We start from the raw sequence: 57,671 nt of genomic DNA, 5'->3' as shown, positions 1-57,671 counted from the left end.
GCAGATCAAAATGATGATCAGCCCGAGCAGCGCCAGCTTGCGCTGCAACAAACGCCGCATAATGGATGAGCCGCGTTTTGGTGCCGTAAACGGTTCAGGCGAGATCGATGCGTCTGCCATCTTTGGCGCCCCTCTCTGCAGAATGATTGGCGACAATGCGTTCGGCCGCAGTCTCGATTGTAACCTGCCAGGCCATGGCAACCTGCCGCAACAGATCATAAGCTTCGGCTTCGGTTTTCCCCTTCATCATGGAGATCATCACAGCCTGCACAATGGTCTGGCGGGCGGACAGCCGGTTTTCCAGATCTGTAATCAGGGCTTGCGATGCTTTCGCCTGATCGAAATTACTGCGTGCCACCAACAGAGCCGCATAGACGCCTTTGTCACTGACAGGCTTAAGCAATTGCGCATGAGCGCCCATATCCATCGCCCATTTTAACCGCCCCGGAACTTCCGAACCGATCAGGGCAATCATCGGCATCGGCGAGCCGCCTGTGCGCCATGGAAACTGCTCATTATGGCCGCTATCGGCATCGTAGAATATGAAATCGGCATTGAGGGCTTCAGCCGGCAATTCCGGCCATGCCTCCCGCACATTCAGCCCGATAACACTTAATTGCCGGATCAGACCCTGTACGGACGGATGCGGACGATGGAGAATCCACGCTACGGCCCCGCCGAGATTTTCCGTTCTGATCCGCATTATGACACCACCTTCAGAAATCCTGCGCCTTGCGGGCGCTGGACATAATGCGTGAGATAGGGATCTGCCCGCATTTGCGGCAGGCGTTTAATTTCTTTGAACTGGTCGCCTTCGAGACGGGCAATCACCACCGGCTGCGCGGCATGAAGATTGGTCGGGTCAAGCCTTGGCTGATAGCCATGCTGCAATGCAGCCAGCAGCAATTCCGATAAAGACAGTTTTTCCGCTTGCGGACGATTATGCAACAAATTTGCCAGCTCATGTACGGCTTGGCGCGACATTTCCAGCAACGAGCCGCCCTGACCATTTTCAGGCTCAAACCACGGCCCCGCCGAGATAAGGCCTGCGGCCGCACCATTGGCAGGAGCGATTTCGCATTCTGTAAAATTGCAGGACAAAACTGCCGGACTGTTCTCAGAACCAAATTCAGCTTTCAGACCGGCCAATCGCTGCAAAAACGCATAGGAACTGTCGCCGACCAGAGAATTCAGAATAAAATCCGGCTTCAGCGCGCGGATATCATGGATAATATGATCGAGTTCCGTATCGCCGATTGCCAGATAGCGGTCACCGAGAACTGTACCGCCCGCATAGGTAATTTGCTCACGGGCAATCCGTGCCATTTCCCAGCCCCAGATATAATTCGAACCGACAAAATAAGCCCGCTTGCCTAAGACAGGCAGCGCCCAGTCCAGCAATGGCAGTAAATGCTGATTGGGACATGAATGCATATAGGCCACACGTTCCGAGGCTTCAAAACCTTCATAAGGCAGCGGATACCACAACACGCCGTCGAAACGCTCAAGCTCGGGAATAACCTCTTTTCGGGAAGCGGAAGTTACACAACCAAAAATATGACGTACCTGAGAGTTTTGCAAAATCTCGCGGCAGAGCGGCGCATAACGATCCACCCTTCCTTCAGGGTCACGCTCAATCACATGAAAGGCGACATCCAGCGCATTGTCCGCATTCACTTCATCAACGCCCTGCAAAACACCGGCACGGCTGGCGCGCGAAATAGCGGAATAGTTTCCGCTCTGTGACTGCAAAAGGCCGATTTCAACAATGCGTTTCATCTTACCCCGAAAAGAAAAAACCCCGCATCGAACCTCACCACTCTGGAGAGGCCGAAACGGGGCTTGGATGCCATTTATTGAATGGCATTTAATATAAGATTTTCGCGCTTTGCAAGATGTATAATGAATATGAGCGCAAAGAGAAATTTAATTGCGCTAAAAGCGACAAAAATGTCGCTTTAATTATTTACAGTCCCATATGATGTTCAGCTGTATCATCCTCATATTCGCGCACAGTTTCGTCCTTGGCGAATAGAACGCACGGGCCGTAAGACCCGCGCGGATCATAAGCATAACCTTTTTCCGCCAGCGCCTGTGTTATATCGCGAATACCAGCCAGACCGTAGAGATGATCATGAAGCTCAAGAAAAATACGTTCAATGCCGCTCAGATCCGCTTTTTGCAGCAGATCGCGCTCGCCACCTTCAATATCCATCACCAGCACATTGATATCATGCGCGGTTATAAAGTTGTCTATATTGGCTGAGGCCAGCGAAATTTCATGCTCATAAGGCCCCTGTTCCTTGTCCATTGAGGACATCCAGAGATCTTTGCGGACATAAAAACGGTGATCGGCCGGTTCACCCGCAGCGAGAATACCCTGCGTCAGCAACACATTGCCCGCAGTATTTGTATCCAGCACACGCTGTGCAAGTGCTGCAGTTGACGGGTTGGCTTCAAAAGCCCAAATCCGCACATCAGGGATCGTAGCCATCAGAGAGGTGATCACACCGATACCGGAGCCGAGTTCCAGAACACGGTCGCCGCGTTTCACCGCTTTAAAAACCCATTTGGCTTCTTTAGCCTCATAACGTCCGCTGATTATTGCCTGCCAGATAACAGGCGAAACTTCATCAGGGGCGAAAGGGATCTTAATACCGTGCAATGTGACAGTGTCCACGCCTGTGCTCCTTTGGCGCTTGAAATTTGCGACATTTCAGGAGCACAAACAGGCTGCCCATGCGCTCTTCTGAAAGAATAGGCAGGACATAACATATATATGAAATTTAGTATATTTTTTAACGCATTATATTGCTTATATTATGTGCGAAGATGCGTCAGCTCAGAAGCTGAAACCGGACGGCCGAACAAATAACCCTGAACCTGATCGCAGCCGACCCGTTTCAGACATTCCAGCTCTTCTTCGGTTTCAATCCCTTCCGCAATCGTAATCATACCAAGGCTCTGACCGATCCCTGTCACCAGTTCCACGATAGCCAGAGCATCAGGATTGGTTGTCACATCACGGATGAAAGACCGGTCAATTTTGATCTTATCAAACGGGAAGCTGCTCAGGCTGCCCAGCGATGAATAGCCGGTACCAAAATCATCCATGGCAATCTGAATACCAACGGCTTTCAACTGCCGCAGCGTATGCAAAGTCTGCTCATTCTTGTCGAGCAAAACGGATTCTGTAATTTCCAGTTCCAGCCGCTCAGGATTGAGTCCGCTCTCCCGCAAAATTGACGTGACGCGCTGGATCAGATTTTTTGTGATGAACTGTACCGGCGACAGGTTGACGGCAACTTTAAACGGCCTGCGCCAGCGGACAGCCTCCTGACAGGCCTGTTGCAGAACCCAGTCTCCCAGCTCATGGATCAGGCCGGTTTTCTCGGCAACCGGAATAAATTCTGATGGCGGAACAGCACCGCGCACCGGATGTGTCCAGCGCAGCAATGCCTCATAACCGCAAATCTCACGCGTATAGGTGTCGGCCTGCGGCTGATAGAAAACTTCCATCTCGCCGTTTTTCAGCGCATCACGAAGATCGGCCTCGAAGGCTTTTTTCTCGACAAGCCGCGTTTGCATATGCGGCTGGAAAATGCAGGCATGGCCGGTACCCAGCGCTTTGGCCTCATAGAGCGCAAGATCGGCATGTTTGAACAGCTCTTCCACATCCGGCTCGGTCGAGGAAATAGCAACACCGATACAGGTGCCGATCTTAATTTCCCTGTCATTGATATTATAGGGAGAGCTGATGACGCGCATCAGATGGCGGGCAAATTCAAGGGCTTTTTCAGGAAAAAGGCCCGCTGATAAAACCGCAAATTCATCACCGCCAAGACGGCAAATCAGATCATCTTTATGGCTGAACTCAACCAAACGGTTGGCAACCGCCTGCAAAAGCACATCCCCGACATCATGCCCCAGCGTGTCATTCACATCCTTGAAACCGTCAAGGTCAAACAACAAGACCACGGCAGGCGGCCCGCCTTCTCTCGCATCCTTCATACGGGCATTGAGATCCTGACGGAACAGAACACGGTTCGGCAAGCCCGTCAGCGCATCATGATGAGCTGAATGCTCAAGCCGGTCATTCTGCGACTGCAATTCACCCGATGTTTCACGCAGGTCTTCTGTCAGACGCTGCATATGCCCGTGTGCACGGTTCAGCATACTGTTCTGGCGCAGCAGCAGGATAATCATGGTGATCCCGCAGAGGATAAGTCCTGCTGCAAGAGCGGTATAAATATAATGAAGATTGCGCACTTCAAGCTGTGCGGCATCAATCACACTCACATCATATTCAACAGAAGAAGATGCAAGCCCAGTCAACGGCCCGACCAGCTGGCTCATTTCCGGCAAAAGCTCTTTCGCCCGTTCCGGTGTGAGTTCCGCCAGCTGATGATCCAGCTTATTAAGCGCGGCGCGGAGATTTTGGATAACCAGATAGCGGGATGGGTCTTTATTGACGAATTCCTGCAAGGTACCTTGCTGCACAAATTCCATGCGGCTGATCATGATATCGAGCCGGAGCGAAATCTCGTCAATATCCGCATTTTTCAGGCCGAGAGCATAAGCGGCAAGTTGCTGTTCAAGGCGCAAATATTCTGACACCATCTGGCTGACAGCCCAGGAGTCATTATAACGGGCAACCTTCTGCAGTGCAGTTTGTCGCTCAGCAATGACATAGGCTATGTAGCCTGTTGCCAATACAAAACAGCAAATAACAATACCGAGTATGCGTCTCACACAAGCCTCTATTCGACTATGAGCTTCGCCACCTGCCACGCAGAGCGTGTGTAGTAAGTCTGGCTTTGCAATTGCAGATCACTGTCATACGGGTAGATAATGAAAAGCGGCCCTTTCTCGCGGACCGTGATAAAACTTCCGTCACGCTTCATGGCCAGTATGACCTTAAATTTCTTAAAGTCTTCTAACGGAATTTTCGTCACATAATCATTCAGTGCCACAGCTGTAACAGTCGTGCCCTTGGCACCGACCGTTTCCATCAGCTTGTCGAGAGACACGCCTTCAAAACGGGTTCGGCCGTTATACCACGGGTTTGCGGTCTCTGTGACCTGCATCCCCATTGCCACCAGCATGTCGCGGTCAAATTCTGCGGTATCGCCGTTGTTCTTATTTTCAATCGCACCGGATATCACCAATATCGGCTTACCTTCCGGCTTTGCGAGTGAACCGGCAGCGGCACCGGAAACCATCATACAGGTCAGAATCAGATAGATCACCAAGCGCTTTAAGATCATTATATTTCTCCCTGATAATTTAGAATAATATATTGAAATCCATCAATCAGTACATGGGAAAATATGCACATCCCAATCTATTTGTTTTAAGGTAAATTAGCCGTTCATTTTTACAGCGTCCTTGCGAATCACATAAGTCTATGCTTATCTATTAGACATGACAGAAAACGATATTTTCAAGGCTCTGGCCGATCCGACACGACGCGCTGTTTTTGAAAAACTGGCAACCGGCAGTATGAATGCCAGCTCCCTGCGCGAAGGTATGGACATCAGCCAGCCGGCAATGTCCCAGCATCTTGCAGTTCTTCGCAGCGCTAAACTGATCAGGGAAGAACGGCAGGGACGCTTCGTGAATTACGAAGTCGATCCTGAGGGGCTTGCCCTCATCGCCCAATGGCTTGCAAAATACCGCGCTTACTGGCCTGCACGTATTGATGCCCTCAAAACCCTGCTGAAGGATATGGATCAATGACACAGGAAGAGCATACAGAAAATGCAGTCCGCCTTGTCTTTGAATATGATCTGGATGCCAGCCCGCAAAAAGTCTGGCGTGCGATCAGCATTCCTGAACTACGGGCAAACTGGCTGCCGGACGCCGGCCTGAGTGAGACAGAACCGTCTGCCATTATTCCGCAGCAACAAGCCTCTTACAGAATGCGGGAAACGGAACCACCATATCTTGAAAGTGTCGTCACTTTTCAGATTGCCGCCAATGACAATGGCGGCACCAATCTCACGATTATCCATGAGCTTGATGATGCGCGCCTGCGTCTCAAACCACAGGCAGCCAATACCAATATGCAGTCTGTCATGCGTGCTGCGTAAAATATAACAGCCTTATAATCTCTCAAGAACGGAGCTTGCCGATGCGCGAGATGATGCAACTCGTCCCTATGGTTGTTGAACAGTCAGCAAAAGGGGAGCGCTCTTTCGACATTTACTCCCGTCTGCTGCGCGAGCGGATCATTTTCCTCAATGGCGAGGTCAATGATACTGTGGCCGCTCTGGTCTGCGCACAATTGCTGTTTCTGGAAGCGGAAAACCCGAAAAAGCCGGTCAGCCTTTATATCAATTCCCCCGGCGGGGCGATCACCAGTGGCTTGGCCATTTACGATACCATGCATTATATTCACGCGCCGGTGCACACATTATGCATGGGAACCGCCCGTTCCATGGGCTCATTTCTGCTGATGGCCGGAGAACCGGGCTTTCGTGCAGCATTACCCAATGCCAGTCTGCATGTGCATCAGCCGCTTGGCGGTTTTCAGGGGCAGGCATCCGATATTTTCATTCAGGCCGAAGAGATGCGCAAAACCAAACACCGCGTTATCGAATTTTACGCCAGACATTGCGGCCGCAGCTATGAAGAGGTTGAAAAAACTCTGGATCGCGACCGTTTCATGGATGCACAGGAAGCACTGGAATGGGGTTTGATTGATAAAATTCTCGACAGCCGGTCACTCTGACCGGCTGCCTTCATGAGAAACCAGAGCATTTCATAGTCAAGCTGGATCAAATTGACGCCCGTGATAATGCGACAGACTAAGGAATTTAGAGCGAACACTGCGATCCAACATGAACGTAAATCGCTCTAGTGCTTGAGCGGTAAAGACAGATGCCCGCGCAGCGTATCTGTCTGATAATCTGTGCGGAACAAGCCGCGTTTTTGCAGAACCGGCACGACTTGTTCAACAAAGTCCTCAATCGAGGAAGGCAATGACGGCGGCATCAGGTTGAAACCATCCGCCCCTTCATTACGCCACCACAATTCCATCTGGTCAGCAATTCCCTCAGGAGTGCCGACAATTGTGCAATGTCCGCCACCTGCTGCCAAACGCCCGAGCAATTGCCGTAATGTCGGCTGTTCCGTTTCAATAATCCGCAGGATTGTTGCATAGCGTCCTTTCGGCCCCGTAAAGTCCTCCAGCGGCGGCAAAGCTGGCACCGGAGCATCCAGTTCCCAACCGGAGCAATCCTGCCCGATAAACATCCCAAGCTGGCGAAGGGAATCTCCTGTCGGCAGCAGCTCGTCGAGTTCCCGCTGTTTGGCTTTCGCCTCTGCCTGCGTGGAAGCCACATAAGTCACCAGACCCGGCATCACCGGAATGCCCTTCTCCCGCCCAACAAGTTTTGCACGGCGCTGAATATCACGGTAATAATCCTGCGCAGCTGGCAGATCATAAGCCACGGCATAAATCGCCTCGGCTTTTTCCGCTGCCAATGCTCTGCCCTGATCCGATGCACCGGCCTGAAACAGAACCGGATGCCCCTGCGGCGGACGCGGAATGGTCAGCGGCCCCTGCGTGGTAAAATGCTCGCCTTTATGGTGGATAGCGCGCAAACCGTCTTTACGCGCATAATCACCGGCACGGTCACAAGTGATCGTATCCGCATCCCATGAATCCCATAATTTCTGCACCGCTTCGATAAACTCTGCCGCACGGCCATAGCGCCATTCATGGGGCGGCATGCTCTCATAGCCATGATTACGCGCCTCACTGTCAAACATGGATGTCACCACATTCCAGCCGATACGCCCCTTCGATAAATGATCTAGCGAAGCCAGCATACGCGCCGCATGAAACGGTGTTGTGAAGGTGCTGGAAACCGTGCTGATAAGCCCGATTTTATCGGTTGCGCCCGCCAGTGCTGCCAGTAATGTCAGCGGGTCAAAATAGCTGCGTGGTCCGTCCGCAATATTATCAATCGCATGCCAGTCGGCGAAGAAAATCGCATCAAATTTGCCACGCTCGGCAATCTGCGCCAGATTTGTGTAATAGCTGATATCACTGAGTTGCTCGACTGCGGATTGCGGATGCCGCCATGCAGCACGGTGATGTCCGCAGCCGAAGATAAACAGATTGAGGTGCATTTTCCGCATCAGTTTTTCACCAAGCCGCCGTCCACAACCAGATTTTGTCCGGTCACGGAACGCGCCCATGGTGAGGCAAAAAACAATGCTGTATCGGCAAATTCCGCAGGCGTGGTCACGCGGCGCAACGGCGTGGCAGAGGCGATATAATCAAACACTGCTTCCGGCGTTGCAGCAGACGCATCGGTTGTACGTAACAAACCGCCGGACAGCATATTGACGGTGATATTCTTCTCACCCAGATCCTGCGCAAGTGTGCGGGTCAGTGACAGCAGAGCGGCTTTAGCCGCCGTGTAATCATGGTACGGCACAACCGGATTTTGAAACAGGTTGGTGCCAATATTGATGATACGGCCAAAACCAGCCTGCTTCATGCCAGCCAAAGCAGCTTGCGTGGTATTGAGCGCCCCGCGCACAATGCCTTCCATCTGCTGGCTCATCTGCTCCCAGCTGATGGCATCCGCATGAGCGCGGGCATCACCGTTGAAGCTGAAAGCCGGCAAAGCATTATTGACGACAGTCGTCACCGGCGCGCCAAAATGCTGTTGAGCTTTGGCAAACAGTGCCTGCATGGCAGCAACATCGGTCACGTCGGCCTGTACCGCCAGTGTCTTTTCCGGTGCCAGAGCAGTCAGTTCCGCTGCCGCATCCGCACTGGTGTGATAATTAATCACAACGCGTGCGCCCTCGCGCAAAAAGGCTTTAACGAGATCGCGCCCCAGACCGCGCGCGCCGCCGGTAACAAGTACGAGTTGCTGGTGAAGTGGCAGATTAACTGGATCAGACATATAATTTCCCTCGCCTAAAAGAATACGGACGGCCAAGGGAATAAGGGCTTACACCGCATAGAATACGGCTGGGCACACAGACATCCCTTCGCCAGTATGAGCTGGATCAGGTTCAACGGGTTTAAAATCTCAGCCCTGTAAAACAGGACACCCCGTGTCATTCACGCAATGCTCTAGCAAGTTTAATCACTGCGGACAAGCCTCCGTGGTTGTTCTGTCGGATCAAGCCGGATAAGAAACCCTATGTCTGAAAATAACACTGCCCCTTCATCCGACCGGTTCTGGCTCAGCATCATTGCAACAACGCTCTATGCGGTGCTGCTATACATCCTCATATGGCTGGTCCGCGAAGGCAGCGGCATGGCCTTTATCACCGGCCTGATCCTGATGCCGATGGCGATTACCAGCCTGCTGATCATTCAGATTGACCCGCAAGGCACAGGCAGCATCCGCAAACATATGAAAACCGCCATGCTCTGCATGTTGGGCTTTATCCTCATCTCGATGATTATCTTCGGTGAGGCTGGTATTTGTGTCGCCATGGCCGCGCCGTTTCTCTTCGCAGGCACAGCGCTTGGTGTTTATGTTACCATGCGGCTCTTACGTAATTATCAGGCTAAGCGCAGTGTTACATTTGTGATCGCCCTGCCTTTTCTCGCTCTGCCGCTGGAAAATCAGATTGAATATCAGGATCATTTTAGCTCGGTCACAACTGTAATCGAGATCAATGCCCCTGCCCATGTAATCTGGAACAATACGCTGGAAATCCCAGATATCCGCCCCGATGAACTGGGCATGACTTTCAGCCACAGCATTGTCGGCGTGCCGAAACCCGAAGATGCCCGTATTACCGGCTCCGGTGTAGGTGCCGTGCGCCATCTGAAATGGGGCAAAGGTGTTAATTTTGAAGAAATTATCACCGGCTGGCAGGAAAACCGCTATCTGCGCTGGGATTTCCGTTTCAGCGACACCTCAATCCCGAAAGCTGTTGAAGCGCATATCAGCGTCAATAGTGACTATCTGGGCTTGGATTATGGTGAATATCTGCTGGAAGTGATTGATGAAAACCGCACGCGTCTGACACTGAAAACTCAATACCGGATTGCAACGCCGATCAATATTTACTGCGACTGGTGGGGACAGATTTTCCTCAATGATTTCCATTCCATTGTGCTGAATGTCATTAAGGAACGCTCAGAAAAAGCAGCTCAAGTGTAAGGTTGTGGCAGGGCTAAGCCCTGCCGCAACTATTTTAAATCAGGGCTTCGATCAGGAACGGGCCTTTACGTTTGCTTGCCGCAGCAAACAAATCAGCAAATTGTTCAGCTGTGGTAGCGCGTGCGCCTTCAACACCAACACCTTTGGCAAGGCTCACCCAATCAATCGTCGGCTCAACCAGATCGAACATGCGCTGCGCATTGCGTCCCGGGGCACCGGCACCAACATTCTGCAATTCACCATGCAGGATCGCATAACGCTGATTGGCGAAAATGATGGTGATGATGTTCAGGTTTTCGCGAGCATGAGTCCACAGTGCCTGCATCGTATACATACCGCTGCCATCAGCCTGTAAAGCTACGACCTGACGATCCGGACAGGCTACTGCCGCACCGGTTGCCAGTGGCAGGCCGATACCAATTGCACCACCGGTCAGCTGCAGAAAATCATGCGGCGCTGAATTATGCGTCAGCCCGAACATTTCACGACCGGATGTAATGGATTCATCGACGATGATCGCATTTTCCGGCAGGAGTGATGCAACAATCGCGCTGATTTTATCATCATCGAGTGTGCCGGTCGGCATCACTTTCTCACCACGCTGATTGAGCAGTGGCGTGACAGATGCCGGAATGTTCATTTCATCGGCCAGCGCTTGCAATGCATAGAGCTGATCGTCGGCTTCACCGGCATAATCAACCACAGTGCAACCTTTCGGCAGGAAAGTGCTCGGCTTACCCGGATAGGCGAAGAAGGCGACCGGAATTTTCGCGCCGAGCAGCACAACCTGTTCAATGTCGGCCAGATCGGCCAGTGCATCATCCACGCGATAAAGCACGCGATTAACAGCAACGCGCCCTGCACCGCGCTCAATACGGCCATTAGATTGCTGTGCCTGAATACGAGCACCGGATGCTTGCGCAATACGGCTGGCGATTTCCAGCGCATTCGCACGCAGAGCAAGATTACCGAGCAGGATGAGTGTGCGCTTACCATTGCGTAGCGCCTGAGCTGCTTCACGCACGGCCTCCGCATCAACTTTACGACGTTCGGGACGGCTCAAAGGCTGCACAATCTGCTGCGGTGCTTCAGTCCATGCGGTATTGGCAGGCAGGATCAGCGTTGCCACCTGTCCCGGTGCATTGCAGGCTGCGGCATAGGCTTCCGCCGTATCTGCCGAAATATCATCTGCGGATTTAGACGTTTTCACCCAGCCGGAAACCGGACGCGCCAGCGATTCAATATCACTGGTCAGAGGTGCATCATATTTCAGATGATAGGTTGCATGATCGCCGACAATATTCACAATCGGCGTTTTTGCACGTTTCGCATTATGCAGATTGGCAACGCCATTACCAAGACCGGAACCCAGATGCAGCAAAGTTGCTGCCGGTTTATCCGCCATACGGCCATAGCCGTCGGCGGCACCTGTTACCACACCTTCAAACAGACCCAGCACGCAGCGCATCTGCGGCTTGCGATCCAGCGCAGCCACAAAATGCATTTCTGATGTGCCCGGATTGGCAAAACAGACATCGATCCCATGCGCCAGCAGGGTGTCGCAAAGGCTATCAGCACCGTTCATTTCTCACTCCCATTATGCTTGCTCTCACAGTCTAGAGATCACGCGTTTCCTCCATGCGCTATCACTGTGAGCCGCAACAGCTATATCCGGCTTTGCGCTCATGTCGCAAGCTTTGCGCAAAACTATTCCATTTGCCTATCAGTGTTTCGGAATAATTTTATGCACAAGCATCATGTTTCAATAAATTTAATAAAATCAGTTATTTAAAATTTAATATGACATGTTTTTAAATGCAGGCAGGCCGGTCACAAATTTTTGGTTGCACAATATGGCGACTTCATAAAAAATCACCTGCGAAACAGAGCCTCTATTTTACATTTTATCTGTCTGTCTAATACTTTAGGATGATTAGGGCTCTTTTTGTACATTAAATGTCTTGGTGATGTTAATCGGGGATTGTTCTGAACTACCGGCTTACAGCAAGATATTATACGGGCGGTCACAGTCACAACCGGGAGAGTTGATGACTGAGGAAAAGCCGCCCATGAGTGAAATATGGAGGATTTCATGGGTTATTTGGGTAAAAAATCACTTTTATCAGCCTTTGCAGCGGTCACACTGACATTTGCTGCAGCTGAAGCAAATGCACAAAATTTCATCAATATTCTGACCGGCGGCACAAGCGGTGTTTATTACCCGATGGGTGTTGCCCTTGAAAAAATCTATTCCGGCATTCCTGATGCCCGCCCGTCTGTGCAGGCAACCAAAGCCTCGATTGAGAATATCAATCTGATCAATAGCGGCCGTGGCGAAATCGCTTTCACACTCGGCGATTCCCTGCGCGATGCGTGGGAAGGCAATGAAGAAGCCGGCTTTAAAAAGAAGCTGGAAAATATCAGCACAATGGCCGCGATTTATCCGAACTATGTGCAGATCGTTGCTTCCAAAGAATCCGGTATTAAAACGCTGGCGGATCTGAAGGGCAAACGCCTGTCCGTCGGCGCGCCGAAATCCGGCACCGAGCTGAATGCGAAAACCATTCTCGGCGCTGCCGGTCTTTCCTACAGCGATCTCGGTAAAGTTGAATATCTGCCATTTGCGGAATCCGTGGAACTGATGAAAAACCGTCAGCTGGACGCCACTTTGCAGTCCTCCGGTCTTGGCGTTGCATCGCTGCGCGATCTGGCCAATGCGGTTGAGATCAATGTAGTGGAAGTGCCTGCCGATATTATTGAAAAAATCGGGGCGCCATATCAGGTCAACACTATTCCGGCAAATACCTATACCGGTCAGGACAAAGATGTGACCACGGCATCGGTCATCAATTATCTGATCGTACGTCCGGATATGGATGAAGAACTGGTCTATCAAATGACCAAAGGTCTGTTTGAAAATCTGGATCAGCTGACTGCAGCTCATTCCGCAGCCAAAATGATCAAACTCGACAAGAGCACGATCGTATCGCCAACCCCGATTCATCCGGGTGCGATGCGCTATTACAAAGAAAAAGGCATTGAATAATCACGCCTGAAGCGGATTTTAAGGCTGCATATTCTGTATCTCGCAGAATATGCAGCCTTTTCTGACCGCCTGTTCCTGTCATTTTTTGCGGTTTTAAATTTATGTCATCTTCAGAAAACAATGCGGTTGAATCGGCCGAACATATTCCGGGTTGGGGTGTCAGCACCGGCGCCAAAATATTGTTTGGCATTGCCGTTGCTTTCTCCGTTTTTCAGCTCTGGACTGCGGCCTATTCACCTTTACCAAGTCAGGTTGTCCGCTCCGTTCACGTCGGCTTTTTGCTGCTGCTGCTGTTTGGCCTTTATGCCAATGCAGCCCCGCGCGGTTCATTTAAAAAATTGCTGATGTGGTCAACCGCCATTCTGGCTTTTGCCGTCAGCTTCTATCACTGGGTTTTCTATAATGATCTGATCCTGCGTGCCGGTGAGCCGGAAATGCAGGATATTGTGATCGGTGTGCTTGCCGTTGCTCTGGTGTTCTGGGCAGGGCAGCGCATGATGGGCTGGACATTGCCGCTGATCTGTCTGATCTTTCTGGCCTATGGTCTGTTCGGCCAGTATCTGCCCTCACCGCTCAACCACCGCGGCTATGATTTTGAACAGGTCGTTGAAGTGCTGTTTCTGGGAACAGAAGGTATTTACGGCACGCCGATTTACGTCTCATCCAGCTATATTTTCCTGTTTATTCTGTTCGGCGCGTTTCTTGAACGCGCGGGCATGATCCAGCTGTTCAATGATGTGGCGATGGGCTCTGTCGGCTCGTCGCGCGGTGGCCCTGCCAAAGTTTCGGTGATCTCTTCCGCATTGATGGGCACCATCAACGGTTCCGGCGTGGCCAATGTGGTAACCACCGGCGCTTTCACCATTCCGCTGATGAAACGCTCCGGCTTCAAGCCTGCTTTTGCCGGTGGCGTGGAAGCTGTTGCCTCGATGGGTGGCCAGATTATGCCGCCGGTGATGGGCGCTGTCGCCTTCATCATGGCGGAAACGCTGGGCCTGCCTTATCTCGAAATCGTCAAGGCGGCGATTGTGCCGGCAGTGCTCTATTTCATCACCGTTTTCATTATGGTGCATCTGGAAGCCGGTCGCCTTGGTCTTAAAGGCCTGTCAAAGGCTGAATTGCCAAGTGCACTCGGTGCTTTGCGCAAGCACTGGTATCTGATCCTGCCGCTTGTGGCACTGGTCTGGCTGCTGTTCTCCGGCTATACGCCGCTCTTCGCCGGAACCGTGGGTATGGGACTGACCGCACTGATTATTCTCGGCGTGCCGGTCTCTGCCAATATGCCAATGGCAGTGCGTGTGCTGTTCTGGGTTGCACTGGGTCTGATGTCCGCAGCTGCCTTCGGCACCAGCTTTAATATTCTGGGACAGGAAATTCGTGGCATCACGCTGATCCTGTTGCTGATTGCCGCATTGGTTCTTGTCAATTTCACCATTCGCGGTGGCCGTGCGACTTTGCGCCTTTGCCTTGAAAGCCTTGCAGAGGGTGCAAAAAACGCCTTGCCTGTTGGTATTGCCTGTGCGCTTGTCGGTGTGATTATCGGCGTGCTTGCACTCACCGGTGCCGGATCAAGCTTTGCGCGTGTGATTGTGAGTGTGGGTGAAAACTCCCTGTTCCTGTCGCTCGTGCTGACCATGATTACCTGTCTGATCCTCGGCATGGGTATCCCGACAATTCCGAACTATATCATCACCTCATCCATTGCAGGCCCTGCTTTGCTGATGCTGGATGTGCCGCTGCTGGTGTCGCATATGTTCGTGTTTTACTTCGGGATCATGGCCGATCTGACGCCACCGGTTGCACTGGCTGCATTTGCCGCTGCGCCGATTGCGAAAGAGTCCGGCATGAAAATCGGGATGCAGGCCGTGCGTATTGCGGTTGCCGGTTTTGCCGTACCGTTTATGGCGGTTTATGCACCGGTTATCATGTTGCAGGATGGCGGCCCGCTGGCGGAAAGTATGGGCTTCTGGCCTGCTGTTGCCTATATGATCGGCAAAGCTCTGCTCAGCATTGTGATGTGGGGAGCCGCGGCAATCGGCTACTTGCGCGGTCACCTGAAAATCTGGGAACGCGTCTGGGCATTTGCAGCGGCCGCGATGATGCTGGCAACCTATCCGCTCAGTGATGAGATCGGCTTTGCTGCCTGTATGGCCTTCCTGCTGTGGCACTGGTGGAATACCAGAGAGCCACAGATGAAAGCCGCCTGATGGCACTCTGTGCACTATCCGCAGCCGGTGTGCTGCGGATAGCGACCACATCTTTCATGCTGCAATGGACACATAGTGTCGAGAAAATACCATGGCAGGAAGACTGGCAGATTACACCGGCAGGTTTTGTGCTCACAGAAGCCCGTGTGCAAGGCTCCGGTGCAGGTATGGAACCACCGGAAGGCGCTGTGTTACGGGATGGATGGTATCATTATGTGCCGAAAATCCCGCCGCGTCAGGAATTGGTTCTGGCAGCCTCCGGTGAGACGGTCAGCGGCTGGAAACTCTGTGCAAATGGCCAATGCCACGAGCTTGGCACGACTGCAGAACAGCCGATTAAAATCACGCAATGCCAATAAAAAACGCCCGATACCAGAAATGGTATCGGGCGTTTTTTAAACAATACTCAGATCAGTTCAGACCGAGCTTGCCGCGCAATGTCGACAGGTCTTCCGCCAGCGTATTCACTGCAATGGAGAGCACTTTGCGATCTGCTTCAGTCAGCTTGTCATAGCTCTGATAGCCTTCGCCTTCCTTGTATTTATCAAGTGTCTGGGAAACAGTGTTGAAGTTTTCATCCACTTTCTTGGTGAATTCCGCTTCTTTCGCTTCAATCAGCGGACGAACCAGATCAAAAATCTTGCGGGAACCGTCAAAATTGCCTTTGAAATCCCAGAGATCAGTGTGGCTGTAACGGTCTTCTTCACCGGAGATTTTGGTTGCCGCCACTTCTTCCATCAGCACTGCCGCACCGCCGACAACTTTTTCCGGCGGGAAAGTCAGATCAGCAATACGCTTGTTCAGCTCGCTCACATCAGCCATCAGCTTATCAGCAACCGGTGTCAGCTCTTCAGTCGAGTTCTTTTCCCACAGACCATATTCAATACGGTGGAAGCCTGTGAAACCCGGATCCTGCTCCGCCTTTTCCCAGTCGTCAGCGCGGCTGTCAATCGCCACGTCCAGATCGCTGAACAGTTCCGCAATCGGTTCAATGGCTTCGTAGCTCAGACGGGTTGGCGCAAAGAGGGACTTTGCCTTTTCCACGTCACCGGCTTTCACAGCATCGGTAAAGACCTTGGTGTCTTCTTCCAACTTCTGCACTTTTTCACTGACATAGATTTTATATTCAGCCAGCGGCTCAACGAGGTCATAGGTGGTGTCTTGCGCAAAAGCCTGAAAAGACAGGCAGGAGGCAAGTACCGAGGCGGCAAGTAAAGATCCAAACTTCATTACAGACGTCCTTCTGATACGCTTCATGTTTTTAGAGTTGCAGCCGTTCATACAAACGGTTGTGGGTTAAACCTTGTTATCCGGATGGTTGCGGATAGCCTCAACCAGAGTGCTGCCGAGATAATCCTTCTCGTTCACTGCACCCGGTAAAATATAAAAATAACCGCCGCCGACCGGCTTGATATATTCTTCCAGCGGCTCGCCATCGAGTTTGCGCTGGACGGTGATAAAGCCCTGCTCCAAATCGGCCTGATAGCAAATGAAAAGCAGCCCCTGATCGAGCTGACCAGACTTGGTAACACCATTGGAATAATTGAACGGACGGCGCAGAATGAGATTTTTCTGCGTGGCATGGCTGCGGTCATTGGCAAGACGGATATGCGCATCCATCGGCGTGACTTTACCTTCAGGGTCTTTGGAATAGTCCGGTACCTGACTTTCCTTGGTGCCATCCATCGGCGCACCGGACATTTTCTTGCGCCCGAAAATCAGTTCCTGCTCCTGCAAAGGTGTGCGATCCCAACGCTCCACAAAATTGCGGATAATACGCACAGCCTGATAGGAGCCATTGGCTGCCCAATCCGGCTCCTGATGGATTCCTCCCACCCAGACCAGCTGGTTCATCAATGCACTGTCACCGGCATCAGGATTGGCTGAACCGTCACGGAAGCCCAGAAAATTGCGTGCGCTTTCAACCTCACCGGAAGGCGAAGGCGGGATCACCGGCACATTGCCTTCCTGTTTCCAGCGCAGGAAAACCAGATCAGACATGGTTTTCAGAATATCGCGCAAAGCGTGAATATTGGTATCCGGCGTATTCGCGCAAAATTGCAGCGACAGATCACCGTGACAGAGATCAGCCACCAGTGCATCATTCGGGAACTTGGTCATGCGCTGCAAAAGCTTCGGCTTATGGGCTTTTAGCCACGGATGATGCTCAAACAGGCTATCGCCAAGACCTACCGTAATCGTCAGGTTATCCGGCCGGATTTCAGGGCCGATAATACCGGAATCCGCAGGCGGCAGTTTCGGATCAAGCTCCGGCGGTGTGCCGCCCTGCGTGAGAAAAACTATGCGCTGCGTTAAAGTGCGAAACAGCCGTTCCAGATCATCCGGTGTTTTCACCAGTACATCGAAAGACGCAACCAGACCATGTGCAGGACGGGCATTGGTGATACCGGACTGATGAATGCCATAAAAAGGCTGGCGCTGATGAAAACCATTGCTGCCGACCGGCGCATCGGTCACATGATGCTCAACCGGAGCCGATGAAGCTTGCGCATAACCTGCAGTCCCCGCAGTCATTGTGCTGCCTAAGGCCAGCCCCAATCCTTTGAGGACATTACGGCGGTTTGCAGTGAGCTTATTCTCTTCCTTTTTCATCACTTACTCCAATCCGATTGCAGACATCAGTGCGGTGATTTTCTGGCTGAGTGTTTTCACTTTTTCCGCCAAAGCGCGGCGGGCTGCGTCATCAATTTCCGCATAGGAACGCTCAGGATTCCCTGCCGATAAGGTCGTTAGTTCCTGTCGCACATCCTGTAAGGCAGAAAGTGCATTTTGTGTTTCGCCCGCTGCCGGTTTTTCACTGAGCGGTTTCAGCAAAGTGAGAATTTTTTCCGCGCCGTCGAGTTTTGCCGTCAGGTCAGCCAGATCAAGATGCGAATAGGCATTATCACCGGCAATAACGGCACCTTCAGCCTGCTGGTTCAGATAGGTAGCGAGACTGCGCAGCAGCATATCCGGCGTCAGTTTCGTGGTTTTCAGGCGCTCTTTCAGCTCGGTCAGATCAGTTGCCAACTGACTGGCAAAAATATCCAGTCCTGCGGTACTGTTCTGCGCCCACAGACCATATTCAATACGGTGGAAACCGGTAAATGCGGGGTCTTCCTCGCGTTTTTCCAGATAATTAGCGAGAGGATCAATCTTAGACGCCAGATCGGAGAAACGGCCGGAAAGCACATCTGTGCGTTCATAGGCTTCACGCGCCTGCGAGAATGCCGTGCGCGCTGCCTGCACATCGCCTGCGGCAATTGCTGCTTGCAATGCCTGCGTATTTTTAAGCGCCGCATTGCTCTGCATAACCAGAAACACTTTATATTCCGAGAGCATACCAATGAAAGCGCGGATATCCGGCTTGGCCGCTACAGCTGCTTTCGAATGTTCGGACGGCGTTACCGTCAATTTGCCACGTGGATTGGAAAGCAGACCGCAGGTAATCTCATACTCACCGGGCAGCAACTGCGCACGCAGCACGGATTTCATGCCCGGGATAATATTTTCGCGCTCTTCTACGACCATCACACCGTCGAGAATTTCCCACTCAACAGGGCGGTCGGAACGGTTGTGAATTTCAAAACTGTGAAAACCGGACGGCAAGGTCAGATTCATCGGCTCACAGGCTTTGGCACCAACCTCAATCGGGATCAGCTTTTCATTGCCTGTCGTGTTTTTCGTGATGGTTGCATAATAAAACAACCCGCCTGCAGCCACTGCCAAAACAGCAGAACCGGCAACAGCCAGTTTCATAAGGCCTGATGAAGGTGCGGATGGATTCTTACTCATCATAGCCTCTTACGCAGCAGCGGTTTTTTGTGCAGGTACCGGCCGCAGATAAATGGCCAGTGCCGCAAACAGGAAGACAAAATAGGCAATCACTTCGCCAATCGCCGGTGTATCGTGATAGCCGAGCAGGCCGGACAGCAATGTGCCGAGCGGTGTAGACAGCGGCAGCACATGGCTCAGATCCCATGCCGGTGCCTGCAAATAATTCCAGATGCCAGCCTCATGCAGGCTGCGAAGTGAGCCGGACAATAAACCGGCAGCAACGAAAATAATCAGAATACCTGTCCAGCGGAAAAACAGCCGCAAATTCAGGCGCAACCCGCCCTGATAAATCAACATGCCGAGTACGACAGAAACGGCTACGCCCAAAAAAGCACCAAGCGGCGCCGCATAGCCTTCGCTCTGCTGAAAAATCGCCAGCAGGAAGAACACGGATTCCAGCCCCTCACGCGCCACAGCAAAAAATACCATACCAATCAGGGCCCAAGTCGCTGATTTCGCGGCAAGTGCATGTTCAACGGAATGCTGCAATTCATCTTTGAGGGAGCGTGCGGCTTTCTTCATCCACAGCACCATGGACATCAGCACGATCACCGCAACAAAGCCGACAATGGCTTCGAACAATTCCTGCATTTTTTGCGGAAATTCAGCGCTGATGATCTGCAAGGCGGCACCCGCCAGAAAAGACAGCGCAATAGCCAGAAATATGCCGATCCAGACGGCAGGCATATAGGATGAGCGTCCGGTCTTGTTCAGATAAGACGCAATAATACTGGTGAGAAGAGCAGCTTCCAGCCCCTCACGCAACATAATCAGAAACGGTGCCAACATCGGCTTGCTCTCAGTGTCGTTTAAACAAATGCAAGCCGGAAAAGCCTGCGCAACAATGAAAATGCCCGGCCGGAACGATCACTAATTCAGTAAAAGCAGAGGTCTAAGCAAAGACAATTAAACATGTAAATTAAAGTCACCTTTTACATGAAACTGCTATTTCCGACAACGCAAAAACATGGGAGCGGGCAGATTTTTCTAAAAACCCGAAGACCGGCAGAAAATCTCTATCCCTTTTTAAAAACTCATAAAAATACAATCATCATAATGAAGCCGCCTGTTTACCTGCAAACGAGTAGCCGTTTTTACCGGCATCAGGATCTTAAAAACTAAAAAGCCTGCACCGGTGATTCCGGTGCAGGCTCCTGCTTGTCACAGAGCGTGTCGCGTTTAATTCTATCCACTGCGCTCGCTCTGTCTCCTTGTCTTTCCACATGCCGTTTTCGGAAAACCGGTATCCACTTTTCCGCGACATGCTTTAGCTTGCCAGATCAGAAGTCGAACAACTCGCCCAGCAGCGATTTCTTTTTACGATATGGCTTGCCATGGCCGTAATCATCATGATCACGACGGTCACGGTCATAATCGCGATCACGGTCATGACCGCGGCTGTCGGAGCGATGATCATCCTTGCTCGCTGTGCGCACAGGTTCTGCAGGAACTGAGCGCTCAATAATCTTGTCCAACTCACCACGATCCAGCCATACACCACGGCATTTCGGGCAATAGTCGATTTCAATTCCCTGCCGGTCAGACATAACAAGCTCGGTATTATCGATAGGGCAAAGCATTATTAAGGGCCTCCTGATTGGTCAGGATTTGCACTTGGGTTGCGAATTGTGGTTTTTCAAGTGCGAGACCACAGTTTTATCTCTGCCCGCCCATATTTCATCTCATCAGACAAATTCCGCTTAATCCATTGACGGAACAATACTTTTGATGATGGTTCGGTCAAGTTCCTCATACTGGTTCAGCCCGATTGCATCATAAAGTTCGGCACGGGTCTGCATTTCATCAACCATGGCTTTGGTGGCGCCATCACGCTTGATCGTGGCATAGAGTTTTTCCTGCGCTTTATTGGCAACGCGCAAAGAGGACACCGGCCAGATCACCATTTTATAACCCATCTCCTCAAATTCCTGCGCGGTGAAGAAAGGGGTGCGGCCAAACTCAGTCATATTGGCGAGCAGCGGCACACCGGGCATACGTCTGGCAAATTCACGGAACATTTCAGCCGTGTTCAGCGCTTCCGGGAAAATCGCATCGGCACCAGCTTCCATATAAAGCTTGGCACGTGCCACAGCGCCGTCCATGCCTTCACTGGCAGCGGCATCGGTACGGGCAATCAGATAGAGATGACGGCGTGCCTTGGCAGCAGCAGCCACTTTCGCCGCCATATCCTCGGCACCGGCCAGTTTTTTATCATTCAGATGGCCGCATTTTTTGGGCAGTAACTGATCTTCAATATGTACGGCAGCAGCGCCTGCATCTTCAAATGTGCGCACCATATGCATCACATTGAGCGCCTCACCATAGCCGGTGTCGCCATCGACCACGAGCGGCAGACCACTGGAGCGGGCAATCTGACGAATGAAAAACGCCACCTCGTCCACGGTGATAATACCGAGATCCGGCAAGCCCATTGAGGCCGTCATAGCCGCGCCGGAGAGATAAAGCCCTTCAAAACCGGCATTGCGTGCCTGAATGGCGGCCATACCATTATGCGCACCCGGCAATTGCACAATGCCGGGTCTGTTCATCAATTCACGGAACCGCTCACCGGCGGGTTTGGTTGGCAGATCGGAAGCAGATAAATAAGGCATGATACTCACTCAGGCTGTCTCAGTTAAATAGTCTTGGGAGTGGATGCTGATCGTTCATCAATCGGCACAAAAGTCAGATTGTCAGGGCCGATATAATTCGCGGACGGACGGATAATCTTATTGTCGATTCGCTGTTCGATAATATGCGCTGCCCAGCCGGAGGTGCGGGCAATCACAAAAAGCGGCGTAAACATTGCGGTCGGCACACCGAGGATGTGGTAGGAAACAGCGCTGAACCAATCGAGGTTCGGGAACATTTTCTTGTTGTCCATCATCACCGTTTCAATACGCTCGGCAATGTCGAACATTTTGGTTGTGCCGGCTTCTTCCGACAGTTCCAGTGCAACTTTTTTGATAATTTCATTGCGCGGATCAGCAATCGTATAGACCGGATGGCCAAAACCGATCACCACCTGTTTCTGCTCCAGCTGGCGCAGAATATCGGCCTCCGCTTCATCAGGATCGGCATAACGCTGCTGAATTTCCAGCGCCACTTCATTGGCGCCGCCATGCTTCGGCCCGCGCAGCGCACCAATAGCACCGGCAATGCAGGAATAAACGTCTGAGCCTGTGCCTGCGATGGTACGCGCCGTGAAAGTGGAAGCGTTAAACTCGTGCTCCGCATAGAGGATCAGCGAGATATTCATCGCCCGCACGGCTGCCGGTGTCGGTTCTTTGCCGTGGAGAACACGCAGGAAATGCCCGCCGATTGTGTCATCATCAGTTTCCAGTTCCACCCTGCGGCCATGATGGGCAAAGTGATACCAGTAGAGCAGCATGGAACCGAGGGAAGCCATTAGCCGGTCGGCAATATCTTTGGCACCCGCTTGCGGATGGCCGCTGACTTCCGGCAGCACGCAGCCGAGAACAGAGACGCCTGTACGCATCACATCCATCGGGTGGCTTGCCGCAGGCAGCAACTCCAGCGCCGCTTTCACATTGGTCGGCAGACCACGCATCGCTTTGAGCTTTTGCTGATAGGCAATCAATTCGCGTTTGGTCGGCAGCGTGCCATGCACCAGCAAATGCGCGACTTCTTCAAAATCGCATTGCAAGGCTAGATCATGAATATCGAAGCCGCGATAATGCAGATCATTACCGCTGCGCCCCACGGTACAAAGGGCAGTATTACCGGCAACCACGCCGGACAAAGCCACGGATTTCTTTTTTGGCGGTGTCACCGGTGCATTTGTTTCACTTTCTGCAATGCTCATCATTCTCTCCCTTGGTTACAAAGCACCATCTCCGATCCCTCCCGGATCATCGCGGAGCTAATGCCTGCAACTCAGATTGTGCGTTGCGGATAACGGGTGCCATCAAATGCGGCACCCGCAGAGACCCACTCAACTCTGCCAGTCAAAAATGCCATGCGCTTTGCCCGGTTCGCATTTGCCCGGCAGCGCTGTGATATTGAGACCGGCCAGTTCATCTGCTGACAATTCGGTCAGGCGTTCAACGGTTTTGATAAAACGATCCTGCTCTTGCTCGCTGATAATACCCTCAGCCAGTGTGCGGAATTTTCGGACATAATCCGGCCGTTTGAACGGGCGGGCGCCCAACGGATGCGCATCGGCCAGCGCCAGTTCATCTTCGATCACCGAACCATCCTGCATGGTAATCACCACACGGGCACCAAAGGCTTTTTCATTCGGATCATGACTGTGATAGCGCTTTGTCCATGCCGGATCTTCCACCGTGCTAACCTTGTGCCACAGCGCAACTGTCTCCGGACGTTTGGCACGCTCCGGTGCATAGGAATGTTCATGGTGCCATGTGCCGTCTTCCAGTGCGACTGCAAAAATATACATGATCGAATGGTCAAGCGTTTCACGGCTGGCATTCGGATCCATTTTCTGCGGATCATTGGCACCGGTACCAATCACATAATGAGTATGATGGCTGGTATGCAGCACAATGCTGGCAATTTTGGCGAAATCCTTGACACTTGAACGCATACGCCGTGCCAGATCAATCAGCGCCTGACTTTGATATTCAGCCGAATGTTCCTTGGTATAAGTATCCATGATTGCGCGTTTGCGCTCACCGATTTCCGGCACCGGCACAAAATATTCAGCCTTCGGGCCACCAAGCAGCCATGCAATGAAACCGTCTTCACCTTCCCATGCAGGAGACGGCGCACCCTCTCCGCGCATGATACGGTCAACGGCTTCCACTGCCATTTTACCGGCAAAGGCAGGCGCATAGGCTTTCCAGCTGGAAATTTCACCCTTACGGGACTGACGTGTGGTGGTTGTGATGTGCAGACCCTGCTGAATAGCCTGATAAATCTGCTCAGTGCTCAGGCCAAGCATGGTACCGATACCGGCCGCTGCCGATGGCCCAAGATGGGCAATATGGTCGATCTTAAATTCGTGCAGGCAGATGCCCTTCACGAGATTGACCTGAATTTCATAACCGGTAGCAATACCGCGCGCCAGTGCAGAACCATTCAATCCGCAATGCTGCGCAACCGCCAGCATTGACGGAATATTATCCGCCGGATGGGAATAATCGGCTGCGAGAAATGTATCATGAAAGTCCAGCTCGCGTACCGCAACACCATTCGCCCATGCTGCCCATTCCGGTGACACGCGCTGATCCGCAGGCAGGCCGAACACTGTGGCACCGCGCTTATAAGGATGAGCAAGTGCCTGCATTCTTGCGCTGACAACCGGACGGCGCATCAGTGATGCCGCCGCCACAGACGCATTGTCGATGATACGGTTGCCGATCATTTCAACAACATCATCGTCCAGCGGCACATCATCGGCGGCCATGGCGGCAAATTTCCATGCCAGCTGATCTTCACGCGCCAGATGTTCTGCAGATTTATAGGTACGCACTTTATGGAGTTTCACAGAAAAATCCCTCTCTGTCTTAGCCAAAGACTATGACAACCCGTTTCTGCCGTCCTCCGACAGCAGTGAATTGTGTAACTTGCGAAGCCGAATGCACTCTGTAAACCAACTATACAGCGGCAAATCTTTGCGCCTATGGTTGAAAAAGCGAAGTGACGGCAGTGATTTTTTGTGAAATTGTGAAACTTGCGAAGTCGTCACAGTTTCGCAAACCGCATGCAAATAAAAGGAATGACGAGAACAGCGTTGATCTGAAAGGTCGGGAGGGCCTGAAGAATGCGTAAGACTTTTGTTGGCATAAAATTGAGAAAACTACGGGAAGAGCGTCAGCTCACCCAGATGTCTCTGGCAAAAAGCCTAGGAATTTCTTTGAGTTATCTCAATCAGATCGAGAATAATCAGCGCCCGCTGACCGTGCAGGTTTTGTTACGGCTCAATGAGGCTTTCGGCATAGATGTTCAGCTTTTTTCTGAAGCCGATGAGGCACGGCTATTCAGCGATCTGCGTGAAGTTTTTGCCGATCCGCGCCTGAATGAGCAACTCGGCAAAACTGAAATCCGCGAACTTGCCGCCAATATGCCCGCTGTCGGACGGCTGATTGTGGAAATGCATAAACAGCTTGGCGAGGCGCAGGAGCAATCTGCATATCTTGCAAACCAGCTTGGCAATGACCGCTCCGCCGATCTGCCGGTGATGCTCTCCACACCCTATGAGGAAGTGCGCGAATATTTCTATGCACACCGCAATTATATTCCGGAACTCGACCATGAAGGTGAGGCGCTGAGCCACAAACTCGGTCTGCCTATCGGCAAGATGAAACATGCGCTGGCAGAACGGCTAATGCAGATGCACGGCGTGCGGCTGGTTGAACAATCAGGGCCTGACAGTTCAGACAAGGTTCGTCATTACGACAGCAGCACCCGCCTTCTCTCTCTCTCCCCGCGTCTTGATGAAGGACAGCAGGCCTTCCAGCTGGCAACGCAAATCGCCTTTATGGAGCAGAAACATCTGCTGGATCAGTTACTGGAAAAGACGGCATTTTCCAGCCCTGAAGCACGGGTGCTGGCGCGGATCGGGCTTGCCAATTATTTTGCCGGTGCCGTGCTGATGCCCTATATGCATTTTCTGCAAAGTGCAGAACAATTACGTTATGATATTGAATTACTTGGACAAAAATATGCAGTGAGTTTCGAAACCATCTGCCACCGGCTCAGCACTTTGCAGCGGCCTGAGGCACGTGGCGTGCCGTTTTTCTTCATCCGCGTGGATCGTGCAGGCAATATTTCCAAGCGTCAGTCAGCAACCGATTTTCACTTTTCACGCTTTGGCGGCACATGCCCGCTGTGGAATATTTATGCGGCTTTTTCTTCACCGGATCGTATCCTGACCCAGCAGGCCGAAATGCCGGACGGCCGCACTTATTTCTGGATTGCCAAAATGATCCGCCACCGGCAAGGCGGTTATAAAGCGCCTTCAAAAAGCTTTGCCATTGCACTGGGTTGTGATCTGCATCATGCCGACCGGCTGGTCTATTCCAAAGGTATGATCCTTGATGATCCGGCGGCACGCACACCGATCGGCGCAGGATGTAAAATCTGCGAACGGCAAAAATGCCCGCAACGTGCGTTCCCGCCGCTCTATTCCACAATACAGGTTGATGAGGCGCAGACGAATTTTGCTCCTTATATGACCGCCTGAGAAGTAATTGCCTCCCGTCAGGGCACTGAATTCAAAGGAGTTTTTTCTTATTATACTAAAGTATAATGTGGTTTCTATCTATATCAGAAAGGTTGACAAGTCGCGCCGGTCTTTTCATGTTCACTGCAGAGGATATTCCAGAGGGAGAGAGAATATGAAATTTGGCAAAAATTTTCGCCGCTTTATGGCCGCAGCTGTTTTGGGAACGGCAGCACTCGGCGTAACCATTGCAACTGCACAATCACCTTCGTTTTTCCGTATCGGCACCGGCGGTACCGCAGGCACTTATTATCCGATCGGCGGATTGATCGCCAATGCGATCTCCGGCAATGGCGATCAGGGCGTTCCGGGTCTGGTGGCAACCGCAGTCTCTTCCAACGGTTCTGTCGCCAATATTAATGCAGTACAAAGCGGTGGTCTTGAAGCCGGTTTTACCCAGTCTGACGTCGCCTATTGGGCCTATACCGGCACCGGCCTTTATGAAGGCAAAGGCAAGGTAGAAGATCTGCGTCTGATCGCAACACTCTATCCGGAAACCGTGCATCTGGTTGCCCGTAAAGATGCAGGCATCAAATCTGTTGCTGATCTCAAAGGCAAACGCGTCTCACTTGATGAGCCAGGTTCCGGTACCATTGTCGATGCCCGTATTGTGCTTGGTGCCTATGGCATGACAGAAAAAGACGTGAAGGCCGAGTATCTGAAACCGGGTCCTGCCGGTGACCGCCTGAAAGACGGCGCGCTGGATGCTTATTTCTTCGTTGGCGGCTATCCGACCGGTGCGATTTCCGAACTCGCCAGCACCAATGGTATTTCTCTGGTTCCGATTGAAGGACCGGAAATGGAGAAAATCCTCAAAGAATACAGCTTCTTCGCCAAGGATACTGTACCGGCCGATACTTATAAAGATGTCGGTGCAACCGATACAATTTCCGTTGCCGCCCAGATGGTGACAAGCGCGAAACAGTCCGATGAGCTGGTCTATAATATCACCAAGACCATGTGGAATGATGCAACCCGCAAGGCGCTTGATGCCGGTCATGCGAAGGGTAAAATGATTACCCTGCAGAATGCAGTGACCAGCCTTGGTATTCCGCTGCATCCGGGTGCCGAACGCTTCTACAAAGAAGCCGGCCTGCTGAAATAAAAGCACCATTCATCCTGCACCGGACTCTCATACAGTTCGGTGCAGGATTTTCTCACAGGTTTACAATACGCATTTTGACGGGCGAGTGCGTCCGGCTGCTACAGTCAGCCGTGAACGCCAGCGCCTTTAGCCATATTTTCAGGAAATTTCCCCATGACCACAGAGCAACAATCGTTGAAACCTATGGAGCTGGATGAAGAAAAAGCGCGTGAACTCGAAGAGAAATTCGATTCAGAAATCCGCTTTCGCCCGTTGTTGCCTGTCACTGCCCGGATAGTCGGCACATTGCTGATTATTCTCTCGCTGTTTCACTATTATACGACCGGTTTTGGTATTCTGTCTGAAACCATGCATCGCGGCATCCATCTGGCTTTCGTGCTGGGTCTGGTGTTTTTGGTGTTTCCGTTTTCGCCAAAAGGTTACACGGAACCGGCAAAATCCACTTTGCTGCGGCCGCTCGGCATTTCCATTATCGACTGGGCGCTGGCTATCGGTGCTGTCATTGCTGTGATGCATGTGCCGCTCATCCCGCTGGATGATCTGGCTTTCCGCGTCGGCAATCCGACAACAACCGATGTGATGCTTGGCGGTTTGCTGATTATCGTGCTTTTGGAAGCCACACGCCGCTCGGTCGGCTGGCCGCTGCCGATTATCGCCGTGCTGTTTATGCTTTATGCCTATTTCGGCCCGTCCATGCCCGGTATTCTGGTGCATCCGGGTTCGTCCGTTTCTCAGATCGTTGACCATCTTTATCTGACAACACAGGGTGTTTACGGTATCGCGCTTGGTGTGGTTGCTACCTATGTGTTCCACTTCGTATTGTTTGGTGTTTTTGCCACCCGTATCGGTCTGGGACAGTTGTTTCTTGATTGTGCCGCATGGGTTGCAGGGCGCTATGCAGGCGGCCCTGCCAAGGTCTCGATCTTCGGCTCCGCGCTGTTTGGCATGATTTCCGGCTCCTCTGTTGCCAATACAGTAACCGTCGGCTCGCTCACCATTCCGGCGATGATCCGCCTTGGCTATAAACGCAATTTCGCAGCAGCAGTTGAAGCTGCTTCCTCGACCGGTGGTCAGATCACCCCGCCGATCATGGGTGCTGCAGCCTTTTTGATGATTGAGTTCCTCAATCTGCCTTACACCACCATTATTATTGCCGCGATTGTTCCGGCCTTCATGCATTTCTTCGGCGTTTTGATGCAGGTGCATTTTGAAGCCAAGCGCACAGGCCTGCGCGGCATGACACCGGATGAAATGCCTGATCTGAAAGAAGCTTTCAAACGGGACTGGCCGACGGTTATTCCGCTTGTTGTGCTGGTTGGCGTACTTCTGTCCGGTTACACACCTTATCTCGCGGCGTTTTGGGGGATCACGCTGTGTATTGCCGTAGGTCTGCTCAATCCGCGCAAGCGTATGTCCGTCAAAGAGATTTTTGAAAGCCTGCGCGACGGTGCAAAATATGCCCTCGCCGTCGGTGCAGCAGCGGCAACAGTCGGCATTGTTGTCGGCGTGGTCACACTCACCGGTGTCGGCTTCAAAATCTCTTATATAGTGACCACAACAGCGGCGGATATTGCCGCATGGTTTGGCACATTCCTGCCTGCCGCGCTGATCGGTGCCTCAACGCTGACCTTGCTGTTTACCCTCATCATGACCGGCATTGTCTGTATTCTGATGGGTTGCGGTATTCCGACAACGGCAAATTATATCATCATGGCAACCATTGCCGCACCGACACTGGCACTGCTGGGTGTTGAACCGATTGTTGCGCATTTCTTCGTGTTTTATTACGGGGTTCTGGCCGATATCACGCCGCCGGTGGCGCTTGCAGCCTATGCGGCGGCGGGGATGGCCGGTGCCGATCCGTTTAAAACCGGTAATACCGCCTTCCGCTTAGGTTTGGGTAAAGTGCTGGTACCGTTTGTGTTTGTATTCTCGCCGTCACTCTTGCTGGTCAATGCCAATTTCTCATGGGGCGAATTCTTCACCGCCTTTATCGGCTGCGTGATCGGGATTACCGCCTTGGGTGCTGCACTGTCCGGCTTTATGCTGGTGCGTACCAAACGCTGGGAACAGGTGCTGCTGATTATTGCGGCAATCCTGCTGGTCGTACCGGAAATTTATACATCCCTGCTGGGTCTGGCACTACTCGTTCCTGTGCTGATGCGACAAGTGACAGGTGTGCGGCAGGCACAGCCGGTATAATAAAAAGGGCGCTTAAAGCGCCCTTTTTAATGGTCATCTTTTGTCTGTTTCAAATCCGGCAACCGGTTCCAGAATTTCTCAATCACAGAACGCTGATTGTTTCTGGAGCGGTAAAGACGGATTTCCAGCGGAATATTCCATGACATATCCGCACCATGCACCAGCTGGCCGGTGGCCAGCTCTTCGGCAATAAGGCTGTGCGGCACCCATGCCACGCCCCATCCGGCCATTGACATGCCTTTGAGCCCAATCGACATGCTGCCTTCATGAACCAGACGATGTTCCGGCATTTTCAGCGCAAATAATTCGCTCAGCAAATGACCGAAGAAGGATGATTTTTCATAGCCGATATAATCAAACGGTTGCTCGCCGCGGCCAACCATATGTAGCGGGTTGCCATCAGCATCCGGTGCGCTGATCGGAATGATCTGCTCAAAGCCGACAACTTTGTAATCAAAGTCTGCAGCATCGAGCAGCAGTGGCACAGACGGATGCACATAGGTCAGCAGAAAATCGCAATCACCGTCAACAAGCGCATTCACATTACCTTCAACACTGCCCGTATCCGGCCGCAACCGCGTGAAAACCGGCGCTGTATTATCACTGGTTTCCTTCACCCATTGCGGGAAGAATGTGAAGGACAATGTATGCAATGCGATGAAAGAAATTGTTTGTGCTTCCAGTGTCTGGTTTGCCTGAAAGCCCTGACGCACCTGATAGAGTGACTTCAGTGTTTCCTGCGCTACCGGAATAAATTTCTCACCGGCCTCGGTGAGCCGCGAAGGATAAGTCGCACGGTCAATCAGGGTCGTGCCGAGCCATGTTTCCAGCTGCTTGATACGGCGGCTGAAAGCAGACTGGGTAACGTGGCGTTCATCTGCAGCTTTGGAGAAATTTAAAGTATGAGCAAGCGCCAGAAAGTCTTCAACCCACTTAATTTCCACAATACGGATCCTTCGTCATGATTGCCTGTTTTGCATACAGGCATGCAGGTTCAGAATAGGCCTTATACGATATGTCAGCATATTTGAACAGAAACATAAAAAACGGCCGCTCTCTTAAATATCCGCAGATATCAGAGAACGGCAGTCACTTCAGTTACTGAAGATTAGCGGGTATATTCCAGCATACGGCTGCGGCTCAGCACCAGTTCAACGCGATTATCGCTCAATCGGTTGATGCAAACCCGTTTCACCCACGGGCCGTCATGGAGCGTAAACAGATAGCGGCCATTGCCAAGATCGGTGACAGGCATTGTCTGTTGAACAGGGCCGACACCCATAATTACCGTGCCGTTGGCGATCTCAAAAGCAGCACCGTAAACCGACTTCCAGCTACCGTCGAGCTCATTACCCGCAGGCTTCGGTGTTACCGGATAGAGACGGCGCGGCGCATGACCCAATTCACCTTCAAGCACTTCATCTGTCCAGCGCAGCAGGATTGGTGACGTAGCCGAGCGCGATGAAAACCAGCCATTGCCTTCATCATAGAGCGCATCTTCATTGTCGATATAAGTGACGTTACCGCCCTTCATCTCAACCCAGTGATGACCGGTTTCCGTGATATAAAAACCGTCCGGAATTGTGCTGCCGGCCTGTGGTAACAAGCGACCTGCAAGAACGGCCATTGCAGCCTGCGCCATCTTGCTGCCATTGGCGTCATCACGATTGGCTACAACCACAAAACCGCACTGATACTCAGGGCAGATCAGCACATAGCTCTTATAGCCCGGATGCGAACCGCCATGGCCAACCAGCTTCAGACCATCAAGTTCAGAAGCAACAAAACCGAGACCATAGGCAGACAAACGGCCATCAGCCATTTTACGTGGCGCGCTGATCTTCTCAATCGCACCGGAAAGCTGGCCTTTGCCACACATCAGAGCCTGCGCCCAGGTCGCCAGCGCTGTACCGCTACCAGTCAGACTACCGGCCGCAGAAATATAAAGGCCTGCTGAACTCAGCTGCCACTTCTTCCCGTCATGCCAATAGCCCGGCACCAGACCATCCACCGGATCATTCCAGACATCCGGTGCTTTCAGCTGTACGCCGAGCAATGGTACGATTTCATTTTGCAGATAATCATCAAAGCGCAGACCCAGACGCTCCAGCGCAATTTCCACCAGACGGTAACCGGTATTGGAATAGGATACCTGCGTACCGGCATCAAAATTGAGGCGTTCCATCGTCGCGTGGAAGTCCATCAGCCGGTCATTATGGGTTTCCGTATAAATCGACAGGCCGAGCAATGTCAGGCATTCGCGCGTGTCGGGCAGACCGCCGCTCATATCCAGCGCCTGACCGACAGTCACTTCGCTCAAAGGCTTTTTCAGCTCCGGCAGATGTTTGCCGAGCGGATCATCAAGGCTGATTTTATCTGCATGTTTCAGCACCATAGAAACAAAGACATGCTTGGTCACAGAAGCATAACGCACAACACTGTCAGCGGAAAACGGCTTATGAGTTGCCAGACTTTCCACACCGCTGGCAGTGCTGAAACGGATACCATCGGCATCAAAGCCGATAATCACGCCTCCCGGCGCATTGGCAGGCCATTGTGCAGTCAGTTTTTGTGCGGTTGATAAGGCGGCGTCCCAGTTCATAGCCATGATCGCTTCTTCCCATGCCCCTGTTCATGCAGGTTTTTAATTCAATATTACATAAAGAACAGGCCGGAAAATCCGGCCTGTTACACTCTCATTATTTTGGTTCTTCAACCGTTACGCTCAATTCGCGTAGCTCAGTCGTATGCGGATGGGTGGTGCGGCCTAAACGCAGATCTTCTGCTGTCAGCTGTTCCACCATCACACCATTCTGCATCACGCCCACTTCCGGACAGAGATGGGCGATAACTGCGAGATTATGGCTCACCAGCACATAGGTCAGGTTGCGTTCTTCACGCAGATCCGACAGCAGATTGAGAATTTCCGCCTGAACGGAAACATCCAGTGCCGAAGTCGGCTCATCGAGCAGCAATACCTGCGGATCTGCAATCAGAGCACGGGCAATCGCCACGCGCTGACGCTGACCGCCGGACAACTGGTGCGGATAGCGGAAACGTGCCGTCTGCGGCAGAGCCACATCAGACAGAGCCTGCTTGATGCGTCCTTCAACATTGTCGATCTTATGAACCAGCAACAGCTCGCTCAGAATACGGTCAATGGTCTGGCGCGGATGCAGGGAGCCAAACGGATCCTGAAACACCATCTGCACAGAACGGAAAAATTCCGGTGTCCGCTTCAGCGGCGCGTCTTTGCCGTCAAAGGCAATACGTCCGCTCCAGCTTTCATTCAGACCGGCCATCGCACGCAGGATTGTCGATTTACCCGAACCGCTCTCGCCCACGATACCGAAGCTGCCGCCTTTTTCGACGTTAAACGAAACGCCCTTAACGACCTGCTTGTCACCGAACTGAATTTTCAGATTATCAACTTCAATCATTATTTCAGCCACTCCGGATCACGGGTCATTACCGGCAGACGATCACGCGGATGCGTCAGCGACGGAATACAGTTCAGGAGACCCTTGGTATAAGGATGCTGAGCATTATTGAGTTCTGATGCTTTCAGCTCTTCCATCACCTGCCCCATATACATGACCATAACGCGGTCACAGAAATGGGAAACAAGCGGAAGATCGTGGCTGATGAGGATCAGCCCCATGCCGCGGCTGTCGACGAGATCATCGATCAGACGCAGAATTTCAGCCTGCACGGTTGCGTCAAGCGCCGAAGTCGGCTCGTCAGCAATCAGCAGTTCCGGATCCGGTGCCAGCATCATAGCGATCATGACACGCTGCCCCATACCGCCCGATACTTCGTGCGGATAGGTATGTGCCACTTCACGCGGATTGCGGATTTTCACCTGATCGAGCAGATCAATTGCCGCTTCCAGAGCTTGTTTTTTGCTGCCGCCTTTGTGTGTGCGCCAGGCTTCCGCCACCTGCACACCAATGGTCTTTACCGGATTCAGCGAGTATTTCGGATCCTGCAGAATGAAACCAACGCGCTTACCACGGATCTGACGCATCTGTTTTTCAGATGCGGTCAGCAGATCCTGTCCGTCAAAACTTAAGCGATCAGCTTTGACTTCCGCAATATTCGGCAGGAGTTTCATCAGAGCGCGGGCAGTCAGAGACTTGCCCGAGCCGCTTTCACCCACAATACCCAGCTTTTCACGGCCAAGCTGCAGAGAGAGACCGCGCACCGCCTCAAAACGGGTGGTGCGGGTTTCAAATGCGATTCTCAGATTTTGAATATCTACCAGCATTTTATCCCTCAATTCTGCTTCGGATCGAGGACGTCACGCAGACCGTCGCCGAGGAAGTTGAACGCGAGTGAAACGAGGAAGATCGCAATACCCGGAATTGTAGCAACCCACCACTGCTCAAAAATGAAGCGTTTGGCTGTTGCAATCATCGCACCCCATTCCGGTGACGGCGGCTGCGCACCCATACCGAGGAAGCCAAGGCTTGCAGCGGTCAGAATGATCGAGCTCATATCCAGCGTAATACGTACAATCAGGCTCGGCACGCACAGAGGTGCGATATGACGGGCGATAATACGTGCAGGGCTGGCGCCGGTCAGGCGATAGGCTGCGATATAGTCGGTATTACGGATGGTCATGGTTTCCGCACGGGCCAGACGCGCATAAGGCGGCCAGGCTGTGAGTGCAATCGCCAGAATCGCGCTTTCAACGCCCGGTTTCAGCGCGGCCACGAAAGCCAGAGCCAGAATAAGACGCGGAAAAGCGAGGAACACATCGGTTACGCGCATCAGGACTGTATCGACGATACCGCCGAAATAACCTGCAACGCAGCCGATAATCAGACCCAGCGGTGCAACCAGAATAACAACGGCAATAACCATGCCGAGTGTTACGCGGCCACCATAAAGGATACGCGAGAAAATATCGCGTCCCAGCTCGTCCGTACCGAACCAATGCTGAGCGGAAGGTGCCGCAAGACGATTACCGAGATTTTGAATGCTCGGATCATGCGGTGCCAGCCATGGCGCAAAAATGGCGATGAAAACAAAGACCGCAATGATGAACAGGCCGATCATCGCCAGCGGATTTGACTTCAGATTGAGCCAGATACGATAGCGCCGGCCCCAGAGAGCCTGCGACGGCGAGGACGGAGTTTCGTCCAGCGCCCAGTTATGAAAATTGGAAAAAATCATCTGACGCGTGGATCCAGTACCTTGTAGAGAATGTCAGCGAGCAGGTTGAGCCCGACATAGATAACACCAATCAGAAGAGTGGCGCCGACGACAGGGTTCATGTCTGCATTCATCAGCGAAACAGTCAGATACTGACCAAGACCAGGCCAGCTGAACACGGTTTCGGTTACAACGGCACCTTCAAGCAGACCGGCATAGGTCAGTGCAAGAACGGTCACCAGCTGTACGGCCACAGTCGGGAAAGCGTGTTTCCAGATAACTGCGGTGCCGGACAGGCCCTTGGCGCGGGCTGTAACAACAAACTCACCTTTGAGTGCATCCAGCATGAATGCACGGGTCATACGGGTGATATAGGCCATGCTGAAATAAGCGAGAATGATAACCGGCTGGGCCATATGCGCGAGCGCATCCCAGAAAGCATCCATATCGCCGTCAATCAACGTATCAATGGTCAGAATACCAGTGACATGCGGGATCATGTCCTGAAAAATAATATCCTGACGGCCGGGTCCCGGTGCGATACCGAGCGCGGCATAGAAAACCAGAAGCGAAATCAGCGCCAGCACAAAGGTCGGCACGGAGTGACCGGCCAGACAGATAACACGGATCGTCTGATCCGTCAGAGTGCCCTGACGCACCGCTGCCCAGACACCCAGAGGAATACCGATCAAAGCAGCGAGGAGGAGCGCTGCGGTGGCCAGTTCAAGGGTTGCCGGAAAATAGCGGGCAATATCCGTGGTAACAGGGTTGCGGGTCAGAATGGAATTGCCGAGATCACCCTGCAAAACCTGACCGATATAATGGAAGAACTGCACGACGAGCGGCTGATCCAGCCCCATCTCCGCGCGCACACGCTGAATAACAGCCTCCGGCGCATTATCGCCGACGGCTGCAATCACAGGATCAACCGGCATAACGCGGCCGATCATGAAAGTGACAATAGCAAGTCCGAACAGCGTGATTAACACGCTGCTCAGAGTACCAGTCAGAGTTTTCAGTCTCTTATTCAAGCTTTCGCAATCCCTGCGTAAGAGTGGGTATCGGACAGAACGCCGAGACGCATGCCGGTAACATCTTTACGGCAGGCAGCAGTCATTACAGTCTGCAGCATGACAACAAACGGGCTGTTGTTCATGAATTCGCGCTGCAGGTCTTCGTAAAGCTTAACGCGGGTTGCCGGATCTTTTTCATCGCGGGCAGCCAGCGATTTCTTCGCGAAATCTGCGTTCTGGTAGTTTGAGCGCCATGCGAAAGGCTTGCTCTTTGCATCGTCCGACAGGTCGGTCACGTTGCAAAATACGTCCGCATTGGTATTCGGATCGAAATAGTCCGAACCCCATGAAGTCAGGGCGATTTCATGTTCACGGGCACGCATTTTGGTGAGAACCTGACGGTTTTCAGCAGCACGCAGTTCCAGCTTGATGCCGATTTCTGCGAGGTTTGCCTGAATCGCCTGAGCGATATCCGGCCAAGGCTGTGCGGAATAATGATCCATGCTGATGGAGAAACCATCGGTGAGACCTGCTTCAGCCATCAGAGCTTTTGCCTTCGCAGTGTCTTTCTGGAATGGTGTGTCGTTAACTGCACCCGGGAAACCTTCAGGAATAATGGTCTGATGGATCTGGTGGGTCAAAGGCACGATATTTTCCTGAATGCCCTTATAGTCGATCGCCCATTTGATTGCTTCCCAGACCTTAGGATTGGTCAGCTTTTCAACTTTCTGGTTGAGCGACATCAGGCCGATACCGGCAATACCTTTACGCACGAGCGTAAAGTTTTCGTCGTTCTGGATCACGCGCAGCTGCTCGGAAGTCAGGTTACGGGCGATATCCACGTCACCTTTCTGGAGCATCAGCAGCTGGGACGAAGGGTCAGCAACGTGACGCAGAACGATACGCTTCACATTGCCTTTATAGGCGCCGTGCGGGTTCAGGTTCAGCATAACGCTTTCGCTTGGCTTCCATGCAGCCAGAGTCCATTCAGCGGAACCGGCGCTGTTTTTACGCAGCCATTCGTTACCGAGATCGTCACCGGCTGCATTTTCCATCACCAGTTTCTTCTCAACAACGCTACCGACGCTGGAAGACAGGCAATAAAGCAGGAAGGACAGGGAAGTCGGGGTGTCGAGAGAAATGGTCAGCGTACCGGCATCGGTCGCGACAACAGCTTTCTCAACATTCTCAGGGGTCAGACCGAACTGGCCGATGATGAAAGCAGGGCCTTTGTTCATCTTGATCGCGCGGTGCAGCGAGAACGCAGCATCTTCAGCGGTGATCGGATTGCCGGTCGCAAATTTTGCTTCAGGGTTGATTTTGAAAGTATAAACCTTACCTTCAGCATCAGCTTCCCATGAAGTAGCTACGCCGCCTTCAATCTTTTCAGGATTTTCAAAGCTCGGATGCACAAGACGCTGATACATGTTGTTGCAGATTTCGCTGCCGACAGCTTCAAAGCTCTCATGCGGATCGAGCGATGTCATGTTGTCCAGCTGCATGGCCACAACCAGAATGTCCTGACGACCGGCAGCGATCGCAGGCAGCATGCCGGCATATGACAGGAACGGAACAGCAGCAGCGCCCGCCAAAAAATTACGTCTTGAAATCACGGTGATTTCCTCTTCCCTATCCGTAAACGCAAGAAACCGGCCGGGTTGCCCCTGCCAGTGGTTAAGTTTTCTAACAGCTTTGAAAATGAGTTATCTTCGCGGGAGATCGTCCACCGGACCGATTTTTGCCCGTTCCGATCCACCCGAAACTGCATCAAAACAATGTGTATAAGAAAACCGTCTAATGTCCGGTTCAGTTATCATGAAGCCCAATAACGCGGCCAATGCAGATTTTGCCAGTGGCTATGCATGGTTTGCATGCAAAATCTTGTTCAAAACTTTGTTATTTTCTAATTTAAATTAATATGCAGAAGAGGACTATCCCCTGCAAGAAAAGGCATTTGCAATTTGGTTGCAAAATGGTCAGTCTCGCAAATCACGCGACGACTTGTATTTCCGCAGTGAAAAACCGCAGAATCGCAGGTGCCTCCCTGAAATCTCAGAGGAATACCGTTGCTAACGAGATGCAATAACAGGATTTAATCCGCTAAATGTTTCTGTTTGCGACATATTTTATGTCGCCAGCCAGAAAAGTAAGGTTCCCTTTCCCATGTCCAGTTCCTCAACGGCAGACAATTTCACCCCTATCTTTGATGGCCATAATGACGTTTTGCTGCGTCTGTGGTCGTCAAGCGAAGCCAATCCGGTCGATCGCTTTATTGATGGCGAAAAGGTGGGTCATATTGATCTTCCGCGCGCTAAAAAGGGCGGCCTCGCAGGCGGCCTCTGCGCAATTTATGTGCCGTCCCCTTCGATGGAAAAAGACGCAAACGGCGATTATCCGACGCCGGAACACGACAGCGCCTTAAGAATCACCCTCGGCATGGCCGCGCTTCTGGCGAAGATTGAAGCGAAGTCCGCAGGCGGCTTGAAAATCTGCCATTCTGCCGATGATATCCGCACAGCGATGGCCAATGGCGCATTTGCGTCAGTGCTGCATATTGAAGGTGCGGAAGCGATCAGCGCCGATCTGGATGAACTTTATGTGCTGCATCAGGCAGGCCTGCGCACTTTGGGTCCTGTCTGGAGCCGCCCTAATATTTTCGCTTACGGCGTGCCGTTCCGCTTCCCGAGCACACCCGATATCGGCCCCGGCCTCAGCGATGCGGGCAAAGCCCTGATCCGTGCCTGTAATGAACTGAAAATCATGGTTGACCTGTCGCATATGAATGACAAGGGTTTCTGGGATATTGCAGCGATCTCCGATGCACCGCTCGTTGCCAGCCATTCCAACGTACACACATTGTGCACCCACAGCCGCAATGTCACCGAAAAACAGATGGATGCCATCAAGGAAACCGGCGGCTTGATGGGCATCAATTTCGGCGTGTCCTTCCTGCGTGCAGACGGTCAGAAAATCACGGCCACGCCGCTCAGCGAAATGGTGCGCCATATTGATTACATCATCAATCGTATCGGTGTTGATCATGTGGCTCTCGGCTCCGACTTTGACGGCACGACCATTCCGGATGCTCTGGGCAGCGCCGCTGATCTGCAGCTGCTGATCGCCGAATTGCGCAAAGCCGGTTACGATCAGGAAACCATCGACAAGATCGCCTATAAAAACTGGATCCGCGTCCTCGAAAAAACCTGGGCGTAAGATTGCTGCATTTATAACCGCAAAATTGAAAAAGGCCTCCGCTATACAGCGGAGGCCTTTTTCCTGATGTTAAGACGGCTGAGGCACCGGATATTGCAGCTTTGCTTTTTTACGTCCCAAACGCATAAACGGTTTCTCAATAATCAGATAAGAAATCTTCGCGCCGACAAGACTTGCAATATAATTGCAATCACCGCCAGCGGAAAAGCCCAGCCACCCAAACCAAGCAGGTTGAAGACCGCCCAGCCCGCACCAACGACAAACATATGTGTCAGATAGAGCGAATAGGAACTGTCGCCAATTTGTATAAACAGATTACGCGGCGATAAAGTTTTGACCCAGCGATCCGTACAAAGCGCCGTAACAACAAGCAGCACGGATGCGGTCAGATAAGCAAGATTTTCAATAAACAGCGGCAGCACCGTCAGATCAACACTGAACAGCAAACCAATGCTGAGCGTCACGAAAAACAACAATACCGGCAGGGAGTTGACGGAAAAATCGCTCCAGAAACCGCGGCGCTGCATTTCAGCAAGCCACATACCGGCAAGAAACGGCATCAGATTAAAGTTAAGATAAAAAGCTGTGACACTGTTGTTTCGCTCAACAAAAAACGCACCTGCAATCAGCACGCCGAGTGCCAGACTCATAAAGACTGTGCGCCGCAAACTGCTCTCACACCACCAGAACAGAATAAAGATGAGATAGAAAAACATCTCATAATTGAGTGACCAGCCCGGCTTCAGCAAAGGGCGCCAGTCATCAACAGTCCCCGGCACCAGTTCCGGAATAAAAGCGAGCGAGCTAAACAAATAATATGGCGTAAAACTTGTCGACTTAAACAAGTTCGGCAAATAAACCGCGCAGAGCGCAAGAAATATTGTGCAGAGCCAGTAAAGCGGCATGATGCGTATAATGCGCCGCCACAAAAAACCTGCAGGTGCGAAGTCACGCGGATGAATATAGCTGATAATAAATCAGCTGATTACAAAGAAAATTGAAACACCAAAAGCACCCAAAACACCCAGTATCGGAGGCGGCTCAGCCATCGGATGCTGTAATGTGTGCCCGATAACGACCAGCAATGCCGCCAGGCCGCGCAAGATTTGCACAGAGTTGAATTTCTCACTCTGAATAACAGTGTTTGTCTGCATTTGCCTCACCCGATCACATGTATCAAATGCACGCACAGTCCGTTGCGGCGCATTTATTGTTTTTGTTCCGGCAAGGCTCCAAGCAAAAACACATTCAATATGCATTATTAAAATATAAATTTATAATTAAGTGAATTAATTAAGTATAATTATTAAATTGCCAAAACTATATTTCTATAATTATTCAATTAATCAATAGTCAATAGCGCAATATATACTTTAAATATCAATAATACGCATCATTACTTAATAATAATACAGAAAAACAAGGCGCAAATATCGGAAATAACTACATTGCAACGATCTTTAAGAGCGGAAAATTTCATCACCCCATGCCGTTTATGCAGTTGTAATCACGGGGTTTAGGTCTAAACTGCGCGCAAAATTTCTAAAAAACCGCATAAACAGCATGACAGGATGGGAACTATGGATCACGCGCTCAAATTTTATATCAACGGTGAATGGGTTGATCCGGCAATAAGCCCAATTACAACACTGGATGTCATCAATCCTGCAACCGAGCAGCCTTTTACCAAAATCGCAATGGGCACCGCTGCCGATGTCGACAAGGCAGTAGCCGCCGCCAAAGCCGCTTTTGAGAGCTTCTCCGTCACCAGTAAAGAAGAGCGTCTCGCTCTGCTCAAGCGCATTCTCGAAATTTTCATCCGCCGCTCGGATGAAATCGGCGCCGCAATCTCGCAGGAAATGGGCGCACCGCTGGCCATGGCTAAGGCTGCACAGGCCGGTTCCGGCACCGCCCATCTGATGGAAGCAATTAAAGCCGCTGAAGTTTTTGAATATGCCTATATGCAGGGCACAACCCGCGTTGTGCATGAACCGATCGGCGTGGTGGCAATGATCACCCCTTGGAACTGGCCGATCAACCAGATTGCCGCAAAAGTTGCACCAGCCATTGCTACCGGCTGCACAATGGTGCTGAAGCCTTCAGAAATTGCGCCGGTCAGTGCCATTTTGTTCGCAGAAATTATGGATGAGGCCGGCGTGCCGAAAGGCGTGTTCAACCTCGTCCATGGTGACGGCCCGACTGTCGGCGTCGCGCTTTCCGGCCATAAAGATGTGGATATGGTGTCCTTTACCGGCTCTACCCGCGCCGGTGTCAGCGTTGCACAGACCGCAGCACCGACCGTAAAACGTGTTCATCAGGAACTCGGCGGCAAGTCCCCGAATATTATCCTGCGCAGTGCCGATCTGGATAAGGCCGTGCGTACCGGTGTCACCCGTTGCTTTGGCAATAGCGGCCAGTCCTGCAATGCGCCGACCCGTATGCTGGTGCCGCAGGAAGCTATGGATGATGCGATTGCAATCGCCCGCGATGCAGCAGAAAAATTCCGTACCGGCGATCCGAATTCCGCCAATACCGATCTCGGTCCGGTCGTCAGCCAGTTGCAGTTCGACAAGATTCAGGATCTGATTCAGGCCGGTATTGATGAAGGTGCGGAACTGGTAACCGGCGGCACCGGTCGCCCTGCGGAACTCAATGCCGGTTATTATGTGCGCCCGACCATCTTTGCTCGCGTTGGCCATGATATGCGCATTTCCCGCGAGGAAATCTTCGGCCCTGTTCTGTCGATGATTGGCTATGATGATCTGGAGGAAGCGGTCGAAATGGCCAATGATACGGTCTACGGCCTTGCTTCCTATATTCAGGGCGATCTGAAAGAAGCGCAGGCTTTGTCGAAACGTCTGCGCACGGGCAATGTCTATATTAATGATGCGCCATGGGACGGCGCGGCACCTTTCGGCGGTTACAAACAGTCGGGCAATGGCCGTGAATACGGCGTTTTCGGTCTGCGTGAATTTGTCGAAATCAAAGGTATCGTCGGCTTTGAAGAATAAGCACCGGCCATAAGAGATAAGAAATAGCGCGTCCGTCAAAAGACGCGCTGTTTTATATAATTGTTTTGATATATATCACATAAAGACTGACTATCTGCCGAAGCGCGCAACTGAGAGATACTCTCTCTGATGACAAAGCATGTCGCAGGCAGCGGATCACTCAAAATACGGCCAGCATATCCTGCCAGCAGATGCCTGCACTTATGCTGCATTCTCACATATAAGGCTGCTTCATAAGAAGCGGCAGGTTAAACATGAACAAGTCACCCTCCGAAGCCGCGCCAATCAACGCAACCGGCCTGCTGCAAAGCACGCCTGAGACACAGAGAAAAGCGATTATCGCGCTTTTGCTCGGCGGGCTGCTCATCAGCTGTTCGCCTATTCTGGTGCGCTTTGCCGAAACCGGCCCGATTGTCACGGCATTCTGGCGGCTGGCACTGGCGATTATCCCGATGCTGATCCTGAATAACCGGATGAAGCATGGCGTGGATCAGGTCAAACCGGCTTCTCTTGGTGATCTGGCAATACTTGCCGTTCCGGGCATTCTGATCGGGCTGGAACTGGTGGTCTGGCATATTTCGCTGACCATGACATCCGTTGCCAATTCGACGCTGATTGTTAACCTGTCACCGATTTTTGTAGCGCTTGGTGGTTGGCTGTTTCTGAAACAGAAAATCAGCCGGATTTTCATCAGCGGTCTTGTTATTGCAATTTTTGGTGTGCTGATCCTCAAAGGCGGCCCTGACCTTTCCGGCCACAGCAGCCTCAAAGGCGATGCCGTGGCTCTGGGCGCTGCCATTCTTTATGCCGCCTATATTCTGATGCTCGGCTTCACGCGCCGCCGTTTTTCCACCTCGACGATCATGCTCTGCACCACAATCAGTGCAACCCTGACTATTCTGCCGCTCGCACTGATTTTTGAAACGCAATATTTCCCGCTGACCTTGTTTGGCTGGGTTGTCGTTTGCGCTCTGGCATGGATGACACAAGCCGCCGGACAAAGCCTGATTACATTTGCCATTGCATGGCTGCCGGTTGCGTTTTCTTCGCTCACACTTTTGATCCAGCCTGTTGTAGCGGCAATTCTGGCATGGGTCCTGCTGTCAGAACCGCTGAGTATCTGGCAGATTTGTGGCGGCCTCATCGTCATCGCCGGCATTATGCAGGCAAGGCGCGGCTGACCACTTGTCGGCACGTTTATATGCATAGACATATCAAAGCGCCCTGCAAAAACTGTGGCTGAAATACACAGGCGCAATTATTTTACGTTTTGGTCAAAAAAACTGTGAACATGACCTTGAACTTATTTAACGCTTGCTCCATATGAAGGTCACTTGCTGGCGCGCTTCCTCCCATTTCGCGCTGCAAGTGTTCCCCTCGAAGGCATCTAAATGTCTTCTTAAATTCAGCCGGGCTTTTTAGTCCGGCTTTTTTTCTGCCTGAATTATGGATTTTCCGCCCGTGAGCGGCAAAGAATCACCCTGCCCGCAGCATTTTCCTGAAATCACGAACTTTATGGCACGCAATTTTATTATCGCTTGTTTTGTGACAAACTCTTCGCCAAAATGTGTCTGCGCATAGAATTATGCGTGAATAGCTTTCGTAATTGTGCTTTTCTCTTTCGTATTAAATGTTATATGCGCTAAAACGAAAGAGCTTAATGGCAACCGCGGAACTCTCGTCTGAACGGCGTACACATAACACCGGCTCAGCGATATTCCGTTTCATTGATCTTCAGGGACCTTCAGGGAGAAGTCATGTACAAACGTCTGATGACTGTTTCAGTAGCGGCATTAACAATGTCCGTTGCATTCGCATCCAACGCATTTGCGGTTACAGAACTGCAATGGTGGCACGGTATGGCCGGCTCCAACAACGAAGTTGTTGAACAGCTCTCCAAAGAATTCAATGAAAGCCAGAGCGAATTCAAAATCGTTCCTGTTTATAAGGGCACCTATCCTGAAACTCTGAATGCGGGTATCGCTGCATTCCGCGCCAAGCAGGCACCGGCAATTTTGCAGGTTTTTGATGCTGGCAGCGGCGTGATGATGGGTGCTGAAGGCGCAGTTATGCCGGTTGCCGAAGTGCTGGAAAAAGGCGGCTTCACATTTGATAAGTCAAAATACCTCGCCGGTATTACCGCTTATTATTCAAAAGCAGACGGCACCATGCTGTCCTTCCCGTATAATTCGTCTTCGCCGATCCTCTATTACAACAAAGACGCTTTCAAAAAGGCCGGTCTTGATCCTGAAGTTGCGCCAAAAACATGGCCTGAAGTGTTTGAAGCAGCACGCAAGATCAAATCCAGCGGCGCAGCAGCCTGCGGTTATACATCTACATGGCTGACATGGATCCAGACAGAAAACTTCGCTGCATGGAACAATGTTCCTTACGGCACCAATGAAAACGGCCTTGCCGGTCTGGACGTAAAACTGGAAATCAATGCACCTCTGTTCGAGCAGCATTTCCAGGGTCTGGCTGATCTCGCCAAAGACGGCGCGTTCCGTTACGGCGGCCGCACATCGGAAGCCAAGCAGCTCTTCACTTCCGGTGAATGCGCTATGCTGACAGAATCCTCCGGTGGTCTGGGCGATGTGGTTAAATCCGGCATGAATTACGGTATCGGCCAGCTGCCTTATTATGAAGGTGAAGGTCGTCCGCAGAACACTATTCCGGGCGGCGCCAGTCTCTGGGTATTCGGCGGCAAGAGCGATGAAGAATATAAGGGCATTGCCCAGTTCTTCAACTTCCTGTCCCAGACCAAGATTCAGGCTCGCCTGCATCAGGTGTCCGGCTATCTGCCGGTAACACTGGAAGCCTATGAAGAAACCAAGAAATCCGGTTTCTACGACAAGAATCCAGGTCGTGAAACACCAATCCTGCAGATGATGGGCAAAGAGCCGACCGCCAATTCCAAGGGCGTACGTCTCGTAAACCTGCCGCAGGTACGTGATATTCTCAATGAAGAATATGAAGCGATGCTGGCCGGTAAACAGGATGCAAAAACTGCGCTGAAAAACGCCGTTGAGCGTGGCAATGCAGCCATTGCTGAAGCTGTTAACCGCTAATACTCATAGCCGCGCATCCTGCAAAGGATGCGCGGTTTTCTTCACTCTGCATATAAACCCATCTTCAGGATTGCGTTGAGGATTGGCTTATATGTCAGGGCACATTCCGGAAAAGTCTTACCGTCTCCGGAAGCGTGTAAAACGATCAGGCAGAGTATTTCATGATGTCCGCACAGGACGGAAATGCTCTGAACTGACAACACAGTCTCTGCCTGCCAAGAGCATCAGAAATTGTGTAACATTTCAAAAATCTTGCTGTGCCCCTTCAGCACCTTTTCGGTGTGTGGCGCTGCAATTTGAAGGAGATCTTTGTGCAGCGTGTTGTTTTTCCCAACAAGGTGCTACCCTATTTATTAGTTGCGCCGCAGCTCATACTCACATTCGTGTTCTTTTTCTGGCCGGCCAGTCAGGCTATTTATCAGTCGATGATGCGTGAAGACCCGTTTGGTCTGCGCAGCGCTTTTGTCGGGTTGAAAAATTTTCAGGCCTTGTTCGCCGATCCGAATTATCTGCATTCTTTCCAGATTACGATCTTCTTCAGTATTGCAACTGCTTTGCTGTCGATGGCTGTCGCCCTGTTTCTGGCAACCGCTGCGGAAAAAGTCGTGCGCAGTAAAAATCTGTACCGCACCCTGCTGATCTGGCCTTATGCCGTGGCACCAGCCATTGCCGGTATTTTGTGGCTGTTCATGTTCTCCCCCGCGATGGGAACACTGGCCTATCTGCTGCGCAATGCCGGTTTTGACTGGGACCCGCTGCTGAAAGGCGATCAGGCGATGGCACTGGTTATCTTTGCCGCTTCGTGGAAGCAGATCAGCTATAATTTCCTGTTCTTCGTTGCCGGTCTTCAGGCAATCCCGAAATCCCTGCTGGAAGCAGCGGCCATTGACGGTGCACGCGGTGTCAAACGGTTCTGGTCGATTACCTTCCCGCTTCTGGCTCCGACCACGTTCTTCCTGCTGGTTGTGAATACTGTTTATGCGTTCTTCGACACATTCGGTATCATCCATGCGGTTACCGGCGGCGGCCCTGCCAAGTCCACCGAAACTCTGGTCTACAAAGTGTATAATGACGGTTTCGTCAATCTAAACCTCGGCTCCTCTGCAGCACAGTCCGTGGTGCTGATGGTGATCGTTATTGCCCTTACGGCGTTCCAGTTCCGCTTTGTTGAAAAGCGCGTGCATTATTCCTGAGGTCAGACAATGATTGAACGTAATCCCGTTACTATCGCAATCAGCCATCTGGCGCTGATTATCGGCATCATCATTGTTGCCTTCCCGATTTATTATACATTTGTGGCTTCAACCATGACGTCGGCGGAAATCCTCCGCCCTCCGATCCCGCTCTGGCCGGGTGACCACTTTATCGAAAACTACCGTGATGCGATGACCGGCGGTGTCGAACGCACCGTAGGTGTGAGCCTTGAACGTCTGCTGTTCAACTCGACAGTCGTGGCGCTGGCGATTGCCATCGGTAAGATCATCATTTCTTTCACCTCTGCTTTTGCGATTGTGTTCTTCAACTTCCGCTTCCGCATGGTGTTCTTCTGGATGATCTTCATCACACTGATGCTGCCGGTGGAAGTGCGTATTCTGCCGACCTATAAAGTGATTGTGGATCTCGGGCTGATCGATACTTATGCCGGTCTGACCTTGCCATTAATGGCTTCAGCAACGGCGACATTCCTGTTCCGCCAGTTCTTCCTGACTATTCCGGGAGAGCTTGTGGAAGCAGCCCGCATTGATAATGCCGGACCGTGGCGCTTTATGAAAGACATTCTGCTGCCGCTGTCCAAAACCAATATTGCAGCACTTTTTGTTATTCTGTTCATTTTCGGATGGACACAATATCTCTGGCCTCTGCTGGTCACCAATGATGCAAAGATGAACACAATCATCATCGCATTGCGCAAAATGGTGGACTTCGCCGATGCCGCAACACCATGGCATTTTGTGATGGTGACAACGATCCTTGCGATCATCCCTCCGATCATCGTCGTGGTTCTGATGCAGCGATGGTTCGTCAAAGGTCTTGTTGAAACGGAAAAATAATGGCCCGCATTTCTCTTCAAAATGTAAAAAAAGTCTATGGCGGTCATGTCGAGACCATTAAAGGCATCTCGCTGGAAATCGCCGATGGTGAACTGGTTGTTCTGGTCGGCCCGTCCGGCTGCGGTAAATCCACTTTGCTGCGTATGATTGCCGGTCTGGAAAGCATTACCTCCGGTACTGTTTCGATCGCTGACCGCGTGGTCAATGAGCTGGAACCGGCAGAACGCGATATTGCGATGGTGTTCCAGAATTATGCGCTTTATCCGCATATGACTGTGCGCCAGAATCTGGCCTATGGTCTGAAGAACCGCAACACGCCAAAAGCCGAGATTGAACAGCGCATTACCAAAGCCGCCAAGGCACTGGAAATCGAGCAGTTTCTGGAGCGTAAACCGCGTCAGCTTTCCGGTGGTCAGCGCCAGCGTGTTGCCATGGGTCGTGCGATTGTACGTGAGCCTGCTGCGTTCCTGTTTGACGAGCCACTCTCCAATCTGGATGCCAAGCTGCGCGTGCATATGCGTGTGGAAATCAAGCGTCTGCAGCGTTCCCTCGGCGTGACAAGCGTTTACGTAACCCATGACCAGATGGAAGCCATGACATTGGCCGATCGTCTGGTGGTGCTCAATGCCGGTCATATTGAGCAGGTCGGCACACCGATCGAGCTTTATGAAAAGCCTGCAACAACCTTTGTTGCAACTTTCATCGGTTCGCCGTCGATGAACCTGCTGTCCTGCAAAGATGCTTCCGGTAAAGATGCACCATGGATGCAGCAACTCAGCTCGGTTGTACCGGCCGGCACTGCAACTGTCGGCGTGCGTCCGGAAGGCTTTATGCTTGGCACAGAAAATGCAGCCTTCACCACGGATGTGACTGTTGATGCGGTCGAACTCGTGGGTGCGGAAAGCTATGTCCATGCCCGTCTTGCAGATGACACAGCCATCATTTTCAGCGTTGCCGGACGCAGCAAGATTGCAAGTGGTGAAGTGCTGAAAGTCAGCGCAACAAAATCCGCCCTCCATTGCTTCGACAAGGATGGCAACCGCATTGAACTGACCGTTTGATGTTATGAAATTGGTGATCCCGAAAGCAATTTCGGGATTATTGTCGCCGATGCCTGCGCTTGCTGGCAATCGGCGACACCATGATAATCATGCCCCCGTATGAACTCTCATGGCTACCCTGTTCGGGAATCCCAAGAAGTTTGCAATCAGATTGCTGCTTCTTTGTAAGAAGCTTAACTTTTTAATGCGCCATAATTAAATTTATAATTTTGATAGAGCACATCATAAATATTCATAATGCGGCTATCTCTAAATTATCATGTGTTTATAAAGGGAATGCCGGAAATAAGCGCCCTGACATAGCGCTTTTTCTGAAAATAGCCGTTTAATGATACGCGCGGAAATGATTGCGGATGCTGCAAACAAGCTGCATTCAGCATCGCGGGTTGCGTTGTCACAGCCACTGCAAAGTCCGACTCACGCGCCGCAGCAAAAGTATTTTCACTCACCGCGGTCTTCCACCCATATGGATAGGAAAATGATTGCGGAGCCAAGCCCAATTCATCTTTCAGCCATTGTGCGGATGTTTCGATCTCATATTTCATGCGCTGATGATCAACGCGGCTGAGATTAATATGGCTCACCGTATGCGCACCAAAATGCACCAACCCGTTGTCACACTCCTGCAAGACCCGCAATTCCGACACGTCCATCGTCAGATCACGCGTGAGGCGTAACGGATCAATGCCGCTCTGCACAGCGAGATCCGCAATATGGCTCACCGCTTCATCTTCATCATGACTGTCGACATAACAGGCGAAGCGGGCAAAAGCCTTTGTCTTCTCCCATCGCGTTTTTAACGGCAAGGTTTTGGCGCCTGCGCCGAAATCAAATGTCAGACTGTCTTCATCACGCAGGATTTGTTCAATAACTTCCCACCACAGAATATTCTTACGTTCTGCAAAGCCCGACGTGATGTAAATTGTATAGGGGATATTATAACGCCTGAATATCGGAGCAGCGTAATCAGCATTGTTCCGGTAACCGTCATCCAGCGTAAAACAGACATAGCGCTTATTTTCAGGATTATTCGCCAGCAACTCCGGCAAATCATGCACATGAACAGGGATCATCCCTGCCTGCAGAACTTCCTGTATCGCCTGTTCCAGAAATTGCGGCGTGACCGAGAGAATTGCGTTGGGAGAGAAATGCTGCGCGGCGTTTTCCAGCCGTACATGATGCAGCGTAAAAATCAGGCCGTTTTGAGCCGCAGACGGCAGAATTTTACCCAGATGCAGCGCGGAGATCGCATCCAGCCCTGCACGGATAACGGAGTATTTCAGCAGACGTTTTGCTTCATGCAATCCGAATATCATCCTGTCTGTCACCAGCCGAAAATATTCAAAGAAGAGCTGCGATATTATAAGCCCATATCGCAGCTTTAAATCTTGTATATTTTACAAGCGGTAAGACGGAGTTAACGGCAGGCTCCGTTGCGCATATTTTCATAACCGGCATTGCGCGCGACACAGGCATTCGGAAATGTCTGGCTGCGGCCGCGGCTGGTAGCGCAAACCGGCGCATATTCGCGTGTGCAGGCAGTTTGCGGACGGTTATTACCACCCCAGTTTCCGCCACTATTGCCGCCCCAACTGCCTGACGGGCGACCCGGTCGCATAGCTCCACTTGGATAATCCGGTCGCATCGCGCCGCCGGGACGATCAGGATGTTGCTGCCACTGCGGCGGGCGCGATTGTGACGGTCTGCACTCGCCATTTCCGATAATGCGATAGCCCTCAGCGCGTGCCTGACAGCTATTGCCCAATGTACGGGTTTTTCCGTTACGCACGCCGCAGACCGGCGCATATTCCATCGTACACATTTGCGGACGATCCGGCCGGACTGGCGGGCGCTGCGGCCTGCCCTCGTCAACTGAAACACTACAAGCGGAAAGCACCATCAACGCTGCCAGCGGCGCAGCAAGATGTTTTAAATGCGATAAAACAGAATAACCCATCATTGCGCCTCATTTTAACCGGACAGAACTACCGCAATACTATCGCTCTTATAACAATGCGCAATAAAAAAGCTCAGAGACTTTCGCCCCTGAGCTTAATTTAATTCCGAAACAGATCAAAATCAGAAAATCTGACGTTCGCCCTGCTCGTCACGGATCCAAGTAGTCAGACCGATTTTGCTCATTGTGGTCAGGAACGGACGCGGATCAAGTTCTTCAACATTGACCATTGTCTTGGCATCCCACTCACCGCTCGCAACCAGCATGGCAGCCGCTACCGGCGGAACACCGGCAGTGTAGGAAATACCCTGTGAACCAACTTCATTATAGGCATCCTTATGGTCTGCCACATTATAAATGAAGACTTCACGGTCTTTACCGTCTTTGCTGCCTTTAACCAGATCACCGATACAGGTCTTGCCGGTATAATCCGGTGCCAGTGATGACGGATCAGGCAGTACAGCTTTGACCACTTTCAGCGGAATAACTTCCAGACCTTCAGCGGTTTTAACCGGCTGTTCGGACAACAGGCCAAGATTGTTCAGCACGGTAAAGACGTTGATGTAATGATCGCCGAAACCCATCCAGAAGCGCACATCCGCACCCTCGATATTGCGTGCCAGCGAATGCACTTCATCATGACCGGTCATATAGGCTTTCTGCTTGCCGACGACAGGAAGATCATATTCCTTGCCGACTTCAAACATCTTATTGACCTGCCATTCACCCTTCTGCCACGAATAAACGCGACCGGTGAATTCACGGAAATTGATTTCCGGATCGAAATTGGTGGAGAACCAACGGCCATGGGAACCGGCATTGATATCAATGATATCAATATCGGTGATCTTGTCGAAATACTCGTCCTGAGCCAGACGAGCATAGGCATTCACAACACCCGGATCGAAGCCGATACCGAGAATAGCAGTAATACCTTTTTCAGCGCAGAGTTCGCGGCGCTTCCATTCATAGTTTGCATACCACGGCGGGGTCTCACAAATCTTGTTCGGTTCTTCATGGATAGCGGTATCCATGTAAGCCACACCGGTTTCGATACAGGCCTGCAGCACCGACATATTGATGAAAGGCGAACCGACATTAATCACGATTTGTGAATTTGTCTTGGTAATCAGTGCCTTCGTAGCTTCAATATCCAGAGCATCCAGTGCATGGGCTTCCAATACGCCCTCAACCTTCATACTTTTCTTTTCACGAACGCTTGCGACCATATCATCGCATTTTGATTTCGTTCGCGAAGCAATGTGAATATCACCCAGTACATCGTTGTTCTGCGCACATTTATGCGCCACAACCTGCGCCACGCCTCCGGCACCAATAATCAGGACATTTTTTTTCATTTCACGCGGTACGCTCCATAGTAGCCTTTTCGGCATAATCACGAATTTTTCTGATGATGATTATGCACTAATCAATGATACGCCCTGTACAGATTGCTCCGCACAAAGCGCATCGGTTGCATTTTATAGTATCTGCCTCAGGAAAGGGCGGCAGCAAAGTCGTCAAAGGTAAACTCTTTGACAAGCTCTTCAGTTCCGTCGAGCTGACGGACAACGATGGATGGCATTTTAACGCCGTTAAACCAGTTCTTCTTGACCATTGTATAACCGGCCGCATCCTGAATGGAGAGACGATCACCGATCTGCAACGGTTTTTCAAAACGGAATTCACCGAAAATATCACCGGCAAGGCAGGACTTTCCGCAGATCATGATTTCATGATCGCCTTTATTCGGCTCCAGTTTCGCGGTCTGACGATAGATCAGCAGATCGAGCATATGGGCTTCGATCGAGCTGTCGACAATCGCAAGATTTTTGCCGTTGAACAACGTATCGAGCACGGTCACTTCCAGCGTAGCGGATTTGGTAATCGCAGCTTCACCCGGTTCCAGATAGACCTGTACACCATATTTCTCGGAGAAAGCTTTCAGGCGTGCGCAGAACTGATCCAGCGGATAGTTTTCACCGGTAAAGTGAATACCGCCGCCGAGGCTGACCCACTTCACGCGGGAAATCAGATGGCCGAAACGCTCTTCAATAATGCCGAGCATCTCATCAAAACGCTCGAATTTATCGTTCTCACAATTGTTGTGGAACATGAAGCCCGAGACTTTATCCATCACGGTTTCGATCTTCGCAGCATCCCATTCGCCAAGACGGCTGAACGGACGCGCCGGATCGGCCAGTGAGAAATCGGAAGTGGAAACCTGCGGATTCACGCGCAGACCACGAATGTGGTTTCGGGATACTTCTTCAAAACGGGTCAGCTGACCAATGGAATTGAAGATGATCTTGTCGCTGTTCGCGAGCACATCTTCAATTTCATCATCCGCATAGGCAACACTGTAAGCATGTGTTTCGCCGGCAAATTTCTCTTTGCCAAGGCGCACTTCATAGAGCGAAGACGATGTTGTACCGTCCATATATTCACTCATCAGATCAAACACAGACCATGTGGCAAAACATTTCAGTGCCAGCAGCGATTTCGCGCCGGACTGTTCACGCACATATTTAATCTTTTCCAGATTTGGCAGAAGTTTGGTCTTATCAATGAGGTAATACGGGGTCTTGATCGTCAATTCGTTTGTCCGGTCCGTTACTGTTACGTGTTTTGGCGGGGAAATTTATCCTGTTAACAGGAGACCGCGCGGCAAGACTGCCGGACTGCGGTAGTTTTCTTTACTGCATAATCTTCAAAATCGAAACTGATTTTATAAATTTATACAGATCGCAATATAAAAAACCTCCGTCCGCCTCTGCTTTGGGTGTCAGATTATATCTGCCTTTATATAGGGGCTTAATATGACGGTTTAAATAAGGGCTGATAAAGCTTTGCCGTAATCGCATTTTGTGCCCGCAAATATGCGGCCATTACCGGAAAAATTTAAAAAATTTGCCTGTGCGGTTGGCAGCCCCGCAATCCTGACGGATAATACAGCATTCTTTCGACCCGATCAAAACCAATGATATGAGGTAATCGAATGTCCCTTACCCGCAGAAATATCTTCAGCCTTGCCACGGCTGCAACACTCACCGGCCTTGCTGCGCCGCAGATTTTAACCCGTGCGGCCTTTGCTGATGTACCGCTTTCCGGTGTCACATCACCCGATTTTCACCGTTTCATGCTCGGTGATTTTCAGATCACAGTCTTGCTTGATGGCCTGCGCGCCGGTGAAGCCCCGCAAGAAACCTATGCCATCAATCAGCCGGAAGAAGCGGTTGCAGACTTGTTGAAAGCCAATCTTCTGCCTGCTGATCGTTTCGTCAACGGATTTACACCGACACTGATCAATACCGGCTCAGAACTGATCCTGTTTGATACCGGCATGGGTGCCGCTGCCCGCGAAAACGGACAGGGAAAATTACCGGCAATGATTGAAGCTGCCGGTTACAAACCGGAACAGGTTACAATTGTGGTACTCACCCATTTCCACCCTGACCATATTGGCGGGTTAATGGAAAACGGCGCTCCCGCCTTTGCCAATGCGCGCTATGTTACAGGTCAGGCAGAATATGATTTTTGGACCAGTCCTGACCGCGCAGGCACACCGGCCGAAGGCGTGCAGAAAATTGTTCTCGCCAATGTCAAACCGCTGGCAGACAAAACCAGTTTTCTTAAAGACGGAGATGCTGTTGTTTCCGGTATTACGGCACTTGCTGCTTTCGGCCATACACCCGGTCATATGGCTTTCCGCGTTGAATCCGGCGGTAAGCAGATCATCCTGATTGCCGACACGGCCAATCATTTCGTCATCACATTGCAAAGACCGGAATGGCATGTGGTTTTTGATGCCGACAAAGAAATGGCGGCTGCAACCCGCAAGCGCATCTTTGATATGATCGCTTCGGAACGCCTGCCATTTATCGGTTATCATATGCCGTTTCCGGCTATCGGCTATTTGCAGGCGATGGATCAGGGGTACCGGTATGTTCCTGAGAGCTATCAGCTCGATTTATAATAAAGAACAAGAGCTATCAGCTCGACTTATAGAGGCGCGCAGCAAAATAAATCACGCTGTTTCGCATCAACAGCGTGATTTTACATGAAATAGGTAGCGATGCGCTTGCCTTCCACATCCTGCACTTTGAACACCGTGCCATAGATGGATTCCAGCACCACAGGACAAACGATTTCTTCCGGCGTACCCTGACAGAAGAGCTTGCCGTGCTGCATTGCAACAATATGGTCGGAATAGCAGGATGCGAAATTGATATCATGCAGCACAACGACAACCGTCTTGCCCAGATCATCCGCCGCTTTGCGCAAGAGTTTCATCATCTCGACAGAATGTTTCATGTCGAGATTATTCAGCGGCTCGTCAAACAGCGTATAATCCGTATCCTGACACAGCACCATTGCCACATAGGCACGCTGACGCTGACCACCGGATAATTCGTCAAGGAAACGATCAGCCAGATCATTCAGGTTCAGATATTGAATAGAACGCGCCACGAATTGCGCATCTTCTGCAGTCGGCCTGCCTTTGCTGTAAGGATAACGGCCAAAAGTCACCAGATCGCGCACGGTCAGGCGCGCGGTCATGTGATTTTCCTGCCGCAGGATCGACAAACGCTTGGCCAGCACATCGCCGGCGGTACGCGCCACATCCATATTGTCCACCAGAACCTGCCCTTGATCAGCCGGAATAAGGCGGCTTATCATCGACAGCAGCGTGGATTTTCCCGCACCATTTGGGCCGATAATTGATGTGATACCGCCGGATGGCAATGTCAGGGAGACATCATTCACCACCAGAGTTTCGCCATAGGTTTTACTGACGGCTTTGACCTCGATCATCGGGCAACTCCTCGTACCAGCATCAGAATAAAGAACAGACCGCCGACAAATTCGATCACAATGCCTAATGCGGTATTGAAAGCGAAAACGCGCTCGAGAATGAGCTGCCCGCCGACAAGAGCAATCACAGCCAGCAGCACGGCAGCAGGTATTGTGTAACGGTGACGGGTAACCGGCATAATCATATAGGCCAGATTGGCCACCAGCAGTCCGAAGAAAGTGACGGGCCCCACCAAGGCAGTGGACACCGAAACCAGCACAGCCACCATCATAAGAATGATCATTGTTGTGCGCTTGTAATTAATACCCAAGCCGATGGCTGTCTCGCGCCCAAGTGACAGAATGTCGAACCGGTGGCCGATACGCCATGCCGCGACAGAAACCAGCCCGACAACAAGGGATGAGAGGCCGAGCAGCTGACTGTCAATCGTGTTGAATGATGCAAACAACCGGTCCTGCAACACCACAAAATCATTCGGATCGATAATCCGTTGCATAAAGCCGGTGCCGGAGCGGAAAAATACGCCGAAAATAATCCCTACCAGCATCAAAAGATGCAGCGAGCGTCCCTCACCGGCAAACAGCCAGCGATAGAGCAGACCGGAAAAACCCATCATCAAAGCGATTTCAACCAGAAACATCAGCTTCGGATTGGCCATTGAAACCGCATGAGCACCCAGCGAGAACACCAGCACCGTCTGCAACAGCGCATAAAGCGCGTCAAAGCCCATGATCGAAGGTGTGAGAATCCGGTTATTGGTAATGGTCTGAAACAAAACCGTCGACAAAGCGATGGAATAGGCCACTAAAATCATGGCCGCGAGCTTGGTGCCGCGAAACGGCAAGACAAAGCTCCAGCTACCCTTTGCGCCAATGGTCATGAAAGCCGCCATCGCAATCAGCGCCAATGCACCAAGCAAGATCAGCCGTTTCACAGCGCTTCTGCGATTGGCCGGATTTTCAACCGGCAATGTGCCTTCACTGCGCACCGGATAAATTGTTTCATGCACCACGGGCGGACTTCCTTAAAACGAGATACAGGAAGAAGGCACTGCCCAGCACGCCAAGAATTGTACCGACAGGAATTTCATAAGGCGCGTTAATCGTGCGGCCGATCATATCGCAGATCAGCACCAGCCCTGCGCCAAGCAGCGCAATCCACGGCAGCGAGCGGCGCATACTGTCGCCCATCACCATGCTCACCACATTGGGCACAATCAGCCCGAGAAACGGCACAATACCAACAGTCGTCACCACGCAGGCCGTGACCATGGAGACAATGGTCAGCCCCAAAGTCATCACGCGGCGGTAATTCAGACCGAGATTGGTGGTAAATGCCTCGCCCATACCCGCAACAGTAAAACGGTCAGCGGCAATATAGGCGGCAATCGTCAGGCCGAAAGACAGCCATAACAGCTCATAGCGCCCGCGCAGTACGGCAGAAAAATCACCCGTCGTCCATGCGCCCATGGATTGCAGCAAATCAAAACGATAAGCAAAAAATGTGGTGATTGCCGAGATCACACCGCCGAGCATGATGCCCACAAGCGGTACAATCACCGGCGAGCGCAGCGGAATCTGACGCAAAATCAGCATGAACAGCGCAGTGCCTGCGAGTGCAAAACTGGTTGCCACCAGCATTTTGCCAAAGACCGGCAGACCGGGTGCAAGAATCATCACGGTGAGAATACCGAGAGAAGCAGAATCCACCGTACCGGCCGTTGACGGCTCTACAAAGCGGTTGCGTGCCAGAATTTGCATGATTGTGCCGGAAACAGCCATGCCTGCACCGGCAAGGATCAGCGCAAGCGTGCGCGGAATGCGGGTCTCCACCAGTACGAATTGCGCACGCCGTGCGGTCTCATCGCCGAACAGGCTTTGTAAAGACACGTCACTCACCCCGATAAACAGACTTATCAGGGCAAGAAGAACCAGCAGGCATGTTGCAGCGATCAGTTTCACAAGGCGGCAACCGTTCTAGGTGCATCCCAAAAACGGAACAGGACGCACAGACACACAACAAGCTATTCCGCAGACAGAGAGGCTCTGACAATTGCGGTCAGCGGCGGGCATAATACAGGACAAACAAAAGGCAGCAGTGACAATGCATTGCCGCCTTTTTTGATATCCTTGCAGACAATCCGGATGCTTTAACCTGAAAGAACCGGCGGGGTAAAGTCAAAACACGACATATTTACTCCGCTTATCCGTAAAGCCGTCCGGAATCTTATTTCCGCAGGCTTATTTCTTTAAACCGGCAATCAGTTCATCGACAATATTGCCCATTGAGGTCAGACCGCTGGCATTGAGATACCATGCGGAACCGTCCAGATAGATGACCTGCTTGTTCTTCCAGGCATTGGTCTGGGCAACCACAGCATTGTCGAGGAATTTCTCGGCAGCCACACCTTCACGGCCGATCGCTGCGTCACGGTCGATCACATAGAGCCAGTCTGGATTCTTTTCGAGGATATATTCGAAGGAGATCGGCTGGCCGTGACCGCCCGGCTTGATATCATCAGCAGCAGGCTTCACACCGAGATCGTCATAAAGCACACCAAAGCGCGAGCCCGGAC

The 57,671-nt window shown here is 51.6% G+C and carries 50 protein-coding genes, 1 pseudogene and 1 riboswitch (2 of these 52 cut by a window edge); of the genes and pseudogenes, 18 read left to right on the top strand and 33 right to left on the bottom strand.

The window, feature by feature from the left end:
• From BKD14_RS12830 to BKD14_RS12805, 6 genes are all read right to left on the bottom strand, one after another.
• Positions 1–60, bottom strand: partial view of an ABC transporter permease gene (locus BKD14_RS12830; protein ID WP_238481542.1) — the beginning only. The gene continues 780 nt to the left of window position 1, outside the view; only the first 60 of its 840 coding nucleotides appear in the window; the start codon lies at positions 58–60; its stop codon lies off the left edge, out of view.
• 34 nt (positions 61–94) lie between these two features.
• A complete protein-coding gene (locus BKD14_RS12825) occupies positions 95–703 on the bottom strand; it encodes an ANTAR domain-containing protein (protein WP_075656585.1) in 609 nt (202 codons plus the stop codon).
• On the bottom strand, positions 703–1,779 hold the full coding sequence (locus BKD14_RS12820) for a transporter substrate-binding protein (RefSeq protein ID WP_075656583.1): 1,077 nt from the start codon (positions 1,777–1,779) through the stop codon (positions 703–705). Before BKD14_RS12820 ends, BKD14_RS12825 begins: the two co-directional genes overlap by 1 nt.
• Positions 1,780–1,966: 187 nt before the next feature.
• Entirely contained in the window at positions 1,967–2,680 is a 714-nt protein-coding gene (locus tag BKD14_RS12815; protein WP_075656581.1) for an FkbM family methyltransferase, read from the bottom strand.
• A gap of 140 nt (positions 2,681–2,820) precedes the next feature.
• Entirely contained in the window at positions 2,821–4,752 is a 1,932-nt protein-coding gene (locus BKD14_RS12810; protein ID WP_075656579.1) for an EAL domain-containing protein, read from the bottom strand.
• A gap of 8 nt (positions 4,753–4,760) precedes the next feature.
• Positions 4,761–5,267: a molybdopterin-dependent oxidoreductase gene (locus BKD14_RS12805; protein WP_075656577.1), complete on the bottom strand. Its 507-nt coding sequence runs from the start codon at positions 5,265–5,267 to the stop codon at positions 4,761–4,763.
• 157 nt (positions 5,268–5,424) lie between these two features.
• On the opposite strand from BKD14_RS12805, the gene BKD14_RS12800 reads away from it, so the two are divergent.
• The 3 genes from BKD14_RS12800 to BKD14_RS12790 are packed head-to-tail and all read left to right on the top strand — an operon-like array spanning position 5,425 to position 6,733.
• Positions 5,425–5,739 carry a metalloregulator ArsR/SmtB family transcription factor gene (locus BKD14_RS12800; protein WP_022712022.1) on the top strand — a complete coding sequence of 105 codons (315 nt, stop codon included), beginning with the start codon at positions 5,425–5,427 and terminating at the stop codon, positions 5,737–5,739.
• Complete coding sequence (locus BKD14_RS12795) at positions 5,736–6,092, top strand: hypothetical protein (protein ID WP_075656575.1); 357 nt, start codon at positions 5,736–5,738, stop codon at positions 6,090–6,092. Before BKD14_RS12800 ends, BKD14_RS12795 begins: the two co-directional genes overlap by 4 nt.
• A 41-nt stretch (positions 6,093–6,133) precedes the next feature.
• Positions 6,134–6,733 carry an ATP-dependent Clp protease proteolytic subunit gene (locus tag BKD14_RS12790; RefSeq protein ID WP_075656573.1) on the top strand — a complete coding sequence of 200 codons (600 nt, stop codon included), beginning with the start codon at positions 6,134–6,136 and terminating at the stop codon, positions 6,731–6,733.
• Positions 6,734–6,858: 125 nt separating this feature from the next.
• Here the strand turns inward: BKD14_RS12790 and BKD14_RS12785 are convergent, their stop codons facing one another.
• Together BKD14_RS12785 and BKD14_RS12780 are read right to left on the bottom strand one after the other, a co-directional pair.
• Positions 6,859–8,148, bottom strand: coding sequence for an LLM class flavin-dependent oxidoreductase (locus tag BKD14_RS12785; RefSeq protein WP_075656571.1), 1,290 nt, complete (start codon positions 8,146–8,148; stop codon positions 6,859–6,861).
• Complete coding sequence (locus tag BKD14_RS12780; protein ID WP_075656569.1) at positions 8,148–8,927, bottom strand: 3-oxoacyl-ACP reductase; 780 nt, start codon at positions 8,925–8,927, stop codon at positions 8,148–8,150. Before BKD14_RS12780 ends, BKD14_RS12785 begins: the two co-directional genes overlap by 1 nt.
• A gap of 66 nt (positions 8,928–8,993) precedes the next feature.
• A riboswitch (TPP riboswitch) is annotated at positions 8,994–9,092 on the bottom strand.
• Between the two features lie 78 nt (positions 9,093–9,170).
• On the opposite strand from BKD14_RS12780, the gene BKD14_RS12775 reads away from it, so the two are divergent.
• Positions 9,171–10,145: an SRPBCC family protein gene (locus tag BKD14_RS12775; protein ID WP_245293641.1), complete on the top strand. Its 975-nt coding sequence runs from the start codon at positions 9,171–9,173 to the stop codon at positions 10,143–10,145.
• A gap of 34 nt (positions 10,146–10,179) precedes the next feature.
• On the opposite strand, the gene BKD14_RS12770 is transcribed toward BKD14_RS12775, so the two are convergent.
• Positions 10,180–11,730, bottom strand: a complete 1,551-nt coding sequence (locus BKD14_RS12770) for an acetolactate synthase large subunit (protein ID WP_075656565.1) — start codon at positions 11,728–11,730, stop codon at positions 10,180–10,182.
• A 507-nt stretch (positions 11,731–12,237) separates the two neighbouring features.
• On the opposite strand from BKD14_RS12770, the gene BKD14_RS12765 reads away from it, so the two are divergent.
• The 3 genes from BKD14_RS12765 to BKD14_RS12755 all read left to right on the top strand — a co-directional run bounded on the left by BKD14_RS12765 (position 12,238) and on the right by BKD14_RS12755 (position 15,757).
• Positions 12,238–13,191, top strand: coding sequence for a TAXI family TRAP transporter solute-binding subunit (locus BKD14_RS12765; RefSeq protein WP_028233887.1), 954 nt, complete (start codon positions 12,238–12,240; stop codon positions 13,189–13,191).
• A 101-nt stretch (positions 13,192–13,292) separates the two neighbouring features.
• A complete protein-coding gene (locus BKD14_RS12760; RefSeq protein ID WP_075656563.1) occupies positions 13,293–15,398 on the top strand; it encodes a TRAP transporter permease in 2,106 nt (701 codons plus the stop codon).
• Positions 15,398–15,757: a DUF1850 domain-containing protein gene (locus BKD14_RS12755; RefSeq protein WP_075656561.1), complete on the top strand. Its 360-nt coding sequence runs from the start codon at positions 15,398–15,400 to the stop codon at positions 15,755–15,757. The genes BKD14_RS12760 and BKD14_RS12755 overlap by 1 nt, the downstream gene beginning before the upstream one ends.
• A gap of 52 nt (positions 15,758–15,809) precedes the next feature.
• On the opposite strand, the gene efeO (BKD14_RS12750) is transcribed toward BKD14_RS12755, so the two are convergent.
• From efeO (BKD14_RS12750) to BKD14_RS12715, 8 genes are all read right to left on the bottom strand, one after another.
• On the bottom strand, positions 15,810–16,628 hold the full coding sequence (efeO, locus tag BKD14_RS12750; protein WP_022712012.1) for an iron uptake system protein EfeO: 819 nt from the start codon (positions 16,626–16,628) through the stop codon (positions 15,810–15,812).
• 66 nt (positions 16,629–16,694) lie between these two features.
• Positions 16,695–18,011, bottom strand: a complete 1,317-nt coding sequence (gene efeB / locus BKD14_RS12745; RefSeq protein WP_075656559.1) for an iron uptake transporter deferrochelatase/peroxidase subunit — start codon at positions 18,009–18,011, stop codon at positions 16,695–16,697.
• Between the two features lie 3 nt (positions 18,012–18,014).
• Positions 18,015–19,193, bottom strand: coding sequence for an iron uptake system protein EfeO (gene efeO, locus BKD14_RS12740; protein WP_083647112.1), 1,179 nt, complete (start codon positions 19,191–19,193; stop codon positions 18,015–18,017).
• Between the two features lie 9 nt (positions 19,194–19,202).
• Complete coding sequence (gene efeU / locus BKD14_RS12735) at positions 19,203–20,024, bottom strand: iron uptake transporter permease EfeU (protein ID WP_075656554.1); 822 nt, start codon at positions 20,022–20,024, stop codon at positions 19,203–19,205.
• A gap of 491 nt (positions 20,025–20,515) precedes the next feature.
• Positions 20,516–20,815 carry a zf-TFIIB domain-containing protein gene (locus BKD14_RS12730; protein WP_075656552.1) on the bottom strand — a complete coding sequence of 100 codons (300 nt, stop codon included), beginning with the start codon at positions 20,813–20,815 and terminating at the stop codon, positions 20,516–20,518.
• A gap of 120 nt (positions 20,816–20,935) precedes the next feature.
• A complete protein-coding gene (gene prpB / locus BKD14_RS12725; protein WP_075656550.1) occupies positions 20,936–21,847 on the bottom strand; it encodes a methylisocitrate lyase in 912 nt (303 codons plus the stop codon).
• A 23-nt stretch (positions 21,848–21,870) separates the two neighbouring features.
• The gene (prpC, locus tag BKD14_RS12720; RefSeq protein ID WP_075656548.1) at positions 21,871–23,061 is read right to left on the bottom strand and encodes a 2-methylcitrate synthase; all 1,191 of its coding nucleotides are present in this window, start codon (positions 23,059–23,061) and stop codon (positions 21,871–21,873) included.
• A gap of 129 nt (positions 23,062–23,190) precedes the next feature.
• Positions 23,191–24,705, bottom strand: coding sequence for an MmgE/PrpD family protein (locus BKD14_RS12715; protein ID WP_075656546.1), 1,515 nt, complete (start codon positions 24,703–24,705; stop codon positions 23,191–23,193).
• A 276-nt stretch (positions 24,706–24,981) separates the two neighbouring features.
• Here BKD14_RS12715 and BKD14_RS12710 point away from each other — a divergent pair, with 276 nt between their 5' ends.
• From BKD14_RS12710 to BKD14_RS12700, 3 genes are all read left to right on the top strand, one after another.
• Positions 24,982–26,403 carry a short-chain fatty acyl-CoA regulator family protein gene (locus BKD14_RS12710; protein WP_075656544.1) on the top strand — a complete coding sequence of 474 codons (1,422 nt, stop codon included), beginning with the start codon at positions 24,982–24,984 and terminating at the stop codon, positions 26,401–26,403.
• 154 nt (positions 26,404–26,557) lie between these two features.
• On the top strand, positions 26,558–27,547 hold the full coding sequence (locus BKD14_RS12705; protein ID WP_075656542.1) for a TAXI family TRAP transporter solute-binding subunit: 990 nt from the start codon (positions 26,558–26,560) through the stop codon (positions 27,545–27,547).
• Between the two features lie 153 nt (positions 27,548–27,700).
• Entirely contained in the window at positions 27,701–29,749 is a 2,049-nt protein-coding gene (locus BKD14_RS12700; RefSeq protein WP_075656540.1) for a TRAP transporter permease, read from the top strand.
• 26 nt (positions 29,750–29,775) lie between these two features.
• Here the strand turns inward: BKD14_RS12700 and BKD14_RS12695 are convergent, their stop codons facing one another.
• The 7 genes from BKD14_RS12695 to BKD14_RS12665 all read right to left on the bottom strand — a co-directional run bounded on the left by BKD14_RS12695 (position 29,776) and on the right by BKD14_RS12665 (position 37,532).
• Positions 29,776–30,693 carry a LysR family transcriptional regulator gene (locus tag BKD14_RS12695; protein ID WP_075656538.1) on the bottom strand — a complete coding sequence of 306 codons (918 nt, stop codon included), beginning with the start codon at positions 30,691–30,693 and terminating at the stop codon, positions 29,776–29,778.
• A 164-nt stretch (positions 30,694–30,857) separates the two neighbouring features.
• Positions 30,858–32,357, bottom strand: a complete 1,500-nt coding sequence (locus BKD14_RS12690; protein WP_075656536.1) for a serine hydrolase domain-containing protein — start codon at positions 32,355–32,357, stop codon at positions 30,858–30,860.
• A 91-nt stretch (positions 32,358–32,448) separates the two neighbouring features.
• Positions 32,449–33,189, bottom strand: coding sequence for an ABC transporter ATP-binding protein (locus BKD14_RS12685; RefSeq protein ID WP_022711999.1), 741 nt, complete (start codon positions 33,187–33,189; stop codon positions 32,449–32,451).
• Positions 33,189–34,016 (bottom strand): ABC transporter ATP-binding protein, encoded by an 828-nt coding sequence (locus BKD14_RS12680; protein ID WP_075656534.1) that lies wholly within the window; start codon positions 34,014–34,016, stop codon positions 33,189–33,191. Before BKD14_RS12680 ends, BKD14_RS12685 begins: the two co-directional genes overlap by 1 nt.
• Before the next feature lie 8 nt (positions 34,017–34,024).
• Positions 34,025–34,927: a nickel transporter permease gene (nikC, locus tag BKD14_RS12675; protein ID WP_075656532.1), complete on the bottom strand. Its 903-nt coding sequence runs from the start codon at positions 34,925–34,927 to the stop codon at positions 34,025–34,027.
• Positions 34,924–35,937: an ABC transporter permease gene (locus tag BKD14_RS12670; RefSeq protein WP_022711996.1), complete on the bottom strand. Its 1,014-nt coding sequence runs from the start codon at positions 35,935–35,937 to the stop codon at positions 34,924–34,926. The genes nikC and BKD14_RS12670 overlap by 4 nt, the downstream gene beginning before the upstream one ends.
• A complete protein-coding gene (locus BKD14_RS12665) occupies positions 35,934–37,532 on the bottom strand; it encodes an ABC transporter substrate-binding protein (RefSeq protein WP_075656530.1) in 1,599 nt (532 codons plus the stop codon). Before BKD14_RS12665 ends, BKD14_RS12670 begins: the two co-directional genes overlap by 4 nt.
• Before the next feature lie 550 nt (positions 37,533–38,082).
• Here BKD14_RS12665 and BKD14_RS12660 point away from each other — a divergent pair.
• Positions 38,083–39,132 carry a dipeptidase gene (locus BKD14_RS12660; protein WP_075656528.1) on the top strand — a complete coding sequence of 350 codons (1,050 nt, stop codon included), beginning with the start codon at positions 38,083–38,085 and terminating at the stop codon, positions 39,130–39,132.
• A gap of 143 nt (positions 39,133–39,275) precedes the next feature.
• Here BKD14_RS12660 and BKD14_RS12655 read toward each other — a convergent pair.
• Positions 39,276–40,286 (bottom strand): annotated as a pseudogene (locus tag BKD14_RS12655) (acyltransferase).
• A gap of 426 nt (positions 40,287–40,712) precedes the next feature.
• Here BKD14_RS12655 and BKD14_RS12650 point away from each other — a divergent pair.
• The 6 genes from BKD14_RS12650 (at position 40,713) to BKD14_RS12625 (ending at position 48,323) form a co-directional block, all read left to right on the top strand.
• Complete coding sequence (locus tag BKD14_RS12650; RefSeq protein ID WP_075656526.1) at positions 40,713–42,143, top strand: aldehyde dehydrogenase family protein; 1,431 nt, start codon at positions 40,713–40,715, stop codon at positions 42,141–42,143.
• Positions 42,144–42,397: 254 nt separating this feature from the next.
• On the top strand, positions 42,398–43,324 hold the full coding sequence (locus BKD14_RS12645; RefSeq protein WP_083647110.1) for a DMT family transporter: 927 nt from the start codon (positions 42,398–42,400) through the stop codon (positions 43,322–43,324).
• A 576-nt stretch (positions 43,325–43,900) separates the two neighbouring features.
• Positions 43,901–45,211, top strand: a complete 1,311-nt coding sequence (ugpB, locus tag BKD14_RS12640) for a sn-glycerol-3-phosphate ABC transporter substrate-binding protein UgpB (protein WP_075656524.1) — start codon at positions 43,901–43,903, stop codon at positions 45,209–45,211.
• A 311-nt stretch (positions 45,212–45,522) separates the two neighbouring features.
• A complete protein-coding gene (gene ugpA, locus BKD14_RS12635; protein WP_028233882.1) occupies positions 45,523–46,404 on the top strand; it encodes a sn-glycerol-3-phosphate ABC transporter permease UgpA in 882 nt (293 codons plus the stop codon).
• Positions 46,405–46,413: 9 nt separating this feature from the next.
• Positions 46,414–47,262, top strand: a complete 849-nt coding sequence (gene ugpE / locus BKD14_RS12630; protein ID WP_022711987.1) for a sn-glycerol-3-phosphate ABC transporter permease UgpE — start codon at positions 46,414–46,416, stop codon at positions 47,260–47,262.
• A complete protein-coding gene (locus BKD14_RS12625) occupies positions 47,262–48,323 on the top strand; it encodes a sn-glycerol-3-phosphate import ATP-binding protein UgpC (RefSeq protein ID WP_075656522.1) in 1,062 nt (353 codons plus the stop codon). The genes ugpE and BKD14_RS12625 overlap by 1 nt, the downstream gene beginning before the upstream one ends.
• 257 nt (positions 48,324–48,580) lie before the next feature.
• Here the strand turns inward: BKD14_RS12625 and BKD14_RS12620 are convergent, their stop codons facing one another.
• The 4 genes from BKD14_RS12620 to BKD14_RS12605 all read right to left on the bottom strand — a co-directional run bounded on the left by BKD14_RS12620 (position 48,581) and on the right by BKD14_RS12605 (position 52,870).
• Positions 48,581–49,627: a polysaccharide deacetylase family protein gene (locus tag BKD14_RS12620; protein WP_245293639.1), complete on the bottom strand. Its 1,047-nt coding sequence runs from the start codon at positions 49,625–49,627 to the stop codon at positions 48,581–48,583.
• Between the two features lie 113 nt (positions 49,628–49,740).
• Entirely contained in the window at positions 49,741–50,283 is a 543-nt protein-coding gene (locus BKD14_RS12615; RefSeq protein ID WP_075656518.1) for a hypothetical protein, read from the bottom strand.
• 119 nt (positions 50,284–50,402) lie between these two features.
• Positions 50,403–51,638, bottom strand: a complete 1,236-nt coding sequence (locus tag BKD14_RS12610) for a saccharopine dehydrogenase family protein (RefSeq protein ID WP_075656516.1) — start codon at positions 51,636–51,638, stop codon at positions 50,403–50,405.
• Positions 51,639–51,775: 137 nt separating this feature from the next.
• Complete coding sequence (locus tag BKD14_RS12605) at positions 51,776–52,870, bottom strand: carboxynorspermidine decarboxylase (RefSeq protein WP_075656923.1); 1,095 nt, start codon at positions 52,868–52,870, stop codon at positions 51,776–51,778.
• Between the two features lie 408 nt (positions 52,871–53,278).
• Between BKD14_RS12605 and BKD14_RS12600 the strand changes: the two genes are divergently transcribed.
• The gene (locus tag BKD14_RS12600) at positions 53,279–54,256 is read left to right on the top strand and encodes an MBL fold metallo-hydrolase (RefSeq protein WP_075656514.1); all 978 of its coding nucleotides are present in this window, start codon (positions 53,279–53,281) and stop codon (positions 54,254–54,256) included.
• Between the two features lie 80 nt (positions 54,257–54,336).
• On the opposite strand, the gene BKD14_RS12595 is transcribed toward BKD14_RS12600, so the two are convergent.
• The 4 genes from BKD14_RS12595 to BKD14_RS12580 all read right to left on the bottom strand — a co-directional run.
• A complete protein-coding gene (locus BKD14_RS12595) occupies positions 54,337–55,095 on the bottom strand; it encodes an ABC transporter ATP-binding protein (RefSeq protein ID WP_022711980.1) in 759 nt (252 codons plus the stop codon).
• Positions 55,092–55,988, bottom strand: coding sequence for an iron chelate uptake ABC transporter family permease subunit (locus tag BKD14_RS12590; protein ID WP_083647156.1), 897 nt, complete (start codon positions 55,986–55,988; stop codon positions 55,092–55,094). Before BKD14_RS12590 ends, BKD14_RS12595 begins: the two co-directional genes overlap by 4 nt.
• Positions 55,989–56,097: 109 nt before the next feature.
• Positions 56,098–57,057: an ABC transporter permease gene (locus BKD14_RS12585; protein WP_022711978.1), complete on the bottom strand. Its 960-nt coding sequence runs from the start codon at positions 57,055–57,057 to the stop codon at positions 56,098–56,100.
• Positions 57,058–57,336: 279 nt separating this feature from the next.
• Positions 57,337–57,671: the 3' portion of a siderophore ABC transporter substrate-binding protein gene (locus BKD14_RS12580; RefSeq protein WP_075656512.1), read on the bottom strand. Its footprint extends 577 nt past the window's final position; 335 of the gene's 912 nt are visible here — the last part of the coding sequence; its start codon lies off the right edge, out of view — the gene reads right to left on this strand; the stop codon is at positions 57,337–57,339.

The sequence above is a fragment of the Pseudochrobactrum sp. B5 genome (assembly GCF_001939785.1).
Taxonomy (GTDB): domain Bacteria; phylum Pseudomonadota; class Alphaproteobacteria; order Rhizobiales; family Rhizobiaceae; genus Pseudochrobactrum; species Pseudochrobactrum saccharolyticum.
The sequence above is the reverse complement of the archived record's forward strand: the minus strand, read 5'-3'. Positions and strand labels throughout refer to the sequence as shown.

What these genes read in the sequence shown, in the direction of transcription:
- BKD14_RS12825 (WP_075656585.1), bottom strand. Translation starts at nt 703, where the DNA reads ATGCGGATCAGAACGGAAAATCTCGGCGGGGCCGTAGCGTGGATTCTC.
- BKD14_RS12820 (WP_075656583.1), bottom strand. Translation starts at nt 1,779, where the DNA reads ATGAAACGCATTGTTGAAATCGGCCTTTTGCAGTCACAGAGCGGAAAC.
- BKD14_RS12805 (WP_075656577.1), bottom strand. Translation starts at nt 5,267, where the DNA reads ATGATCTTAAAGCGCTTGGTGATCTATCTGATTCTGACCTGTATGATG.
- BKD14_RS12800 (WP_022712022.1), top strand. Translation starts at nt 5,425, where the DNA reads ATGACAGAAAACGATATTTTCAAGGCTCTGGCCGATCCGACACGACGC.
- BKD14_RS12795 (WP_075656575.1), top strand. Translation starts at nt 5,736, where the DNA reads ATGACACAGGAAGAGCATACAGAAAATGCAGTCCGCCTTGTCTTTGAA.
- BKD14_RS12790 (WP_075656573.1), top strand. Translation starts at nt 6,134, where the DNA reads ATGCGCGAGATGATGCAACTCGTCCCTATGGTTGTTGAACAGTCAGCA.
- BKD14_RS12785 (WP_075656571.1), bottom strand. Translation starts at nt 8,148, where the DNA reads ATGCGGAAAATGCACCTCAATCTGTTTATCTTCGGCTGCGGACATCAC.
- BKD14_RS12780 (WP_075656569.1), bottom strand. Translation starts at nt 8,927, where the DNA reads ATGTCTGATCCAGTTAATCTGCCACTTCACCAGCAACTCGTACTTGTT.
- BKD14_RS12775 (WP_245293641.1), top strand. Translation starts at nt 9,171, where the DNA reads ATGTCTGAAAATAACACTGCCCCTTCATCCGACCGGTTCTGGCTCAGC.
- BKD14_RS12770 (WP_075656565.1), bottom strand. Translation starts at nt 11,730, where the DNA reads ATGAACGGTGCTGATAGCCTTTGCGACACCCTGCTGGCGCATGGGATC.
- BKD14_RS12765 (WP_028233887.1), top strand. Translation starts at nt 12,238, where the DNA reads ATGGGTTATTTGGGTAAAAAATCACTTTTATCAGCCTTTGCAGCGGTC.
- BKD14_RS12760 (WP_075656563.1), top strand. Translation starts at nt 13,293, where the DNA reads ATGTCATCTTCAGAAAACAATGCGGTTGAATCGGCCGAACATATTCCG.
- BKD14_RS12755 (WP_075656561.1), top strand. Translation starts at nt 15,398, where the DNA reads ATGGCACTCTGTGCACTATCCGCAGCCGGTGTGCTGCGGATAGCGACC.
- efeO (WP_022712012.1), bottom strand. Translation starts at nt 16,628, where the DNA reads ATGAAGTTTGGATCTTTACTTGCCGCCTCGGTACTTGCCTCCTGCCTG.
- efeB (WP_075656559.1), bottom strand. Translation starts at nt 18,011, where the DNA reads ATGAAAAAGGAAGAGAATAAGCTCACTGCAAACCGCCGTAATGTCCTC.
- efeO (WP_083647112.1), bottom strand. Translation starts at nt 19,193, where the DNA reads ATGAGTAAGAATCCATCCGCACCTTCATCAGGCCTTATGAAACTGGCT.
- efeU (WP_075656554.1), bottom strand. Translation starts at nt 20,024, where the DNA reads ATGTTGGCACCGTTTCTGATTATGTTGCGTGAGGGGCTGGAAGCTGCT.
- BKD14_RS12730 (WP_075656552.1), bottom strand. Translation starts at nt 20,815, where the DNA reads ATGCTTTGCCCTATCGATAATACCGAGCTTGTTATGTCTGACCGGCAG.
- prpB (WP_075656550.1), bottom strand. Translation starts at nt 21,847, where the DNA reads ATGCCTTATTTATCTGCTTCCGATCTGCCAACCAAACCCGCCGGTGAG.
- prpC (WP_075656548.1), bottom strand. Translation starts at nt 23,061, where the DNA reads ATGAGCATTGCAGAAAGTGAAACAAATGCACCGGTGACACCGCCAAAA.
- BKD14_RS12710 (WP_075656544.1), top strand. Translation starts at nt 24,982, where the DNA reads ATGCGTAAGACTTTTGTTGGCATAAAATTGAGAAAACTACGGGAAGAG.
- BKD14_RS12705 (WP_075656542.1), top strand. Translation starts at nt 26,558, where the DNA reads ATGAAATTTGGCAAAAATTTTCGCCGCTTTATGGCCGCAGCTGTTTTG.
- BKD14_RS12700 (WP_075656540.1), top strand. Translation starts at nt 27,701, where the DNA reads ATGACCACAGAGCAACAATCGTTGAAACCTATGGAGCTGGATGAAGAA.
- BKD14_RS12690 (WP_075656536.1), bottom strand. Translation starts at nt 32,357, where the DNA reads ATGGCTATGAACTGGGACGCCGCCTTATCAACCGCACAAAAACTGACT.
- BKD14_RS12685 (WP_022711999.1), bottom strand. Translation starts at nt 33,189, where the DNA reads ATGATTGAAGTTGATAATCTGAAAATTCAGTTCGGTGACAAGCAGGTC.
- BKD14_RS12680 (WP_075656534.1), bottom strand. Translation starts at nt 34,016, where the DNA reads ATGCTGGTAGATATTCAAAATCTGAGAATCGCATTTGAAACCCGCACC.
- nikC (WP_075656532.1), bottom strand. Translation starts at nt 34,927, where the DNA reads ATGATTTTTTCCAATTTTCATAACTGGGCGCTGGACGAAACTCCGTCC.
- BKD14_RS12660 (WP_075656528.1), top strand. Translation starts at nt 38,083, where the DNA reads ATGTCCAGTTCCTCAACGGCAGACAATTTCACCCCTATCTTTGATGGC.
- BKD14_RS12650 (WP_075656526.1), top strand. Translation starts at nt 40,713, where the DNA reads ATGGATCACGCGCTCAAATTTTATATCAACGGTGAATGGGTTGATCCG.
- BKD14_RS12645 (WP_083647110.1), top strand. Translation starts at nt 42,398, where the DNA reads ATGAACAAGTCACCCTCCGAAGCCGCGCCAATCAACGCAACCGGCCTG.
- ugpB (WP_075656524.1), top strand. Translation starts at nt 43,901, where the DNA reads ATGTACAAACGTCTGATGACTGTTTCAGTAGCGGCATTAACAATGTCC.
- ugpE (WP_022711987.1), top strand. Translation starts at nt 46,414, where the DNA reads ATGATTGAACGTAATCCCGTTACTATCGCAATCAGCCATCTGGCGCTG.
- BKD14_RS12625 (WP_075656522.1), top strand. Translation starts at nt 47,262, where the DNA reads ATGGCCCGCATTTCTCTTCAAAATGTAAAAAAAGTCTATGGCGGTCAT.
- BKD14_RS12615 (WP_075656518.1), bottom strand. Translation starts at nt 50,283, where the DNA reads ATGATGGGTTATTCTGTTTTATCGCATTTAAAACATCTTGCTGCGCCG.
- BKD14_RS12610 (WP_075656516.1), bottom strand. Translation starts at nt 51,638, where the DNA reads ATGAAAAAAAATGTCCTGATTATTGGTGCCGGAGGCGTGGCGCAGGTT.
- BKD14_RS12600 (WP_075656514.1), top strand. Translation starts at nt 53,279, where the DNA reads ATGTCCCTTACCCGCAGAAATATCTTCAGCCTTGCCACGGCTGCAACA.
- BKD14_RS12595 (WP_022711980.1), bottom strand. Translation starts at nt 55,095, where the DNA reads ATGATCGAGGTCAAAGCCGTCAGTAAAACCTATGGCGAAACTCTGGTG.
- BKD14_RS12590 (WP_083647156.1), bottom strand. Translation starts at nt 55,988, where the DNA reads ATGGCGGCTTTCATGACCATTGGCGCAAAGGGTAGCTGGAGCTTTGTC.